The sequence below is a fragment of the Agrobacterium burrii genome (assembly GCF_017313405.1).
Classification (GTDB): domain Bacteria; phylum Pseudomonadota; class Alphaproteobacteria; order Rhizobiales; family Rhizobiaceae; genus Agrobacterium; species Agrobacterium burrii.
On record NZ_JAFLNA010000010.1, the window covers coordinates 113,728 to 171,398 of the forward strand.

The window sequence follows — 57,671 nt, forward strand, 5'->3', positions numbered from 1 at the left end:
TTGCAGCGTCTTTCGTCGACAGGCTCACGCTCAACGAGGCGCGAATTGCCGGCATTGCCGAAGGTATCCGCTCGGTTGCGGCGCTGGCCGATCCGGTTGGCGAAGTTATCGCCGCCTGGGATCGTCCGAATGGGCTGAAGATCGAGCGCGTGCGCACGCCGCTCGGCGTGATCGGTGTTATCTACGAAAGCCGCCCGAATGTGACGGCAGATGCCGGCGCGCTCTGCTTGAAGGCGGGGAATGCCGTTATCCTGCGCGGCGGTTCGGATTCACAACATTCATCGCGCGCTATTCATGCCTGCCTCGTGGAAGGTTTGAAGATTGCCGGTCTGCCCGAACATGCCATCCAGCTGGTGCCGGTGACGGACCGCGCCGCCGTCGGCGCGCTTTTGGGTGGATTGAACGGCACTGTCGATGTGATTGTACCGCGCGGCGGCAAAAGCCTGGTTGCCCGGGTGCAATCGGAAGCGCGCGTGCCGGTCTTTGCGCATCTGGAAGGCATCTGCCATATATATGTCGATGCCTCGGCCGATCTCGATATGGCAAAGCGTATCGTCGTCAATGCCAAGATGCGCCGCACCGGCATTTGTGGCGCGGCCGAAACCCTGCTGGTCGATGCCGCTGCTATTTCCACGCATCTCGCGCCGCTCGTCAATGACTTGATCGCAGCCGGTTGCGAGGTGCGCGGTTCGCAGGCGGTTTGTAATATGGTTGAGGGCCTGAAGGCCGCGACGGAAGAGGACTGGCGCACCGAATACCTCGATGCGATCATTTCGGTTGCCGTGGTGGACGGTATTTCAGGTGCGATCGATCATATCGGCACCTATTCCTCCAACCATACCGAGGCGGTGATCGCTGAAGACCCTCAAGTGGTCGAGCGTTTCTTCAACGAACTCGATTCGGCCATTCTGCTGCATAACGCCTCGACGCAATTTGCCGATGGCGGTGAATTCGGCATGGGTGCGGAAATCGGCATCGCCACCGGTAAGATGCATGCACGCGGCCCCGTCGGCGTCGAGCAGCTCACTTCGTTCAAATACCGTGTGCATGGCACCGGCCAGACACGGACCTGATATTTGCCGACTGAGAAGCGCCTTGACCGACGTTATCTCACCATGCCGCATGCGGAGCGCGGCATGGTCGTCGGCCTGTTCGGCGGCTCTTTCAATCCGCCGCATGCCGGCCATGCGCTGGTGGCCGAGATCGCGCTGCGCCGCTTGGGTCTCGACCAGCTCTGGTGGATGGTCACGCCCGGCAATCCGCTGAAAAGCCGCTCAGAACTGGCATCTCTGGAGGACCGCATCGCTGCCTGCGAAAAGCTTGTCAGCGATCCGCGCATCAAGGTAACGGCCTTCGAAAAATCACTTGGCATCAGCTATACGGCCAATACGCTTGCCAAGGTGAAGGCGAAAAATCCGCATGTTCGCTTCATCTGGATCATGGGGGCCGACAATCTGAAAAGCTTCCACCGCTGGCAGAAATGGCGAGAGATCGCCGAGACCTTTCCGATTGCGGTGATCGACCGGCCGGGTTCCACCCTGTCCTATCTTTCTTCCACCATGGCGCAGGCTTTCAGCCAGGCGCGGATAGACGAGGACGATGCGGGGGTTTTATGGAAAAAACGGGCTCCCGCCTGGGTCTTCATCCACGGTCCGCGTTCGACGCTCAGCTCCACGGCACTGCGCAATAATCACAAATGATGTATGCGGCGGTCGTTGAAGGCTCCATATCTTGAAAAGTTAATGCTTTGATGCCACCTTTATAAAGCGATGCAGAGAATCGCGTCGCCCAGTATCTGTTTTGTCATTCTTGGAAAGGGAAAACCTCTGACAACAGTACACAGCAAGGGAAAAGCATTTGTTGCTATCCCGAAGGGCCAGGACAGTGGCGACGATGCCGCCGATCACGCCCTCGAAACCGTCCTCGCGAGCCTCGAGGACTCCAAGGCTGAAGATATCGTATCTCTCAACATTGCCGGAAAATCGGCGCTTGCAGACTATATGGTTGTAGTCTCCGGGCGATCGAACAGGCATGTCTCGGCGATCTGCGAGCATCTTCTCAAGGATATGAAGGATGAGGGGTTCGGCAACGCCCGCGTCGAAGGTCTGGAGACCGGCGACTGGGTGCTGATCGATGCCGGCGATGTCATCGTTCATGTGTTCCGTCCGGAAATCCGCGCCTTCTACAATATTGAAAAAATGTGGGCGACGCCGGAAATGTCGGAAGAAACGCTGCATTGATGCGGTGCCTTTGATCGAGTGCATCGTGTTTGCCGGAGGCACTCTGCCTTCGGAACGATGTCTCTGGCCGGAAATCGAACCGGCCGCATAGGAATCCGCAAGCTATGCTGTTAAGAGCGTGACCCTGTTTGTCACGACAGTCACAGGTTTGCGATGCGGATTTCGATTTTTGCGGTGGGACGGCTTAAATCCGGCCCTGAAAAGGATCTTGCGACCCGTTATATCGAGCGTCTTGCCAAGACCGGCCCGGCAATCGGGCTGGAGTTTTCGCGGGTGATCGAAGTGGCGGAGAGCCGAGCGTCGAATGCCGAGACACGCAAGCGCGAAGAAGCGGCGATGCTGGAAAAGCATCTGGCCGACGGTGCGGTGCTGGTGCTTCTCGACGAGCGCGGCAAGGCGCTGGACAGTCCGGCTTTTGCCACGTTTTTTGGCGACCTGCGCGATAGCGGCAAGCGCGACCTCATCATTGCCATTGGCGGGGCAGACGGTCTCGACCCCGCGCTTTACGACAGGGCGGCGGCCGTTCTCAATCTTGGCAAGCTTACATGGCCGCATCAGATCGTTCGCATCCTGATCGCCGAACAGCTTTACCGCGCCGTCACCATTCTTTCCGGTCACCCGTATCATCGGGTTTGAGCGGGTTTTTGGTGTAAAAATCGTCTCAATTTCAACATGAAGCTCCGCGACACGAAAAGGCGCAGACGCCTTTGCCGGCGTCCTCTTTCAGGCCTCTTGGAAGATCGCAGCAAAATCCCTAATATCAGTGCTTCTGCTTCGGCATCAAAGAAAGTTCAAATGGACAAGAGGTCTCAACGAAAACAGCGCGCTGCCCTTGCGGGTGCGGTTATTGCTGCTTTCGTCATTGGGGCCGGTCCAGGCTATTCGCGAGACGATGCGGGCGCGGCTCCGGCCGAGAACGGCGATTCATCGCCGGACGAGCTGCAGACACTGGAAAACCGTCGTGACCAGAACCGCCAGGATCTGGAGGAATTGGTCGACAGTATCGGCCTTTCGGAGGACAAGACCCGCAATCTTGAGGAAAGCATTGCTTCCCTCAATCAGGACAGCGCCCGTATCCGGGAAGAGCTGATCGCATCTGCTGCCCGGCGCAAGGCATTGGAAACCAAGATCAGCGACGGTGAGGATCGCCTCGCCAAACTTTCCGTTCGAGAGGACGGCGTCAAAGCGTCGTTACGTGAAAGGCGCGGGGTGCTGGCGGAGGTTCTGGCCGCATTGCAGCGCATGGGTAGAAACCCGCCACCTGCCCTTCTCGTTTCGCCGGAGGATGCACTTGCCTCCGTGCGCAGCGCCATTCTTCTTGGCGCCGTCGTTCCGGGTATTCGCGGTGAAACCGACAAGCTGGTTTCCGCTCTCAAAGAATTGACTGATCTGAGGCAGGCAATCGCTCGCGAAAAGGACGATCTTACGGGTATGATGACGGCAAGTCTAGAAGAGGAAAAACGCCTCGACCTGCTGCTTGCCGAAAATGACCGTAGAAATACACAGACGGCGGCTGAGCTGGAGGCGGAACGCAAGCGATCCGAGGAGCTTGCGGGCAAGGCAACCAGTCTTGAAGGTCTGGTCAGCTCGCTCGAAGGCGAGATTACCTCAGTGCGGGAAGCAATGGAAAGGGCGCGGGCGGAAGAGCAGCGTGTGGCCCGTCTTTCGGAAGCAGAACGTGAAAAGGAGCGTGCCGCAGCGGCTGCTGGAATGCCCGATAAAAACCGCATTGCGCCCGCATATCCCTTCGCGAGTTTGAAGGGTAAGCTGGAGGTTCCGGTTGCGGGCGAGGTGCTGCGGCGCTTTGGCGATGCTGACGGTACTGGCCACTTTTCCAAGGGAATTGTCGTCGCGAGCGGACCGGAAGCCATCGTGACGGCGCCTGCAGACGGCTTTGTGGTGTTTGCCGGAGATTTTCGCAGTTACGGCCGGATGATCATCCTCAATACGGGTGATGGATATCACGTGGTGATGACGGGCATGGACAATGTGAGGACACGACAGGGAATGTTTGTGTTCTCCGGAGAGCCTATCGCCTCCATGGGTGCAAAAAGAGTAGCGAGTGCAGCAGCATTGGCGCTGGAAACCGACCGGCCAACGCTCTACATTGAGTTCAGGAAAGATGGTGTGCCGGTTGATTCCCAACCTTGGTGGACCGCAAAAAATACCGGAAGGGCGCACAATGATTCGTAAGGTTTCGCTTCTCCTTATCGGTGGGCTTATGGGCGCCACGGCGATGAGCGTGATTTATTCGGCGAGCATGCCGGCACAGGCGGCCGGGCCTTCGACCTATAAGGAGTTGTCGATATTCGGCGACGTGTTCGAGCGCGTGCGCGCGCAATATGTGACGCCGCCGGATGACGAAAAGCTGGTGGAAAATGCCATTAACGGCATGCTCAGCTCGCTCGATCCGCATTCCAGCTTCATGAATGCCAAGGATGCCACCGACATGCGCACCCAGACCAAGGGTGAGTTCGGCGGTCTCGGCATCGAAGTGACCATGGAAAACGAACTGGTCAAGGTCATCTCGCCGATGGATGATACGCCGGCTTCCCGCGCGGGTATTCTTGCTGGCGACTTCATTTCGGAAATTGACGGTACACCGGTTCGCGGCCTCAAGCTGGAGCAGGCTGTCGAAAAGATGCGCGGTGCGGTCAAGACGCCGATCAAGCTCACGGTTATTCGCCAGGGTGCCGACAAGCCGCTCGACATCACCGTTGTGCGCGATGTCATTGCCGTTCGCGCAGTCAAGTCCCGCGTCGAGGGCGACAATGTCGGTTATCTGCGCGTCATCTCCTTTACCGAGAAGACCTATGACGATCTCGAAAAGGCGATCAAGAAGATCAAGGCGGACGTACCGGCAGACAAGCTGAAGGGTTACGTTCTCGATCTGCGCCTCAACCCCGGCGGTCTGCTCGATCAGGCGATCAATGTCTCCGATGCCTTCCTTGAGCGCGGCGAAGTCGTTTCGACCCGCGGCCGCAATCCGGATGAGACCCGCCGCTTCAACGCGACAGCCGGCGATCTGACCGACGGCAAACCGGTGATCGTGCTCGTCAATGGCGGTTCGGCCTCGGCCTCGGAAATCGTTGCAGGTGCGCTGCAGGATCTGCGTCGTGCCACCGTTGTCGGCACGCGTTCCTTTGGCAAGGGTTCCGTCCAGACGATCATTCCGCTCGGCGAGGCCGGTGCGTTGCGTCTGACCACGGCGCTTTATTACACGCCGTCTGGCAAATCGATCCAGGGCACGGGCATCGCGCCTGACATCAAGGTGGAACAGCCGTTGCCGCCGGAATTGCAGGGTAAGGTGACCACCGAAGGCGAATCCGGTCTTTCCGGCCACATCAAGGGCCAGAGCGAAACCGACGAAGGATCGGGTTCCTCCGCCTATGTTCCGCCGGAAGCCAAGGACGATATCCAGCTCAATTATGCGCTGGATCTGCTGCGCGGCAGCAAGACCGATCCGTCTTTCCCGCCGAACCCGGACAAGGCTGTGGTCAACAAGCAGTAAGATAGATGCGCCGGCCATCCGGCGCATTTTTTCGATTGCTTAAAGCGGGTCGCGATTTCCAGATTCGCTGCTTTTGCTTTAAGTCCCTGTTTTTTTGCATGTCTTTAGCGCAAACCGCCGCGTAGTTTTGCGTGACATGCCTTGACCGTTTGGACGGACCGTTCATTGCCTTCGGACCTGCGAAAACCGCTTCTGGGTCGTCAGAAAAAAAGCGTCGGTATCAACCGGCGCTTTTCCGTCATTATGGTTTTGTCCGTGCTTGTGGTTTTCTCAATCGGCGGGCTCTCCGTCTATACGGCGCTTTCGCCAGGCAACCTGCAGAAGACGGCGTTGGGGCCAGATGTTGAGCTACAGCGGCCCCAAAGCACGCCTGAAACGGCGGCCGTCGATGGGGTCGGTTCTGCTGGGACGGCCGGCCTGAAACCGGAAAGCGGCCGCTCCGGCGCCAATATCAACCGGGAAACCATGCCGGACGGCAATGTCGTATCGGTCTATTCTCCGAGGCCCCGCGATGCCAACGGGCCGGTGCTGATGAGTGGCCAGACCTATGGTCAGGACCCGCGCATGGCCACTCGTCCCAATGAAGAGTTGCTGGAAGAGTCCGCTTTCGGAAGGCTGCCGGTCGTTGGCACCGATGGCCTGCGGCCAATGGAGCAATATGCGAGGCCCTGGTCGGGCGCGCGTGGTATCCGGGTGGCGATTGTCGTCGGTGGTCTCGGCCTCAGTCAGACGGGTTCGCAAAAGGCGATCCGGGATCTGCCGCCGGAGGTGACGCTTGGTTTTGCCGCAAGCGGCAATAGCCTGCAGCGCTGGATGCAGGAAGGGCGTCGCGAGGGCCATGAAATCCTTCTGCAGATACCGCTGGAGCCTTTCGGTTATCCCGGCACCAATCCCGGACCGGACACGCTGCTGGCTGGCGATCCTGCAAAGGTCAACATCGACCGGCTGCATCGCTCCATGGCGAAAATCACCAATTATACCGGCATCATGAACTATCTTGGCGGGCGTTTCCTCGCCGAACAGGCGGCGCTGGAGCCGGTGATGCGCGATATCGGCAAGCGCGGGTTGCTGTTTCTGGATGATGCTTCATCGGCACAGTCGTTGAGCGGCGGAATTGCCAAGGCGATCTCCGCGCCGCAGGGTTTTGCCGATGTTCTGCTTGATGGCGAAGTGACTGAAAGCGCCATCCTGCGCAAGCTGGATGAGCTGGAGCGAATTGCACGCCGCAACGGTCAGGCGATTGGTGTGGCTTCGGCTTTCGACGAAAGCATCGCCGCGATTTCCAAATGGTCGCGGGAATCCGGTGGGCGCGGTATCGAGATCGTTGGCGTTTCTGCGCTTGTTTCACAGCAGGCGGGGCAGTAAACCTTCTGCACGGCTATTTCATGCGCCTTTGCGGCGCTCAGCAATGCGGGTTCCCCATGACAATCAAAGCAGAAGATTTGCCTTATCGCCCCTGTGCGGGAATAATGGTTCTCAACGCCGAAGGCCTTGTCTGGGCCGGTCGACGCATCAGCGAAGGTAATTCCGAATATGACGGCTCACCGCAATTGTGGCAGATGCCGCAGGGCGGTATCGATGATGGCGAGCGGCCTTTGACGGCCGCCATTCGTGAGCTTTACGAAGAAACCGGAATGAAGACGGTGACTTTGCTTGCGGAAGCGAGTGACTGGATCAACTACGATCTGCCGCCCGAACTGATCGGCATCGGTCTAAGGGGAAAATATCGCGGGCAGGCGCAGCGCTGGTTCGCTTTCCGCTTCGAAGGCGATGAAAGTGAAATCCAGATCGACCCGCCGCCAACGGGCCACACGGCTGAATTTGATGCCTGGGGCTGGAAGCCGATGGAAAGCCTTCCGGATTTGATCGTGCCATTCAAGCGCGCGGTCTACGAGCAGGTGGTCGCAGAGTTCCGGCACCTCTCCGGCAAGTAAATAAAAAGGCGGCCATGGGCCGCCTTTTCTTTATCCAATGTCGAAAGCTTATTCCGCTTCGTTGGCGGAATCGGCGTTGAGCTGACCATATTTTTCCACGCCGATCTTGCCGAGCAGATCGAGCTGGGTTTCGAGGAAGTCGATATGGCCTTCTTCGTCGATCAGCAGGGCTTCAAACAGCTTCATGGAGACGTAGTCTCCGGCCTCGGAACAGATGTCACGCGACTTCTTGTAAGAGGTCCGGGCGTCGTATTCGCCCGCGAGATCAGCTTCCAGCACTTCCTTGACATTCTGGCCGATGCGCAGCGGAGCCAGCGTCTGAAGGTTGGGATGACCTTCGAGGAAGATGATACGATCAATGATCTTGTCGGCGTGCTGCATCTCTTCGATGGATTCAGCGCGCTCCTTCTTTGCGAGCTTTGTATAGCCCCAGTCGTTCAGCAGCCGGTAATGAAGCCAATATTGGTTCACCGCACCGAGTTCGAGAAAAAGGGCCTCGTTAAGCCGCTCGATGACTTTTTTGTCGCCTTTCAATGTCCGCTCTCCTGTTCTCTTCATGGAATCGCTTCAAGCGGGACATAAAATCAAAAACATCGGCCTCAGTCGAGTGGCGACGGGCGTGATATTCTTCGGTGGTTTTGATGATCAGGTCGACAACGGTCGGAAAACAGCCGCAACAGCGACCACGTTTTTCCATGGCGTGATACACTTTCGCAGGAACGATCAGCTGCCAACAGTCCTCGTCGAGGAGTTCGTTGATGACGTCCCGGATATCGTGATCGGTGATGTAATTGCAGCTGCAAACCAGCATGATGGACTGCCTGTATGACGCAACACGTTGTTTTCATTCTTAAACCAAAACAGGACACCAAATGTCAAGAAAAACCTCCTTTTGAATCGGAGCGGAATTTCTAGATTCATTCTAAACTATACAAAAACTATCGTATTTTCATTGGTTTAGCGCGCCATACTTTCCAGTGTTTCGTGCTCAAGTTTTTGTGCGCGGCAAAATTTCCAGAGTAATTATCACGAAAAGTTTACTGATTTAGCTGCCGCCAAACTCAGGAGCAGCCGATCTCAGGCGAAATATTGCCCGCCATTGGCCGTCATGGTGGAGCCTGTGATGAAACCGGCCTCGTCGGAAACGAGAAACAGGACACAACGGGCGATTTCTTCCGGTTCGCCCAGCCGCCCGACCGGAATTTGCGGGACGATCCGTTCGGCAAGCACTTTTTCCGGTATCGCTCTCACCATCTCCGTGCCGATATAGCCGGGGCAGATGGCGTTGACGGTGATGTTGCGGCTGGCGCCTTCCTGGGCGAGCGCCTTGGTGAAGCCGATATCGCCTGCCTTCGAGGCGGAATAGTTGGCCTGCCCCGCCTGTCCCTTCTGGCCATTGATCGAGGAAATATTGACGATGCGGCCGAAACCGCGATCCCGCATGCCCGGCCAGACGGGATGCGTCATGTTGAAGACGCCGGTGAGGTTGGTGTCGATCACCTCGCGCCATTGCTGCGGCGACATCTTGTGAAACATCGCATCGCGGGTGATGCCGGCATTGTTGACGAGGACCTCGACGGGACCGAAGGCCTCTTCCACCTTTGCAATACCGTCGACGCAGGCGTCGTAGTCGCGAACGTCCCACTGAAAAGCAGGGATGCCGGTTTCTTTCTGAAAGGCTTCAGCCCTGTCAGTCGTGAAAGCATAGTTGACGGCTACCCGGTAGCCGGCTGCCTGCAAGGCGCGGGCAATTGCGGCGCCTATGCCGCTCGTCCCGCCGGAAATCAACGCAACCCGGCTCATATCGGCCTCCATGTCCTGAACTGCTTTTGCCGTGCTCAACGGCCACAGAAATACGGCCAATGGGAGGCTGCTTCTACCCTATTGTTCGCCGAACAGGAATTGATTTTTGGAAAGCCACGCAGCCGTTTCAGAGCGCCTCAATGCACATGGCGACGCCCATGCCTCCGCCGATGCAGAGTGTTGCTAGGCCCTTGGACACGTTGCGGCGTCGCATCTCGAAAATCAGCGTATTCAGGACGCGTGCGCCGGAAGCGCCGATCGGGTGGCCGATGGCGATTGCACCACCGTTGACGTTGACGATATCAGGATCAAGGCCCAGTTCGCGCACGACCGCACAAGATTGGGCGGCAAAGGCTTCATTGGCCTCGACAAGACCAATATCGTTGATCGACCAGCCGGCCTTGGCCAGCGCCTTTCGGGAGGCGGGGATGGGGCCGGTGCCCATGATCTGCGGATCGACGCCCGCCGTCGCCCAGGAGGCGATACGCGCCAGCGGCTTGATGCCGCGCTTTGCCGCTTCCTGCTCCGACATCAAAAGTGTGGCGGCTGCGCCATCATTCAGGCCGGAGGCATTGCCTGCTGTCACCGTGCCTTCCTTGTCGAAGGCGGGGCGAAGCTTTGCCATGGTTTCCAGCGAAGCGCCGGCGCGGATATGTTCGTCTGCATCAATGACGGTATCGGCCTTGCGGCCTTTGACCGTGAAGGCGACGATTTCATCGGCGAAACGGCCGGCATTCTGTGCCGCTTCGGCCTTGTTTTGCGATGCGACAGCAAATTGATCCTGTTCATCGCGGGAAAGCTGCCATTGGCGGGCGATGTTTTCGGCGGTGATACCCATGTGATAGCCATAGAATGCGTCGGTCAGGCCGTCCTTCAGCATGGTGTCGATCATCTTGAAATCACCCATTTTCACGCCGCCGCGCAAATGTGCGCAATGGGGCGCCATGGACATGGATTCCTGACCGCCGGCGATGATAATGGCCGCATCGCCGGTAACGATCTGCTGCATGCCGAGGGCGACGGCGCGCAGGCCGGAGCCGCAGAGCTGGTTGAGACCGAAGGCGGTCGCCTCCTGCGGAATGCCGGCTTTCATGGCCGCCTGCCGGGCCGGGTTCTGCCCTTCGCCAGCCGTCAGCACCTGACCAAGAATGACTTCATCGACTTCGCTTGCCGCAACACCCGCGCGTTCCAGCACGGCATTGATGACGGTTGCCCCCAGCTCGTGGGCGGGTGTGTTGGCGAAGTGGCCATTGAAGGAACCGACAGCAGTGCGCGCGGCGCTGGCAATCACGATTGAAGGCAGGGTCATCTCTATTCTCCTCACATGCGGGCGGAGACTGGCAAAGCTTTCAATACAAGTCAAATGCCGAAAGTTGCTTTAAAAGATGTTGCTAAATCACTTGGGAATCTTGCGGAAAATTGCTGCGCAAAAAACAAACTGTTGCGATGCACAAAACATTTGTCAGAGGGCTCGTTTTGCGCATACACTTTGCGCCGGGAAGAGCACTAAGACCAAAAAAAAGAAAATACCATCATCGCGAGGAGGCGGGCATGGCGAAACACGACGGCGAAACAATCATTAAAAAATACGCCAACCGGCGGCTCTATAATACCGGCACCAGCACCTATGTGACGCTCGATGATCTGGCGCAGATGGTCAAGCGCGGCGAGGACTTCAAGGTTCAGGATGCCAAGTCGTCCGAAGACATCACCCATGCGGTTCTGACGCAGATCATCGTCGAACAGGAAGCCAAAACCGGCAATACGTTACTGCCGACGGCGTTTCTGCGGCAATTGATCTCCTACTACGGTGATCAGATGCAGATGGTCGTGCCGACATTTCTCGAACATTCGATGAAGACATTCTCGGATCAGCAGAGCCAGATGCAGGAGCATATGGCTAAGGCGTTCGGCGACGGTTCGCTTGCCCGGAATTTTCAGGCGCCGCTGCAGATGATGGAAGAACAGATCCGCCGTAATACGGAACTGTTCCGGCAGGCGATGCAGGGATTCACGCCTTTCGCAATGCCGCAGGCGCCAAAGGAAACCCGCAAGCCGAACGCGTCCGAAATCGATGAGCTGAAGGCACAGCTGCGCGCATTGCAGCAAAAACTGGATCAGCTCTGATCTGTCTTGTGCGGGCCGATGTCGGGTTTGATCAACCGCATCGGCTGCTGCTTCGAACTTTTAGCCTGCCGTTCTTTCCGGCACGCGCAGCAACAGTAGAAATCCAGCCCCCAGAAATACGATGAGCGTGGCCATGCCGATATGGGCGGAGCCGCTTATATAGGTTGCTATGGAAAACGACAGCGTCGCCATGAAACTCGTGGCACGCCCGGAAAGCGCGTAAATGCCGAAATAACGGCCCGCTTCTGCCACGGTGATATTGCGCGCGAGATAAGAGCGGGACGAGGCTTGGACGGGGCCGAAGGCGAGGCCGATCAGGACGCCATACAGCAGATAGGCCTTTTCCGCGCCTGTCGCGAAGATGCCGCCATTGTCCGCCGTCGATAATTGTATCCAGCCAAACAGGGTCGAGCCCTTTTCCGTGGAGACGATGCCGAGCGTGGCGAGCAGCAGCAGCACCAAACTGATGAGGATGGTGATGCGCGATCCGAGTTTCTGATCGAGCCGCCCGGCGGCAAAGCAGCCTGCGATGGCGACGACGTTGAGGAGAATGCCGAAGAGGCCGATTTCCATCGTCGCCCAGCCGAACATGCCAGCGGCGAACGCTCCGCCCAGAATGAGCACGCCGTTCACGCCATCCTGATAGAGCATGCGCGCGATCAGAAACCGCAACAGCGTCGGGCGGTAACGCAGTTCGCGGAGTGTCATCTTGAGTTCTGAAAGGCCCGAGCGGATCGCCGCTGCAAAGGGCAGGCCCTTTTCGGCGTCCGGGGTTAACAGAAACATCGGCAGAATGAAGATGAGATACCAGAGCGCAGCGAGCGGACCGGTTATTCTGGCGTCCTCGCCGGTTGCCGGGTCGAGACCGAAAAGTGGTTTGATGCCGGCGATGGTCAGCCCGGTCTGCGGGTTGGCGGCCAGAAGCGTCACCACCGCAATCAGCACCACCATGCCGCCCAGATAACCCAGTCCCCAGGCGAGATTGGAAATGCGCCCGACATTTTGCGGGTTGGTCAGTCGCGGCATCATGGAGTCGTTGAAGACGATAGAAAATTCTGCCGCGATGGAGGCGAGGATCATGCAGATGATCGGCAGGATAAGCGGTGAGCCTGGCGCTGCAAACCAGAGGAAAAAGAGGCTGACGATCTTGATGACGGCAAAAAAGGCGATCCACGGTTTGCGTGCGCCGGACTGATCGGCGATGGAGCCGAGGATGGGGGAGAAGAGGGCGATGATGATCGAGGAGACCGTCGCCATATTGCTCCATGTCGCCTGCGCTGAAATCGGATCATCGGTGAGACGGGCGACGAAATAAGGCCCGAAAACGAACGTGGTGACGACCGTGAAAAACGGCTGCGCCGCCCAGTCGAACATGACCCAGCCCCAGATGCCGCGTTTGGCAACCACTGTTTCCGCGTTTGGGTAGGGGACAGTCATTCATCGTCCTATCGGATAATCGGGGAGGATAGAGTGCGGGATGCCGGTCATCCGCTTCGTTTTTCGCCATCCGGGTCGGTAACCCGGATGGCGTTTTTAAGACTGCCGATCAGCGCGCCTGAACGATATCGCCAAGCAGCCCCGCCGCCACCGTCAGGCGAGCGAGGTTGGTATCGCCACTTTCGCTGAGTGCACCCAGCTCGGAAACGATGCGGTTCACCCGCACGCGGTCGGCGGCATACCAGGCCTGAACCGGATCTTTCTCCTTTGCATATTCCGTCAGCGCAGAGATGACGATCCGGCGTCGGGAGGAGGAGATCTGGTCCTGGCTGCGCAGAAGAGCCAGGCTCTCGTAATGATCGGCCGGTGCGATGCGCTGGCTGGAGTCCAGCAGGCGTGCCACACGGAAGGTCGAGGAAACGGTGGCATAGCTTTCGGCGGCGCGGGCAAGCGTCGTGTCCGCACTTTCGGCGATCCGCATGATCTCTGGCACATAGACCAGCAGGGAAAGTGTATCCAGCTCTTCCAGAAGGGTGGAAGGAACGCCGTCGATTTCCGTGACGCCAAGCTCGCGGCGATATTTCGCCGCTGCAGGCGACAGCGTCTTGATGGCGGTTTTCAGGCGCTCGATCTCGGTCGCCATGTCGCCTGTTGCAGCGCCCGCGCTTCGAGTCTGGAGGTAAAGCCTGCTTGCATCGGAGAAGATGCGGGCAATGGTGGCATAAAGCCCGTTCTGGACTTGTCCCCCGATCTTGCCATCAAGCGCGTCGACCTCACTCCACAGACGTTTGAGGCCGAAACCATCCTCGACGATGACGGCCGCCTTGACGACGTCAGCTGCCAGAAGACCGCTTGCATCGCCAAGTTTCTGCACGAAGCCCGGACCACCGCGGTTGACCACGGCGTTGGCGAGCGCGGTTGCAACGATTTCACGGTGCAGGCGATGCGCCTTGATATCGTCCGCATAGTTCTTCTGCATCTTGGCCGGGAAATAGTCGACGAGCAGATGCTGGAGATAAGGCTCATCCGGCAGCGGGCTTGCCACCAGTGCGTCGAACAACGTCAGCTTGGCATAAGACAGAAGCACACCGATTTCCGGTCGGGTCAGCGGCTTGCCAGAGGCATATCTTTCGCTGAACTCGGCATTATCAGGCAGGGTTTCCACCTTGCGGTTCAGCTGTCCGGTTGCCTCCAGCGCGCCCATCAGGCGGCCAAGTTCTTCGCGGTTTGCGAGCCCCAGCCGTTCCGTCAGCGAGATCGCCAGCGATTGCAGGTAGTTGTTGCGCAGCACCAGCTGCGCCACTTCCGGCGTCATGGAGGCAAGAAGCTGATTGCGCTTCGGCATCGTCAAGCGACCGGTATTGACGGCGGAGGCGAGCGCGATCTTGATGTTGACCTCGACGTCGGAGGAATTCACCCCGGCCGAGTTGTCGATGGCATCGGAATTGCAACGTCCGCCCGAAAGCGCATAGGCAATGCGGCCCTTCTGGGTGATGCCCAGATTGGCACCTTCACCGATGACCTTGGCGCGCAGTTCGGTGGCGTTGACGCGGATGGGGTCGTTTGCCCTGTCACCCACCTCGGCATTGGTTTCCACCGCCGCCTTGATATAGGTGCCGATGCCGCCAAACCAGAGGAGATCGGTCGGCGCCTTCAGAATGGCGGTCATGATCTCGAAGGGCGTGGCGGCGGACTTGTCGAGACCGATGGCGGCCACGGCTTCCGGCGTCAGTGTTACCGATTTTTCGGAACGCGAGATGATCATCGCGCCGCCGGAGAGGGCCGAGCGGTCATAGTCCTGCCAGCTGGAGCGCGGCAGTTCGAAAAGCCGTTTGCGCTCAGTGAAGGACTTGTCGGTATCGGGATCCGGATCGATGAAGATATCGCGGTGATCGAAGGCGGCGATGAGCCTGATCTTTTCCGACAGCAGCATGCCGTTGCCGAAAACGTCGCCGGACATGTCGCCCACGCCGGCCACGGTGAAGGGTGTGGTCTGGATGTCGGTGTCCATTTCACGGAAATGGCGCTTTACCGTTTCCCATGCGCCGCGTGCGGTGATGCCCATCTTCTTGTGGTCATAACCGGCCGAACCACCCGATGCGAAGGCATCGTCCAGCCAGAAGCCGGCGTCGCGGGCAAGGCCGTTCGCCGTGTCGGAGAACGTCGCTGTCCCCTTGTCGGCGGCAACGACGAAATAGGGGTCGTCACCATCGAGCCGCAGCGTATCGGCAGGCGGTATGATGGCGTCATCGACGATATTGTCGGTGATCGAGAGCAGGGTGCGGATATAGGTCTTGTAGGCCTCGCGTCCGGCATTAAAGACCTCATCGCGGGAGCCGCCGGCGGAAAGGTTCTTCGGGAAGAAACCGCCCTTTGCGCCAACGGGCACGATCACCGCGTTCTTGACCTGCTGCGCCTTGACGAGGCCGAGCACTTCGGTGCGGTAATCCTGGCCACGATCCGACCAGCGCAGACCGCCGCGTGCGACCTTGCCGAAGCGCAGATGCACGCCTTCGACCTCGGTTCCGTAGACGAAGATTTCGCGGAAGGGACGCGGATCAGGCAGGCCGTCCAGATGTTTCGGATCGAACTTGAACGCCAGGAGGTCTCTTGGCGTACCGTCGCCATTTTTCTGGAAGTAGTTGGTGCGCAGCGTCGCGTCGATGGCGTTGACGTAACGCCTCAGCGTGCGGTCTTCATCGAGATTGGGAACGCCGCTCAATGCCGCTTCGATCGCCTTGTGTATTTCGGCAAGTTTCTTCAGCCGCTTCTTTTCGTCGATAGACGGGTCGAAGCCAGCCTTGAACAGCGCGAAAATATTACGGGAAATGGCCGGATATTTGAAGAGCGTTTCGGAAATATGCTCCTGCGAATAAACAATGCCGGTCTGACGAAGGTAGCGTGCATAGGCGCGCAAAACAGAGACTTCGCGCACGGACAGGCCGCAGGCGAGGATCAGCCGGTTGAAGTTGTCATTATCAACCTTGGCCGAAAAGGCGGCAAGGAAGGCTTCCTCGAGTTTCGGTCCGTCATGCGGCAGGTCGAGTGTCGTGCCCGCCGCGACGGATAGCTCCATGTCGTGCAGCACGATGTCGCGCTTACCGTCATCTGAAACGACACCGATGTCGAAGGTACGCTCGCTGATGACGTTGAAGCCGAGATTTTCGAGCAGCGGCACACGGCGCGAAAGCGGCAGATGGCCGTCGCGGTGGAAAATTTTCAGCGACAGCGTGTCGGCCGGCTGGCCTTCCTGCTGGTAGAATTCAATGCGGACCGGCTCACCATTGGCGGCCGCCAGAATGTCCGGCATGTCGCGGATCGCCTCTTCAGGCGTGAAGGCTTCCTGATAGGCCTGATCGACCTCCAGCACCGGTGCGCCCGGTTCGGACAGGGTGACGAGGTGGTCTATCCAGCGTGCCGCAATATCGCTGACGGCGTCTTCCAGCCTGTCCTGCGCGATGCGCGGCGTCTTGCCTTCCGTGCGGCCGACGATGAAGTGGACGCGGGCGACTGCACCTTCGGGGAAGGCGGGGTAATAGGCGGAAATATGCCCGTCATAGACCCTGCTCAGATAATCGCCGATCTTCTCACGCACATAGGAATTATACTCTTCGCGCGGCACGAAGATGATCGCCGATACGAAGCGGTCGAAGCGGTCGATACGGGCAAGCACGCGCACGCGTGGCCGGTCGCTCAGTTCCATGATCTGCTCGATGAAGCGGATCAGAAGGTCCGTCTCGATCTGGAAGAGGTCGTCACGTGGATAGGCTTCCAGCGTGTTTTGCAGGATGCGGCCGGAGTGGCTGTTCGGATCGAAGCCGAAGTGCCGCTCGACATCCGCGATCTTGGCGCGCAGCAGCGGGATCTGCTTAACAGAACGCGTATAGGCGGTGGCGGTGAAAAGGCCGACGATGCGCAATTCGCCGATGACGTTGCCGTCCTCATCGAAGCGCTTGATGCCGATATAATCCATATAGGCGCGGCGATGCACAATGGATTTTACATTGGCCTTGGTGACGATGAGGAAATCCGGGCCATCCAGGAAGGCGAGAATTTCAGGCGTCGTCGTTACGGCGTTCTTGCCGAGGCGCAGCACGCGCACATCCGGATCGCTCAGGCTGCCCAGGCCGACGCCGTCACCGCGTTCGATCCTGGCGTTCTTCCCCTTGCCGGAATAGGTGTAATCCCGCATGCCGAGGAAGGTGAAATTGTCATTGCGAAGCCAGTTGAGGAATTCGACCGCTTCCGTACGCTCGGTCTTGCGCCGCGAGGAGCCGCGCTTCGATAATTCGTCCAGCGCCTCGTCAAGCTTCGCCAGCATGGGCCGCCAGTCACGATAGGCGGATTGCACCTGTGTGAGGACAAAGCGCAGCCGTTCTTCCAGCGCTGCGGCGGCCTGCTGTGTCAGCGGCGCGATATGCAGCTGGATGAGGCTGATATTCTCGGCGGGATCATCCTCGGGTTCCGCAAGGCGGTAGCCAGCCTGCGCGTCGTCATCATGCACGAGGATGGGGTGGACTGCCAGATAAAGGCCGCGATAGCTGCTGGTGACCTCACCCATGACCGAATCATAAAGGAAAGGCATGTTGCGGCCGATAATGGTCAGGACGGTTACCGGGATATCGCGCGGTGAAACGCCTTCCACCTGGGTGATGCTGATGTGGGGCGTCTCTCTGGTCCAGTGCGAAAGCGCCTGGAAACTGTGAGCCGCGCTCGCCGCCAGCATCTCGGCGGAATAATATTCTATATCGTCGGCACTTGCCCTTCCATAAAGAATACCTGGATCAAGAAATTGGACATTTTCGGCAATTGCCTGTTGGCGCGCTTTTTCGATCTGTTTTTCGCGTTTTGGATTATTTCTGTAGCCCATTTGACGTGGATTCCTCCAAAAATCACACTTTAATGTAAAAAAGCACCGTCAATTTACGGATTTTGCCTTTTCAGTCGAATCGGATATTGGCGTGGAATTACGAAGAGTTTAAGAGGCTTTCGTATTTCTTTGGTTGGTAAGTGAAATTTTTTTGCTTCTTTTGCCATGAGGGTCTGTCGCGAAGCATTTGACAGTATTTTAGCGACTAATTTTTAGGCGGTTATTGAGCCGCCATGTGATGTTGCGGCCACGGTCGAAGCAAATTATTGATTTGCGCCTATTTTTGTGGTACACCAACGACACTGATCCACAGCGTGGCATTTGTGTGCCCAAAAACACCACGAAAGCAACACCTCTTTTGCACGCGGTTTCCGTGACATATCGAGCGTTTACGTTATCGAACCCCGCAATGCGGGAAGGTGTTTTTTTGCGTACACGGCTGGACCAGTGCGGAGTCACTTGACGGTTCCCCCGTCTCATCAGGGCCTGACCGACCCAACCCCGGCATTGCCGGGTATGTAACAGGGAGTTTTTAGAACGAATGACGACCCAGCAGAAGAAATCTCCAGCACATCACGGTTTCAAGACCGGTGAAGCGATTGTGTATCCCGCTCATGGTGTCGGTACCATTTCTGCAATCGAGGAACAAGAAGTCGCCGGCATGAAGCTTGAGCTTTTTGTCATCGATTTCGAAAAAGACAAGATGCGTCTTAAGGTTCCCGTCGCTAAAGCTGTGAGCATCGGCATGCGCAAGCTTTCCGAAGGCGATTTTGTCGAGCGGGCGCTGAAAGTGGTGCAGGGCAAGGCACGTGTGAAGCGTACCATGTGGTCGCGCCGCGCCCAGGAATATGATGCGAAAATCAATTCCGGCGATCTTATCGCGATCGCGGAAGTGGTACGCGATCTTTACCGTGCCGAAAATCAGCCGGAGCAGTCCTATTCCGAGCGTCAGCTTTATGAAGCTGCTCTCGATCGCATGGCGCGCGAAATTGCCGCCGTCAACAAGATGTCCGAAACCGAGGCTGTTCGCCTGGTGGAAGTCAACCTTGCCAAAGGCCCCAAGCGTGGCAAGGCTGTTGAAGAGGACGATTCTCAGGACGAAGCCGCTTAATAACCGGCCTCTTCCTTCTAAAAAAACCCGCCACGAATGGCGGGTTTTTTGTTGCCCGATTGCACGATGCGCTTCAAAGAATGCGGATTTTCGTGCCTTTGCGCATGTGGGGCAGAATACGCCGCATGTCTTTAGGGTGGAGGGCGACGCAGCCGGCGGTCGGCTCATATCCCGGACGGATCAAATGCATGAAGATCGCCGAGCCCCGGTTGCGGCTTCTTGAGGTGATGTTCCAGTCGAGCACCAGGCAGACGTCGTAGAGACCGTCCTTGCGCATCATTTCTTCATGGCTTGGCGCAAAGGGCGTTTTGACCAGCCTGTTGTAATTGGCGCTACGGGGTTCGTCACACCATAGCATGGATCTGCGCGTCCGCTGCATCGGCAATGTTGTGGTGATGCCGGTATTGCGGTCGCCGCGATAAAATCCGTACAGCAGGTGGGTGAGGGAAATGGGTGATTTGCCGTCTCCCTCGCGTTTCATCGCGGTGCGGCCATTGCGCCCGATCGCGGCGGCAAAGGTGAGGTGCCCGAGCTGGACGATGGCACGGCTGGTTTTTGAGGGAGCCGGCCGAACCATGAGCGTTGATGCGCGTTTACGTTGTCTTGGCGAGGGGTTGCTCATGTTTTTCACGAGATTTTGCTTTGCAGGTTATTTAACGTGAAGTCATAGCACTTCGTTATATCATGGCAATGGGTTGACCTTTTACCGGCAAACCGCTGAATTGGCTGATAATTAGAGCGCCGTGCGTTATTATCGATGCACAGCGAGCGCTCTAACTCTTTTAAACTACGCCTCGTGCCTTCCTAAAATCGAGCCCGATTTTTTGAGCCGAGGCGCTAAAGTAAGAAAGGCTGAGAATCCGAATGACGGCTCGCACAATCCTTCTGGTGGACGATGACGACGATCTTCGGGAGACGCTGACCGAGCAATTGTCTCCCTATGAGGAATTCTCGCTGCTGAGCGGTGCAAATGCCGCGCAGGCGATGCAGACCGCCAAGACCGCCCAGGTTGACCTCCTCATCATGGATGTAGGCCTTCCGGACATGGACGGCCGCGAGGCCGTGAAACTGTTGCGCAAGGGCGGCTTCAAAGCGCCGATCATCATGCTGACCGGCCATGACACCGATTCCGACACGATCCTCGGGCTTGAAGCGGGTGCCAATGATTATGTGACGAAGCCGTTCCGCTTCGCCGTGCTTCTGGCGCGCATCCGGGCGCAGCTTCGCCAATATGAACAGAGTGAAGATGCGGTTTTCACCGTTGGTCCCTATCAGTTCAAGCCCAGCCAGAAGCTGCTGACGACCGAAGACGGCAAGAAAATCCGGTTGACGGAAAAGGAGGCGGCGATCATCCGTTATCTCTACCGCGCCGGCAGCGCCGTCGTTACCCGAGACGTCCTGCTGGAAGAGGTCTGGGGTTACAATTCCGGTGTGACGACGCACACGCTCGAAACGCATGTGTATCGTCTGCGTCAGAAAATCGAGCGGGATCCTTCCAATGCCGAAATTCTGGTCACCGAGAATGGCGGCTACAAGATCGTTCCCTGAACAGGGACCTGATGGCTTAGAGCCTGCCGGGCGCATCTGAAAAAATCGCGCGGCGCTCTAACGTCTTGTATTTTGAAGGCTGATATTGGAAAACCGCTCTAGTGATGCAGGCGGTTTTCCGGAGTAACGAACGACATGGCCTTGACGGACGATATCATGCTGCTGGGGCAAGTGCCGTTGTTCGCTGGCTTCAGCGACGACCAGTTGCGGCTCATCGCCTTCGGTGCGGAACGCCGCCGGGTATCGGCGGGCCAGACATTGTTCCGGGAGCATTCGCCGGCGGAATGCGCCTTTGCGGTGACATCAGGCCATTTCGAGCTTTTTTCGGCGGGGCGAGACGGCAAACCCGAACTGCAGGCGACACCGGGCAAGGGAGCGCTGCTTTCGGAGCTTGCCCTTTTCACCCTCTGCGAAAGGAAATTCACCGCCGTTGCGGCGGAGGATTCCGAAGTCATACGGATAACGCGCATCCTCTTTCACCGGCTGGTGGAGGAGTTTCCGGAGGTCGCCGATATCGTGTCGGCGCGCATCCGTGACAATATCGCCGCGCTCGCGGCGGGTGCGGCCCGTTTACAGAACCGCTTCGTCTGAGATCGTCCGGAAAATGCCGGTTCAGAACCGGAAATGGGCTGTAACCGGAACGTGGTCCGATGGCCGGTTCCAGCCGCGCGCCTCCTGCAATATGTCGATTTTTTCGAGCGAGGCGCCGAGATCCTGCGATGACCAGATATGATCGAGACGCCGGCCACGATTGGCCGCTTCCCAATCCTTGGCGCGGTAGCTCCACCACGTATAGATTTTTTCCGTCTCCGGCACGTTCAGGCGCATCAGATCAAGCCAGTTGCCCTGCTTGATGATATCAAGCATGCCGTCGGTTTCGACAGGCGTGTGGCTGACGATCTTTAGAAGTTGTTTGTGTGACCAGACGTCATTTTCAAACGGCGCGATGTTGAGATCGCCGACAAGGATGGACGAGGTGCCGGGCACGCCATCGGCACGCAGCGCCTTCATTTCCTCGATGAAATCGAGCTTGTGGCCGAATTTCGGATTGATCGACCGATCCGGCTCGTCGCCGCCGGCCGGAACGTAGAAATTATGCAGCCGCACGCGGCGCGACCCGACCTGAAAAATCGCCGAGATGTGACGCGCATCGCCGATACCGCAATAGTCCTGCCGGTGGTCTTCGGTCAGCGGGATTTTCGAAGCGATCGCCACACCGTGATAGCCCTTCTGGCCGTGGATGATGACGTGCTCGTAACCCAGTGCCTTCAGCGGCTTCATCGGAAACTCGCCATTCGGGCATTTCGTTTCCTGCAGGCAAAGAATGTCGGGTTTGTAACGCACCAGAAACTGCTCAACGATCGGCATTCTCAGCCTGACAGAGTTGATGTTCCAGGTGGTTATCGAAAACGACATGCATGTGCTCCGCGTTTGCTGCCCCGAACTCCGTTGTTTCGAGACATGTTTCCGGGGCGCAGGCTTATAACATCGCGATGAAAACGGGAATGTATTTTAGCGGCAAAATGAAAAAGGCGACCGCGAGGCCGCCTTCGAACCGTTTTTCCAAAATAGACGGTGCTCAGCCGCGCTTGCGCACTTCCTCATAGTTGATGTTGAAGACGCGCTCATCGAGGTTCACGCCCGTCTGGACGTTGAAGATCATGACGGTGGTGTCCTTGTTCTGGGCGTCGGTCGTTGTCCATTGCCTCAGATCGAAGGTTTTCGGGTCGAACATCAGGGTGATGGTCGAATCGCCGAAGATGCTCTTGTCACCCAAAACGATGGTGGTCAGGTCTGACTCTTCCTTCACGTTCCGGACCTTCTGGTTGCCGAGATCGATCTTGTCGGACAGAAGCAGGCTGAGAGGGGTCTTGGACAGCGGATAGAGATCCCAGGTCTTCAGCTTCATGTTGCCGATAACCACATTCTTGCCATCGGCAATGACCCGCATGGGTGAGGGGTCTTCATAATTGAAGCGAAGCTTGCCCGGCCGTTCGATGTAGAATTTACCGCCGGTCTGTTCGCCGCGCGGGCCAAACTGCACAAATTCGCCCATCATCGTCTTGACCGACGAGAAATGATTGGCAATTTTCTGTGCGGTTGCGCCATTGCCGGCTGCCTGGGCAAAGGCGTCAAGCGGCGACAGGCCCGCCATGACCGCAGCCATGGAAAATGCCGTCAGCACGCCACGCCGCGTCATCCCTTTTTCAGGTGCGCTTGCGGTGGCCGTTTCGCCGGTAGTGAGGTCGTTCATTCTGTTCTCCTTCATCGCAGCGATTGTCCGCATAAAAGGCGGCGGCTTCATGACGTTGGACGCGTGTAATAACGCTTCTCAGCCCCGCTTGGTTGCCCGACGCGTCGGGCCTTTGCTTTGTGCATGTCGTTACCCCGAAACCGCTAAGCACTTTCGGGCGACATGTCATTACCGCTCGATGATGTCTGCTTCCGTTGGTACGAGGATTTCGCGTTTTCCAGCATGGTTGGCGGGGCCGATAATGCCCTCCTGCTCCATGCGCTCGATCAGCGAAGCGGCGCGGTTATAACCGATGCCAAGACGGCGCTGCACATAGGAGGTAGAGGCTTTTCCGTCCCTCAGCACGACGGCCACGGCCTGATCATAGGGGTCTTCGGAATCGGAGAAGTTGCCGGTGCCCGCCGGGCCGCCGCCAGCGCCATCCTCGTCGTCTTCCTCGGTGATCGCCTCAAGATATTCCGGCGAGCCTTGTGTCTTCAGATAGGCGACGATTTCCTCCACCTCGTTGTCGGAGACGAAGGGGCCGTGTACGCGCTGGATGCGTCCGCCGCCCGCCATATAGAGCATGTCGCCCATGCCGAGCAGCTGTTCGGCGCCCTGCTCTCCAAGAATGGTGCGGCTGTCGATCTTCGACGTCACCTGGAAGGAGATGCGGGTCGGGAAGTTCGCCTTGATCGTGCCGGTGATGACATCGACGGACGGACGCTGGGTGGCCATGATGACGTGGATGCCGGCGGCACGCGCCATCTGCGCCAGACGCTGCACCGCGCCTTCGATGTCCTTGCCGGCGACCATCATCAGGTCAGCCATTTCGTCGATGATGACGACGATATAGGGCAGGGGCTTCAGATCGAACTCTTCCGTCTCGTACATCGCCTCGCCGGTCTGGCGGTCGAAGCCGGTCTGCACGGTGCGGGTGAGGATTTCGCCCTTGTCGAGCGCCTGCTGCACGCGGCTGTTGAAGCCGTCGATATTGCGCACGCCGATCTTCGACATCTTCTTGTAACGTTCTTCCATCTCGCGCACCGTCCATTTCAGGGCCACGACGGCCTTTTTCGGATCGGTGACAACGGGGGAGAGCAGATGCGGAATGCCGTCATAGATCGACAGTTCGAGCATTTTCGGATCGATCATGATCAGGCGGCACTGTTCCGGCGACATGCGGTAAAGCAGTGACAGGATCATGGTGTTGATGGCGACGGACTTGCCCGAACCGGTGGTGCCGGCGACCAGCAGATGCGGCATCTTGGCGAGATCGGCGATGACGGGCTCGCCGCCGATCGTCTTGCCGAGCGCCATGGCAAGCTTGGCCTTGCTGTTTTCGAAATCGCGGCTGCCAATCAGTTCGCGCAAGAACACGGTTTCGCGCGTCTGGTTCGGCAGTTCGATGCCGATGGCGTTACGGCCGGGAACAACCGCTACACGGGCGGCGATCGCGCTCATGGAGCGGGCAATGTCATCTGCAAGGCCAATGACACGCGAGGATTTGATGCCGGGTGCCGGCTCCAGTTCATACAACGTGACTACAGGGCCGGGGCGGACATGGATGATTTCGCCCTTGACGCCGAAATCCTCAAGGACCCCTTCCAGAAGGCGGGCATTCTGCTCAAGCACTTCTTCGCTCAGCATATTGTCGCGCACGACATTCTTCGGTTCCGCCAGAAGATGAACGGTGGGTAACTGGAAGCCGTCTGCGGCGATAAACGAGGCCTGCGCTTCCCTTGCCACGCGTTCGCTGGGTTTGGGGCGTGCGGAGGCGGCGGCTATTCTGGGCTGCCCGCGTCCCGGTGCCTGTCTGGGAGTGAACTTCTGATCGGCCTCGTCGGCATTGTCGTCGTCCGAGAGGATGCCGCTCGGCAGACGGCGTCCGTCCGCATCGAAAGCCGGCTCGTCATCCATGTCGCCGTCATGATCGAGAGCGATGGAAGGAGGCGACATCTGCCGACGCGATGCGGCGCGTTCCTCGAAGGATGGTTCGGCGCGCTGGTCGAGGCGGTTGATTGCGGTCTTCAGGCGGGAGGGTTCGTTCAGGGTGCCGAATTCATATTCGTTGAAATCGTAAGGGTGTTCGAATTCATCGTGCAGGGACTTCGACTTCAGGCCGAACAGGCGGCGCAAGCGCGCCTGGATGGTATACCAGTAATGTGTGAGCGCGCCGAAGGCGAGAATGTTGGCGAAGAAGCCCTCACCGTCGTCGTCGTCATCCTCTTCCACCTCACGCGCGGCGCGAGCCTTGTTCGCAACCGGCGCCGGTTCTTCCCGCTCGAGTTCATCGTCCAGGCCGCCGACAACGCCCGCGGCAAACAGCATCAGCCAGGCGGCGGGTGCTGCAAATATGGCACCCAGCACGGTGGCAACGGTGCCGGTCGGGTAAGCGCCAATGAAAAGGGCGGGAAAGCGGAGAATCATGTCACCGATGACACCGCCGATGCCGTTCGGCAGCGGCCAGGTGACGGGGGCGGGAAAACAGCCGAGCGAGGCGGCGCAGACGATGGTGCCTGCAACCCAGGCGACGAGGCGGGCGGGTATCCGGCTGAATTTGCGGCCGGCGATCAGGGTGATCGCCCAGGCGATGACCGGCAGAAGGGAAATGATTGCGGAAAGCCCGAGGAACTGCATGACGATATCGGCGAAGATGGCGCCGCTGTAACCCAAGAGATTGGTGGGCTGGTTCCCCGTGGCATAGGACAGGCTCGGATCCGCCACATTCCATGTGGCGAGAGCGGCAATGCCCAGCGCGATCGTCGCGAGCAGAGCGAAACCGGCCAGAGCCATGATCTGACGCACGAAAAACGCCGTCAGCACGAAGCGCGTGTGACGACCATCGAATGTCGGAGAATGCATTCTGCCCATGTCCCTGAACCCGTCATTTTTGTGGTTTCGGCAAGATCCGGCCGTTGACCTGATCCCGGATTGACAGGGAAAACTAACCGCTTGCTGGTTAATGTCGTGTTAACCATGCAGTTTTTTGCTGTTTTCAGCAGATTTGCGGCAAAGAAAAAGGCCCGTCGAAACGGGCCTTTCTTTTGGGAAAGGGGATGGAGAACCCCTTGTCCCGAGATTACGAGTGGTAAGCGGCTTCGCCGTGGGTTGCGAGGTCGAGACCTTCGCGTTCCGCTTCCACCGGAACCCGCAGACCGACGATCACGTCAACGATCTTGTAGAGGATCACCGAGACGACCGCACACCAGACGATGGTGATGGCGACGGCGACGAACTGCGTCCAGAGCTGCGAGGTAATCGAGAAATCAGCCTTGCCGGTGCCGCCGAGCAGCGGCGACGTGAAGATGCCGGTGCCAAGAGCGCCGATGATGCCACCGATACCATGAACGCCGAAGACGTCGGCCGTGTCGTCATAACCGAACTTGTTCTTCACCACGGAGACGAAGAAGTAGCAGATCGGCGAGACGATGAGGCCGAGAACGATCGCACCCATCGGGCCAACGGAACCGGCGGCAGGCGTGACGGCAACGAGGCCGGCAATCATGCCCGAGGCAGCGCCCAGCATGGAGGCCTTGCCGCGGGTGAAGCTTTCAACCAGCGACCAGGAAACGATGGCGGCGGCCGTTGCGAGGAAGGTGTTCATGGTTGCAAGAACCGCACCGCCCGATGCTTCGAGGTTTGAGCCGGCGTTGAAGCCGAACCAGCCGAACCACAGCATGGCTGCGCCAACCAGCGTCAGCGTCATGGAGTGGGGTGCCATCATGTCCTTGCCGAAGCCGGTACGCTTGCCGACCATGATCGCGCCGATCAGGCCTGCCACACCGGCATTGATGTGAACGACCGTGCCGCCGGCGAAGTCGAGAGCGCCCATGCCGAAGATCAGGCCGTTCGCATCCCAGACCATGTGTGCAATCGGGAAGTAGACGAAAGTGGCCCACAGGATGGTGAAGAGGATGACGGCAGAGAACTTCACGCGTTCGGCGAAAGCACCGACGATCAGGGCCGGCGTGATGGCCGCAAAGGTCATCTGGAAGGCGATGAAGGTGTATTCGTAGATCACCACGCCTTCGGAGAAGGTTGCCGACGTGCTGTCAAGCGAAACGCCCGACAGGAACAGCTTGCCGAAGCCGCCGAAATAGGGACCGGTGCCGCCGCCGAAGGCGAAGGAGTATCCGTAGATCACCCAGACGAGCATCATGACCGCGCCGACGACCGTGCACTGCATGAGAACGGAGAGCATGTTCTTGGTGCGGACGAGGCCGCCGTAAAACAGCGCCAGACCGGGAATGATCATGAACAGCACGAGGATTGTCGCGACATACATGAAAGCGGTGTCGGCTTTATCCGGAACGGGCGCTGCTGCTGCCACTGCCGGCGCGGCATCCTGGGCAAAGGCGATGGCCGGGGCCATCAGGGCTGCCGCACCGGCACCCAGCTTGCCGAGTGTTGAAAACTTGTTGAATTGCATAGCGAGAAAACTCCCCTGTCAGCCGTGCTTCAAAGCGCTTCTGTGTTGGTTTCGCCTGTACGAATGCGCACGGCCTGTTCGATAGAGTAGACAAAGATCTTGCCGTCACCGATCTGCCCGGTCTTTGCCGCGGATGCGATCGCCTCGACAGCCTTGTCGACAACGTCGGATGCGACCGCGATCTCGATCTTCAGCTTGGGAAGGAAGCTCACCGCATATTCCGTGCCGCGATAAATTTCGGTATGTCCCTTCTGGCGTCCGTAACCCTTCACTTCGGTCACGGTCAGGCCCTGGATGCCGACGCCGGTGAGCGCTTCGCGCACCTCATCCAGCTTGAACGGCTTGATAATGGCCATCACAATTTTCATCTGGTTTCCCATCCTTTGTTTGTCCTCGGCACGGAGCCGACTCTCCTTGCCGCTGGCAGATCAGTAACAGCGACTGCGGACATACATTCAAAGGGCGTGCCAGTTTCGGATGGCGTGTCTAACTTATTGAAATATAAAATTTATATGACGGACGTCTGAAAAACGGGCAGGAAGTCGCGTAATTTTCGTCTATTAAATGTGCGGTTTTTGAAAAAAGCGCATTATTTAATCAATTGCCCTTTTGCGGATCAGACCTTCCTGCGCCACGGAGGCGACCAGTTCACCCTGTCTGGTGAAAATATTGCCACGGGTCAGGCCGCGGGCGCCTGAGGCGCTTGGGCTGTCCTGCGTGTAGAGCAGCCAGTCGTCCAGTCGGCAGGGGCGGTGGAACCACATGGCATGATCGAGGCTTGCCACCTGAATGGAAGGATCGAAAATCGTCGTTCCGTGGGCATAGAGCGAGGTGTCGAGCAGGGTCATATCCGAGAGATAGGCGAGAATGGCCAATTGCAGGCGCGGGTTATCAGGCACATCGCCAACGGCGCGGACCCAGATGTCCTGCTGCGGTTCCAGCTTTTCCTTCGAGATATAATGGGTCAGTGAAACCGGACGTATCTCGATCGGTCGCTTGTTGCTCCAGTAGTTCCGGATCGAAGCCGGCGCCTTGGCCAGAAAGGCTGCCTGCATCTGTTCTTCGCTCATCAGTTTTTCGGGTGGCGTCACATCAGGCATTTTTATCTGATGGTTAAAACCGTCCTCGAAGATCTGAAACGACGCCGACATGGAGAAAATCGCCTTGCCATGCTGGATGGCGACCACGCGGCGGGTACAGAAGCTCGCGCCGTCGCGAATGCGCTCCACCTGGTAGACGATAGGCACCAGCGGATCGCCGGGGCGCATGAAATAGGAATGCAGCGAATGCACTTGGCGGTTATCATCCACCGTTCTTTGCGCCGCAATCAGGGCCTGCGCGATGACCTGGCCGCCGAAAACCCGCTGCCAGCCGATTTGCGGGCTTTCGCCCCGGAACAGGTTCTCTTCCAGCTTCTCGAGATCGAGTGTGGCGATGAGGTTGGCCATCGGGTCGGACGTTTGCGAGGGATGCGACATTTTTTCAACCTGCTCCGGCTGTAGGAAGATGTCATATGGTCTATAGTGCGCCGATGATGGGTGCACAAGATTTGAGGAGAAGCGCGATGCTGGACGTGGTGGTGGCAGGCGGCGGATATGTCGGCCTTTCGGTTGCTGTCGCAATCAAGCAGGCGGCCCCACACCTCAATGTGCAGGTGGTCGAGGCTGCTCCGGAGGATGTCTGGAAGAAGGATGTCCGCGCCTCCGCGATTATCGCGGCGGCCACACGCATGCTCGATGTTTTCGGCATATGGAACGAGATCGAACCTGAGGCCCAGCCGATCAACAGGATGATCGTCACCGATTCGAAGACCGCCGATCCTGTTCGTCCGGTGTTTCTGACCTTTGATGGAGCAGTGGAAGAGGGTAGGCCGTTTGCCCATATGGTTCCGAACGTCGCGATGGTCGGGGCGCTCAGGGGGCTTTGCGAGCGTCTTTGCATCGAAATTCGCCACGGCCTCAGTGTTTCCGGCTTTACCGCAGGTGCGCAATCGACGGCGATCAGCCTTTCCGACGGCTCATCGCTAGACGCGCGATTGTTGATTGCCTGCGACGGGGTCCGCTCAGCGCTGAGAGATATGGCCGGTATCAAGACTGTGCAATGGGACTATGATCAGGCTGGTATCGTCACCACCGTCGAACATGAGCGGCCGCATGAGGGCTGCGCGGAGGAACATTTCCTGCCGTCCGGTCCCTTCGCCATCCTGCCGCTGAAGGGAAATCGTTCCTCGCTCGTCTGGACAGAACGCAAGGCGGATGCCAACCGGCTGGTGGCCGCCGATGATCTGGTGTTCGAGGAGGAGCTGGAGCGCCGGTTTGGCCACAAGCTCGGCCCTGTCCGTCCCGTCGGTCCCCGACGCGCCTTTCCGCTTGGCCTGACACTGGCACGCTCCTTCGTTGCGCCGCGTGTGGCACTTGCCGGCGATGCCGCGCACGGAATTCATCCGATCTCGGGCCAAGGCCTCAACCTTGGCTTCAAGGACGTTGCGGCGCTGGCCGAAACGGTGGTCGAGGCCGACCGGCTTGGCCTCGATATCGGCTCTCTCAACGTTCTGGAGCGTTACCAGTCTTGGCGGCGTTTCGACACCTTGCGGATGGGCGTGACGACGGATGTGCTGAACCGGCTTTTCTCCAATGATGTCGGTCCAATCCGCATCATGCGCGATTTCGGTCTGGGTGTGGTCGATCGTTTGCCGGGTCTGAAATCCTATTTCATCGGTCAGGCTGCGGGCACGACGGATGCGAATGCGCCGCGCCTGCTCACTGGCGAGGCGCTCTGATCCGGCCTTTTCCGCATGTTCCGGACCGGCTTTCCTATGATTGCCGCTTGACAGCCGATTCCGGTATTTTCTGCCGGTAGGCTTCGCCATAAAGCTGAATCCGGCCAAGGACTTATCCGGATTCATAATCTGGTATGAGCTGTGTCTTCGCCAACCAGATGTTGCGGAGAACAAAAGCTGAATCACGCGAAGTCAGCGATTCGTATTCGATTCGTTCGCAAACTGTTCTTTGCTCCTTCTGATTCCGTTTTCACCGGATTCTTTTTATTCCCTTAACCAGCTGAATCTGAACGGAAAATTGCGGCAAGTAGGCGTCTTGCACCAGTTTACAATCAAGGCCTATTGCCTTTGCCGACGGGCATTGCCATGTGTGGTGCGTGCGGCCCGCCTTAGCGACGGCGGGCGGCGCGGCCAAGCAGATGAAGTCGATTCGCGGATAGTACGTTGAATTTTCGCCCCATGATCCTGAGCGGCCGCGGTGTCACGGCCGTTCTCGGCCCCACCAATACCGGCAAGACCCACTACGCGATCGAGCGGATGGTGGCCCATGGCAGCGGTGTCATCGGCCTGCCGCTGCGTCTTCTGGCGCGTGAGGTCTATACCCGCTTGGTTGAAAAGGTGGGTGCGCCGAATGTGGCGCTGATCACCGGCGAAGAAAAAATATCTCCGCCCAAAGCCAAATATTCCGTCTGCACGGTGGAAGCCATGCCGCGCGAGACGACGGCCGCTTTCGTCGCGATCGACGAGGTGCAGTTGGCCGGCGATCTGGAGCGCGGCCATATCTTCACCGACCGCGTGCTGCATTTACGCGGGCGGGAGGAAACGCTGCTTCTGGGTGCCGGCACGATGCGCCCGATCCTGCAAAAGCTGCTGCCGGGCATTACGGTGGTGGAGCGGCCGCGCCTGTCGCAGCTTTTCTATGCGGGCCAGAAGAAAATCACCCGCCTGCCGCAACGCACGGCGATCGTCGCGTTTTCGGCAGAAGAGGTCTATGCCATCGCGGAACTCGTTCGCCGCCAGCGCGGCGGCGCGGCCGTGGTGATGGGCGCGCTCTCGCCGCGCACGCGCAATGCCCAGGTCGGGCTTTACCAGTCGGGCGACGTCGAATATCTCGTGGCGACGGACGCCATCGGCATGGGCCTCAACCTCGATGTCGATCATGTCGCGTTTGCGCAGGACCGTAAGTTCGACGGTTACCAGTTCCGCAATCTCAATCCGGGCGAGATCGGCCAGATTGCCGGCCGCGCCGGCCGCCATCTTCGCGATGGCACCTTTGGTGTGACCGGCCGTGTCGATCCGTTCGATGATGAGTTGGTGGAACGCATCGAAACCCATCAGTTCGATGCGGTGAAGGTGCTGCAGTGGCGGACGAAAAATTTCGATTTTTCCTCCATTGCCAATCTGCGTCTCAGTCTGGATGCCGCGCCTGCGATCCAGGGTCTTTCCCGCGCCTTGCCGGCAATCGACCAGCAGGCGCTCGAATATTTGTCACGTTATCCTGAGATCAACGACGTGACGACGACCGATGCGCGGGTGGAAAAACTCTGGGAGGCTTGTGCACTTCCGGACTATCGCCGCATCGCACCCGCCCAGCATGCGGATCTGATCTCGACGCTCTATTTCGATCTGGTAAAACGTGGCACGGTGAACGAAGATTTCTTAAGCGAACAGGTGCGCCGCGCCGATCGTACCGATGGAGAAATCGATACCTTGTCTGCAAGGATTGCGCAGATCAGAACATGGACTTATGTATCGAACCGCCCAGGATGGCTTGCCGATCCGACACACTGGCAAGAAAAGACGCGGGAAATCGAAGATCGATTGTCCGATGCTCTACATGAAAGGTTGACGAAACGCTTTGTTGATCGCAGGACATCTGTGCTCATGAGGCGCCTGAGAGAGAATGCGATGCTTGAAGCTGAAATCAGTGTAAATGGTGATGTCTTCGTAGAAGGACATCACGTCGGCCAATTGGCCGGGTTCCGGTTCACGCCGGTGCCGGGAATGGAAGGGCCGGATCAGAAGGCCGTTCAAGGTGCGGCCCAGAAGGCGCTCGCTCTCGAATACGAGGCGCGTGCGGCGCGTCTGCATGCCAGTGGCAACGGCGATCTCGCTTTGAGCTCCGATGGTCTGGTTCGCTGGTTGGGCGAACCGGTGGCCCGCCTTTCGGCAGGTGATAACATTATGAAGCCGCGGGTGATCCTCGTCGCCGACGAGCAGTTGAGCGGCAATGCCCGTGATCATGCGCTGGCGCGTGTCGAACGTTTCGTCAATCACCAGATTGCGACCGTGCTGAAGCCGCTGGACGATATTTCGCGCGCCGAAGACCTTCAGGGTCTGGCGAAGGGGCTGGCGTTCCAGCTGGTAGAAAATCTTGGCGTTCTGTTCCGCCGCGACGTCACCGAAGACGTGAAGTCGCTGGATCAGGATGCGCGTGCCTCCATGCGCCGTTACGGTGTGCGTTTCGGCGCCTATCATGTTTTCCTGCCTGCGCTTCTCAAGCCCGCTCCGGCGGAGCTTGTCACGCTGCTCTGGGCGCTGAAGAATGACGGCCTCGGCAAGCCGGGTTATGGCGATCTCATTCCGGTTCTGGCCGCCGGCCGTACCTCGGTGGTGACGGACCCCGCATTCGAGCGGATGTTCTACAAGCTTGCCGGTTTCCGCTTCCTCGGAAAGCGCGCCGTGCGTATCGACATTCTCGAGCGCCTGGCCGATCTCATCCGTCCGCTGTTGCAGTGGAAGCCTGGCCAGCAGCCGCGTCCGGAAGGTGCCTATGACGGCCGCCGTTTCACGACGACGACTGCGATGCTTTCCATTCTCGGCGCGACGCTCGACGATATGGAAGAGATTCTCAAGGGTCTTGGTTACCGCGCCGACCAGGTGACGGCGGAGGAGGCGCAGGTCTTCCTCGCCAGCCAGACCGGTGCTGCCGCCCCGGCCGCCGCTGAGGCGGTGGTGGAAGAGGAAAGCGCCGAGACCGAGCAGGATGAGCCGGCCTCCGAAGAGCAGGCGTCAGAGACGGCGGCTGTCGCGGAGAGCGAAGCTGTTGATGAGACGTCGGTCGTGGAAGCCGTCAGCGAAACCGCTGCGGAGACGCCTGTCGCGGAAGCCGTTGCCGAAGAGGCTGGTGCAAGCGAGGCCGTGTCCGCAGAAAGCACGGAGGCTGCAGAGCCGAAGCCTGTTCTTTTGTGGCGTCCGGGTGGCCGCAACGAAAATCAGCGCAGCGAAAACCGTCGTCCCGGCAATCGCGGTCAAAACCGTGAACAGGCTCCCCGTGAGCAGGGCGAACGTCGCGGCGAAGGCCGTCGTGACAACCGTGACGGCGCAAATCGCGAAGCTGCCAATCGTGGTGGCGAGGGCGAGCGCAAGCGTGATGGCGGACGTCCTGACCGTGGCAATCGCAACGATCGTCAAGACCGTGGTGAGCGCAAGGACAGGCCGGACCGTAATGACCGTGGCGGAAAGCCGCAGGGTCAGCAGCGTTTCGAAGCCAAGCCGCCACGCAAGGAGAAGCCGATCGATCCGGATTCGCCTTTCGCAAAGCTCGCTGCTCTCAAGGAGCAGTTGAAGAAATAAGCCCATGGGGAGCAACGAACAGCCACTGGAGAGCACGCGTCAGCGTCTGGACAAGTGGCTGTTCTTTGCCCGCATGGCCAAATCCCGCTCGCTTGCTCAAAGCTATATTCAGTCGGGTAAGGTCAAGGTCAACGGTGTCACTATCCGCCAGCCCAGCCATCTGGTGAAGGCCGCTGACCGGCTCGATATCGGTTTCGAGCGGATGGACAAGGTGCTTGTCATCAAATCCGGAGGGGAGCGACGCGGACCCTACGAGGAAGCCAGACTTCTCTACGACGATCTGACGCCGCCACGGGAGCCTTCTGACAGGTTGAGCCCGCTGGAGCAGGCGATGCGCGAGCCGGGCAGCGGCCGTCCGACAAAAAAAGAGCGTCGGGCGCTCGACAGGTTTTTGTCCGATAGTGACGGAAGCAAAGATTAGAATAAACCTCCAGGTCGGCCCCGTTTTCAGAATTGTTTATCCTTGCTATCTGAAGTCAAAGGCATTACCTCCTTTGCGAAATTGCCCTGTCTGAATTCCGGGCGTCGGCTTGTGTTCCGAAGCTCAAAGACCCGGTCTGCATATTCTGGAGTTCATCATGACATATGTCGTGACCGACAACTGCATTCGCTGCAAATATACCGATTGCGTTGAAGTCTGCCCCGTTGACTGCTTCTACGAGGGTGAAAATTTTCTCGCGATCAACCCCGACGAATGTATCGATTGCGGTGTGTGCGAACCGGAATGTCCCGCCGAGGCGATCAAGCCCGATACGGAGCCGGGTCTCGACAAGTGGCTGAAGCTCAATACGGAATATGCGGCGATCTGGCCAAATATCACCATCAAGCGTGATCCCATGCCCGAGGCCAAGGAAATGGACGGCGTTGAGGGCAAGCTGGAGCTTTATTTTTCCGCAGAGCCCGGTCAGGGCGACTGAATTTCGACGATACGGCGTCTTTAGCGCCGTCATTTCTAGAGCCCTCGCAGCACAGGCGCGAGGGCTTTTTGCTGAATTTCAGCAGGTCATCCGCCGCGGCCGGATTGCAGGGTGGTCGATAGCAACGTCAAAAGAGCCACGCTGTCTTCCAGGCTTTGCCGCTGGCGACTTTGCAATATGGCTGCTTGCAGGCGGTTCATCTCGCGTGCGATCGCAGCCGGCTGCCATGTCCGCAGCGCCCTTTCGATGATCGGCTTTCGGCGAAAATGGATATGGCGTCCGAGTGTCTGCATGACCTGACCGGCCTGCTGCTTTTTCTCGTCCATCTCGGCCCGCATCTGGTCGAGCAGCTGGAATTGCTTGAGGCATCCCTGAAGCACGAGGAAGATCGGCGTCTTCGACGAGACGATCTTCTGGGTGGTGTGGAAAAAGGCGTTTCTGTCGCCTTTCAGGATGGCGTCAACTGCATCGTCAGCGGAAACCGTACTGGCATCGCCGATGATGGCCAGCACGTCTTCTTCTTCAATCACTTCCGCGCCACGGCAATAAAGCGCCAGCTTGCGGATTTCGTTGCGCGATGCGATGCGATCGCCACCCAGGGATTCGATCAGCCTTTGTCGTGCGGCGGGCGCGATGCGCAGATTGTCGTTGGAAAGCTCCTGATCGATCAATGCGTTCAGAGATCGCGCATCGTCCGCATAACAGGGGATCGCGGCGATGGAGCGCGCGGGTTCCGCGATCTTGCGCAGCCCCGTGCCCTTCTTGATGTCGCCAGCCTCTATAATCAGGAAGCTCGCCTCTGGCGGTGTCTCGGCCAGAATCTGGAGCGCGTCCACCAGTGCCTTTTCCGCCGCCGCACTTTTGATCCAGACGAGTTTTTCGCCGCCGAAAAGGCCGATGGCGTTCACCTCGTCGAGAAGGCGACCGGGATCGCCCTGCAGATCGGATGCGGTCAGCTTCAAAGATGCGAAAGCGTCATCCGGGTCGATGCCAGTCTTTTTGGCGATGAGGGTTGCCCGTTCCGACACAAGGCCGCGGTCCGGACCATAGAGCACGAAAACGCGAAAGCGCTCCGCCGGATTTTCGGCGAAGCGCTCAAATTCATGCGATTTTATCTCCGCCACGGCCTTGGCTCTCAGCGGCCGAGGGTGGCGGCGATATCGGTACGGATGATTTCAGCCAGTTCCCGGGCGGCGCGGTTTTCGGCGTCGCGGGTTGCCCTGATCTTGGCGAATTCCTGCTGCGGCAGGTCCACCTGCGCCGTCACGCTGCGGCGTGCGGAGCGCAGGATCTGGCCGTCGGAAATACGCGTCAGGACATATTGACCGCTCATCACCACGCGGCCGGGATAAGGGCCGTCATAGTTGTTGTTGGTGCGGGTCGTCAGGTCGTAATTCTCGACTTCCGTGGAGGTGGCGCTCGAGCTTACGGAAATCTTGACATTATACTGGGCCGTGGCCGGTTCACCCGCGCCGCCAGCCATCAGGAAGATCAGCTGGTTGCGGACTTCCTGCCCAACCCTGCCACCGACTTCGGAGACGCTGACAGCCGCCAGCCTCTCCTTGGTTCCGGAAGCCTCGCCATAAAGCGGGCGCACCTGGCAACCCGCCAGAAGACCGGCCATCATCACGACGGAAATTGCTGCCGCGACGCGGCTCCATCTCGAAAAAACGTCAGACAACAATGTTCACAATCCTCTGCGGAACCACGATGACTTTCTTGGGCTCGCCACCGGCAAGAATAGATTTGACGGCATCCAGAGCAAGGGCAGCCGCACGGACCGCATCTTGATCCGCATCGCGCGCGATTGTCAATTCGCCGCGCTTCTTGCCGTTGACCTGCACGGGCATGACCACGTCGTTTTCCTCAACCAGCGAGGCGACGAAGACCGGCCATGGCGTCTGTGCCACGAGACCCTCATTACCCAGCGCCGACCAGCATTCTTCCGCCAGATGCGGCGTCATGGGGGCGATGATGCGGATGAGGATTTCGACGGCATCGCGAGCAGCTGCCCTGACGTCGTCAGACTTTCCGCCTGCTGCGACGTCCGCAAGTGGCCCGGCGAGCGCGTTGACCAGCTCATAGATGCGGGCGATCGCCTTGTTGAAGGCGAGCTTGTCCAGATCTTCCTGAACGGCCTTCAGCGTCTTGTGGGCCGCCTTGGAGGCTACCAGCCCTTCGCCCTCGGCCGCCGGCTTCGGCTTGACGCTCTTCAGCTCACTCGCGACTTCGCCGACAATGCGCCAGACGCGCTGGACGAAGCGGTTTGAGCCCTCCACACCCGCTTCGGACCAGATGACGTCACGATCAGGGGGCGAATCAGACAGAACGAAGAAACGTGCGGTATCGGCCCCATAGGATGCGATGATATCGTCAGGGTCGACCACGTTCTTCTTCGACTTCGACATCTTCTCGATGGAGCCGATCTTCACTTCTGCGCCGGAAGACAACAGGAATGCCCGGCGTGCGCCGTCGGTCTCTTCGATGCGCAGGTCGGCGGGGGCTATCCATTCGCGGCTCATGCCTTCGCCGTGGCTATAGGTCTCGTGAACCACCATACCCTGCGTGAACAGGCCCTTGAAGGGCTCCTTGACGCCGACATGGCCGGTTTCGCGCATGGCGCGGGTGAAGAAACGCGAATAGAGCAGATGCAGGATCGCGTGCTCGATGCCGCCGATATATTGATCGACCGGCAGCCAGTGATTGGCGACCTTGGGGTCGGTCGGCTGGTCTTCCCACGGTGCTGTAAAGCGGGTGTAATACCAGCTGGAATCGACGAAGGTGTCCATCGTGTCGGTTTCGCGCCGCGCGTCATGGCCGCATTGCGGGCAGGAAACGTGCCGCCATGTGGGGTGGCGATCCAGCGGGTTGCCGGGCACGTCGAAAGTCACGTCGTCGGGCAGCTTGACCGGCAGGTCCTTTTTCGAAACCGGCACCACGCCGCAGACTTCGCAGTGAATGACCGGGATAGGGCAACCCCAGTAACGCTGGCGGGAAATGCCCCAGTCGCGCAGGCGGAAATTGACCTTGCGCTCGGCCTGCGGTGCATTCCCCAGAGTCTCAGCGGACAGCTTCTGCACGACGGCTTCGAAGGCGTCAGCCGTCTTCATGCCGTTCAGGAAGCCGGAATTGATCATCACGCCATCATCGGTGAAGGCGGTGTCCTCAACGGTGAAGCTTGCGGCGTCGGGACCTTCGGGTGCGACGACGGCCACGACCGGCAGGCCGTATTTACGGGCGAAATCCAGATCGCGCTGGTCACCCGAGGGGCAACCGAAGATTGCGCCTGTGCCGTAATCCATCAATACGAAGTTTGCGACATAGACGGGCAGTTCCCAGCTGGGATCCAGCGGGTGTACGACCTTGACGCCGGTATCGATGCCCTTCTTTTCGGCGGTTTCCAGCGCTGCCAAAGAGGTGCCATGGCGGCGGCATTCGTCGCAGAACTCGGCAATATCAGGATTGTTCGCCGACAGTTCCCTTGCCAGCGGATGGTCAGCGGCGATCGCCAGGAAGGACGCGCCGAACAGCGTGTCGGGGCGCGTTGTATAGACGGTGATATCGGAAAAACCTTGCGGCGCCGTGTCAGCGACGGTCTGCCAGCGCAGCGACAGGCCTTCGGAACGGCCGATCCAGTTCTTCTGCATCAGGCGCACTTTTTCCGGCCATTGATCCAGTTCGTCCAACTCGTCCAGCAGGTCTTGGCTGAAATCGGTGATGCGGAAGAACCATTGCGTCAGTTCACGCTGTTCGACCAGCGCGCCGGAGCGCCAGCCGCGGCCGTCGATCACCTGCTCATTGGCCAGAACCGTGTGGTCGACCGGATCCCAGTTGACCTTGGACTGCTTGCGGTAAACCAGACCCTTTTCCATGAAATCGACAAACAGCGCCTGCTGACGATGGTAATATTCCACGTCGCAGGTCGCAAATTCACGGGTCCAGTCCAAGGACAGGCCCATGGATTTCAGCTGGCCGCGCATGGTGGCGATGTTCTGGTAGGTCCAGTCCTTGGGGTGGACCTTGTTCTGCATTGCGGCATTTTCCGCAGGCATGCCGAAGGCGTCCCAGCCCATCGGGTGCAGAACGTTGAAGCCGCGCGCGCGCTTGTAACGGGCAACGACGTCGCCCATGGCGTAGTTGCGGACATGGCCCATGTGGATGCGTCCCGATGGATACGGAAACATCTCCAGAACGTAATATTTCTCGCGCGGGTCGCTGTTGTCGGTGACGAAAACGTTGTCTTCGTTCCATTTCTGCTGCCAGCGCGGCTCGGCGTCGCGAGGATTGTAACGTTCGATGGCCATTGTGTAGAATTCCGGGTATCGAGGGGAAAAATTTGCGCTGACCTTCACCATGAAACGACCGGGGCGTCAAGTTTGGCGGGGCGTTCGGGCGTTCAATCTTGGCCAGCGTGCTTCAAATGGTGCTAAACCCGCTTGGCATCAAGGCAATCGGCGTCTAGTTAGCGGTTCGAACGGTTTAAAAAAGGTCTTGTGATGGAAATCGAAGCACGTCTTGAGGATGTCAGGCAGCGCATTGCGGATGTTGCGGAAAAATCTGGCCGCAAGGCAACGGATGTTGCGCTCGTCGCGGTCTCGAAGACATTCGACGCAGAGGCAATTCAGCCCGTCATCGATGCCGGCCAGCGCGTGTTTGGTGAAAACCGTGTGCAGGAGGCGCAGGGCAAGTGGCCTGCCCTGAAAGAAGAGACATCGGATATCGAACTGCGTCTGATCGGACCGCTGCAATCCAACAAGGCTGCGGATGCGGTGGCTTTGTTTGATGTCGTCGAGAGCGTGGACCGGGAAAAGATCGCCCGCGCGCTTTCCGAAGAATGCGCCAAACAGGGCCGCAGCCTGCGGTTTTATGTACAGGTCAACACCGGCCTTGAACCGCAGAAGGCCGGCATCGATCCGCGTGAAACGGTCGCCTTCGTGGCTTTTTGTCGGGACGACTTGAAACTGTCGGTCGAGGGGTTGATGTGTATTCCGCCGGCGGAGGAAAATCCGGGGCCGCATTTTGCGCTTTTGGCCAAGCTTGCCAGGCAATGTGGCCTTGAGAAGCTTTCCATGGGCATGTCCGGCGATTTCGAAACCGCCGTAGAGTTCGGTGCCACCAGCGTCCGGGTCGGCTCGGCGATCTTCGGCACCCGGTAAAATCCTTAAAACAAAAAACCCGGCACTGCGGCCGGGTTTCAAATGTCGGAAAGACTTCGATCAGTATTGATCGTCCTCGTCTTCGTCCTTCGGTGCAGACTTCAGCGAGGAAAGCTTCTTGAAGACGGCGTCGGCGTCGATCTGCTGTTCTTCCTCGCGCTGGAAATTGTAATCCAGACCTTCCGTCGCCGTTGCTGGCTGCAGCGTGTTGCCGAGTTCTTCGGCGGTCGGCAGCGGGCGGCCGCGCGATGCGCGTTCGACTTCAAGGTCAAGATCGATCTGGCTGCAGAGGCCGAGCGTTACCGGGTCCATCGGCGTCAGGTTGGCCGAATTCCAATGGGTGCGGTCGCGAATCTGTTCGATGGTGGATTTGGTGGTGCCGACGAGGCGCGAAATCTGCGCATCCTTCAGTTCCGGATGGTTGCGAACCAGCCAGAGAATGGCGTTCGGACGGTCCTGACGCTTGGACACCGGCGTATAACGCGGGCCGCGACGCTTTGATTCCGGCACGCGCACCTTCGGCTCGGAAAGCTTGAGCTTGTGGTTGGGGTTGCCTTCGGCACGGGCGATCTCGTCGCGGGAAAGCTGTCCGGTCGCGATCGGATCCAGACCCTTGATGCCCTGCGCGGCTTCACCATCGGCAATCGCCTTGACTTCAAGCGGATGCAGTTTGCAGAACGTGGCGATCTGATCGAACGACAGCGCGGTGTTGTCAACCAGCCATACAGCCGTAGCTTTTGGCATGAGCAATTGTTGAGCCATAGATACAGTCCTTCTGTCCGTCCGCGCCGGGGTCGCGGGCGTGGTATCAACCACTGATTTCCGGGATATTGGCGCTCTATAACCGGATTGCATCATAATTGCAATTCTTTGCAAAACAAATGCCTTTGTCTAATTGCCGTCAGTCATTGACCTGCTATGAATTCACCACATGCCCGAGGTGGGAGTCTCTGGGCGCGCGCTAAAACAAGACATACTTGGTTTCAGGAGGAGTTCATGTCTGCCAAAATCTACCCGGTGCTCAAATCGGCGAAAGCCCGCACGCTCATCGATAATGAGCGTTACCAGAAATGGTATCAGGAGAGCGTCGAGGATCCGGAAAAGTTCTGGGACAAGCACGGCCGGCGGATCGACTGGTTCAAGCCCTATACCAAGGTCAAGAACACTTCCTTTAAGGGAAGAGTGCCGATCAAGTGGTTCGAGGACGGCCTGACCAACGTCTCCTACAACTGTATCGACCGGCATCTGAAGACGCATGGCGAGCGCACGGCGATCATCTGGGAAGGCGACAATCCCTATATCGACAAGAAGATCACCTATAACCAGCTTTATGACTATGTCTGCCGTCTGGCGAATGTGCTGAAGAAGCACGGCGTCAAGAAGGGCGACCGCGTCACCATCTACATGCCGATGATACCAGAAGCGGCCTATGCCATGCTCGCCTGCGCGCGTATCGGTGCGGTGCATTCCGTCGTCTTTGGCGGCTTCTCGCCGGAAGCGCTGGCGGGCCGTATCGTCGATTGCGAATCGACCTTTGTCATCACCTGCGATGAAGGCGTGCGCGGCGGCAAGCCGATCCCGCTCAAGGAAAATACCGATAAGGCGATCGATATCGCCGCCAAGCAATATGTCATCGTCAACAAGGTTCTGGTCGTGCGCCGCACCGGCGGCAAGACCGGCTGGGCGCCAGGCCGCGATATCTGGTACCATCAGGAAATCGCCACGGTGAAGCCGGATTGCCCGCCGGCGAAGATGCGGGCGGAAGATCCGCTGTTTATCCTCTACACATCAGGGTCCACCGGCAAGCCGAAGGGCGTTCTGCACACGACGGGTGGTTATCTCGTCTATACGTCGATGACGCATGAATATGTGTTCGACTACAAGGATGGCGAGGTCTTCTGGTGTACGGCCGATGTCGGCTGGGTCACAGGCCATTCCTACATCGTCTACGGGCCACTTGCGAATTGTGCGACGACGTTGATGTTCGAAGGCGTTCCCAACTTCCCGGATCAGGGTCGTTTCTGGGAAGTCATCGACAAGCACAAGGTCAATATCTTCTACACCGCGCCGACAGCGCTTCGATCGCTGATGGGGGCTGGCGACCAGTTCGTCACGCGTTCGTCGCGCTCCAGCATCCGGCTTCTGGGCACGGTCGGCGAGCCGATCAATCCGGAAGCATGGGAATGGTATTACCATGTGGTCGGCGAGGACAAGAGCCCCATTGTCGATACTTGGTGGCAGACGGAAACCGGTGGCATTCTGATATCGCCGTTGCCAGGCGCGACCGATCTAAAGCCGGGTTCGGCGACACGGCCATTCTTCGGCGTGCAGCCGCAGCTTGTCGATGCTGAAGGCAATGTGCTGGAAGGGCCGGCCGACGGCAATCTCTGCATCACCGACAGCTGGCCGGGCCAGTCGCGGTCGGTTTATGGCGATCACCAGCGCTTTGTCGATACGTATTTCTCGACCTACAAGGGCAAGTATTTCACTGGCGATGGCTGCCGGCGTGACGAGGACGGTTATTACTGGATCACCGGTCGTGTCGATGACGTGCTGAACGTCTCCGGCCACCGCCTCGGTACCGCCGAAGTCGAATCCGCGCTGGTGTCGCATCATCTCGTTTCGGAAGCGGCCGTGGTCGGTTATCCGCACCCTATCAAGGGACAGGGCATTTATTGTTATGTCACGCTGATGGCGGGGCAGAATGGCGATTATGCGCTGCGCGAGGAGTTGGTGAAGCACGTCCGCAACGAGATCGGGCCGGTTGCTACGCCGGACAAGATCCAGTTCGCGCCGGGCCTGCCCAAGACGCGCTCCGGCAAGATCATGCGGCGTATCCTGCGCAAGATCGCCGAGGATGATTTTGGCACGCTGGGGGATACGTCGACGCTTGCCGATCCGGCAGTGGTGGAAGACCTCATCGCCAACCGCCAGAACCGCACGGCGTCCTGATTTTCTGGAAAGGCTGCTTCGGCAGCCTTTTTCTTTCTGCAAACGAAAACACCCGGAAGCGAACTTCCGGGTGTTTTTTATTCAATACAGACAGGCTTACTGGCCGCGGATCTTCTTCAGGTCGGCCAGAACGGCATCAACAACGTCCGCACCGATTTCAGCCTTGTGCTTTTCGTAAACGACCATCGACTTCTCGCGGATACGGGTCTGTTCTTCCGGAGACAGCGAGTTGACCTCGAGACCGGCAGCCTTGATCTTTTCCAGCGACTTCTGGTTCAGTTCGCGGATGACCTTGCGCTCTTCGTCGCGGCCGACGACTGCACATTCGCGGAGCGCCGTCTGTTCTTCCGCCGTATAGCTGTCGAAGATCGGCTTGGAGAAGAGGAAGAGGAACGGCGTGTAGGCGTGGTTCGTCTCGGTGATGTACTTCTGCACCTCGTAGAACTTGGAGGTGTCGATCGTCACATAGGGGTTTTCCTGCGCGTCGATTGCGTTGGTTTCAAGCGCCGAGAAGACTTCGCCGAAAGCCATCGGCGTCGCATTGGCGCCGAGGTTCTGGAAGGTGTCGAGGAAGATGTTGTTCTGCATTACGCGGACCTTGAGGCCCGAGAAATCTTCCCACTTGTTCACGGCGTGCTTGGAGTTCGACAGGTTGCGGAAACCGTTTTCCCAGTAGGCCAGGTTGACGAGGCCCTGTTCTTCCAGCTTCTTGTTCATCATGTCGCCGAAGGCGCCGTCCATGACGGCATCGGCTTCCTTGTCGTTGGCGAAAAGGAACGGCAGGTCGAAGACGCCGAGCGACGGGATGAGGCCGACGAGCGGCGACGACGACGTCACGACGGCTTCCTGAACGCCGGAGCGCAGGGCCTGTGTTGCCTGAAGGTCACCGCCGAGCGCGCCGCCCCAGAATGCCGTCAGCTTCAGCTTGCCGCCCGACTTGTCGTCGAGGCAGGCCTGCATGGCCTTGATGCCGTTGCCAACCGGGTGGTCCTGGTTGATGCCGTTCGAGACGCGGATGTTGCGGCTGTTGAATTCAGCCATTGCCGGGGCTGCCGCGCCAACGGCGAAAGCGATGGCGGTGGTGGTCAGAAGAAGCTTTCTCATAATATCCTCCCTTGGATTGTGGTTGAGAAAAAGTATCGATTAGCGAAGGTACTGCAGAGGCACCAGGACGATGTCCGGGAAAATCACCAGCAGCGCCAGGACGATGGTTTCGGCAACGAGGAACGGCCAGACGCCGACCGTGACCTTGCCGAGCGGGATGCGCCCGACGCCGCTGACGACGTTCAGTACAACGCCAACCGGAGGGGTAATCAGGCCGATGGCGTTGTTGATGATGAAGAGTACACCGAAATAGATCGGATCGATGCCCGCCTGCTTGACGATAGGCATCAGAACGGGCGTCAGGATGAGGATGGTCGGCGTCAGGTCGAGCGCCGTGCCGACGATGAAAACCAGCACCATCATCGCGGCCATCAGCAGCATCGGGCGATCGATCAGCGGCTCGATATAGCCTGCCACTTCGTTCGGAATATTCGCAGCCGTGATGAGCCACGCGGAGACGAGTGCTGCGCAGACGAGGAACATGATGATCGAGGTGCTCTTGGCAGCACGCAGGAGGACATGAAACAGGTCCGCCGGCTTCAATTCGCGATAGATCACCATGCCGACAAAGAGCGCATAGGCGGCGGCAACGACGGCAGCTTCCGTCGGTGTCATGATGCCGGCCTTGATGCCGCCGAGAATGATGACAGGCATGCCGAGCGCCCAGCCGGCGCGAGCGGTCACGAGCAGACGTTCCTTGCCCGAAGTCTTCGGCAGGGGCTTTACGTTGTCCTTACGCACCACGATCAGCCAGGCGATGATGAGCGATGTGCCCATCAGAATACCCGGAACGATGCCGGCGAGGAAAAGCTGGGTGATCGAGACGTTGGCGGCGACACCGAAGACGATGAAGGCCATGGACGGCGGAATGACCGGCGCGATGATACCGCCTGCGGCAATGAGGCCGCCGGAGCGCGGGATGTTGTAACCGGCCTTCGCCATCATCGGAATGAGGATCGCGGCAAGGGCTGCGGTATCGGCTGCGGCCGAACCGGAGATGCTGGCCATGATGATGGCCGCGACGATGGCCACGATGCCGAGGCCGCCACGGATATGGCCGACGAGTGCGATCGCGAAGTCGATGATGCGGCGGGAGAGACCACCGGAATTCATCAGTTCGCCAGCCAGAATGAAGAAGGGGATGGCGAGCAGCGTGAAGGTATCGGCGCCCGAGATCATGTTCTGGGCGATGATCGCGGTGTTGAACATGCCCATGTACCACATGAGCACGACGCCGCAGAACATCAGGGAGAAGGCGACGGGAACGCCGATCGCCATGGCCCCCAGCAGAGAGCCGACAAAAACGAAAAGTGTCATGGTATCAGCGCTCCGAAAGCTGTTCGATCGTCAGGTTCTCGCCCGCGAACTGGGCGATTTCGTCTTCTGTGACGCGACCCGTCAGATAACGGTACAGGCGCTCCAGCGCGATGATGAACATCAGGCCGCCGGTGAACATGCCGATGCCATATACCCAGATCATCGAAAGCTTGGTGACAGGGGCATGCATGCTGGCATTGATGGCGGACTGCTTCCAGGTTCCCCAGAAGAAGATGGCGGAACAGGCAAGGATAATGATGTTCGATACGATCATGCAAAAAACGCGGGCGCGGCGCGACAGGAACATCACGAGCGTTTCAATACCCATGTGGCTGTTTTCGCGAAAGGTCAGCACGGCGCCGATGAAAGTCAGCCACACGAAGAAATAGCGCGACAGTTCTTCAGAGATGTTGATGCCGGAATTCATCGTGTAACGCATGACGACGTTGACGAAGACCATGATCGACATGCCGGCAAGCAGCAGGACGAGAATGATTTCGAGAATCCGGTAAAAGAGATTGATGGTCTTTTGCATTTTCCCCTCCCGAAGAAATATCTGAAGCATTTTCGGCTAAGGATCGCCGCGAATGCTCCACCTATGGGTTTTTCGCAAAAACTGCACGCACCTCTGCTGATCGCTCAGAGTAGCCCGCGTTTCGCCAGATTGCGCATCAGGGCCGCGGTGCCGAATGTCCATTCCGGGCATTCGTCTGTTGTCGCGACCCAATTGATCAACTTGCCGAGCTTGGGCGAGGAGATTTCGACACGGTCGCCCCTGGAGTGGGTGAAACCGAGACCCGGCCCATGACGATCCTTCACCGGCGCGAACATCGTGCCAAGGAAAAAGACGGCTCCGTCAGGATATTGATGATTGCGGTTCAGAAGCTGGGATGCAAGGTCTTCCGGGGTGCGGCTGATCGCCTCCATGGGGCTTACACCCGTCATGGTGAAACCGTCTTCGCCTTCGACCAGAAGCGAAATCTGCGACTTCTTCACGTCTTCAATGGTGAAGCGTCCGTCAAACAGGCGGATAAAGGGGCCGATCGCGCAGGATGCGTTGTTATCCTTCGCCTTGCTGAGCAGGAGGGCGGAGCGGCCTTCGAAATCGCGCAGGTTGACGTCGTTGCCGAGGGTTGCACCGACAATGCGGCCGTCGGAGGCAATGGCGAGCACCACTTCCGGCTCCGGGTTGTTCCATTGCGACTTCGGGTGAACGCCGATCAGCGCGCCGCAGCCGACCGAAGCCATGGCCTGCGCCTTGGAGAATATTTCCGCATCCGGACCGATGCCGACTTCCAGATATTGCGACCAGAGGCCCATTTCCTGGAGCAGCTTCTTCACTTCCGCTGCTTTTTCTGAACCGGCCTCAAGTCCTTTGAGGTTGTCGCCGAGAACCGGAGCCAGCCGTCCGCGAATTTCCTGCGCACGAAGAGGGTCGCCCTTGGCCTGCTCTTCGATCACCCGTTCAAGCATGCTGTCGGCGAAGGTAACGCCTGCGGCCTTGACGGCCTGAATATCGTTGGGGGCAAGAAGTTCGCCGGCCGAGCCGTCGAGAAAGGCGTCGAGCGTGCCGAGTGCGACGAATGTTCCGGTATCGGCAAGCCGCTCCACCAGATCCGTCTTTTCCAGAAGTTCGGACATGGTGGGCGAGATAGAGGTGAGGTCATAAAGCACGCCATCCTTGAGCAGGACGGGGCAGGGGCCGCCTTCGCTTTTCGACCAGACGCGGCCGACGAGCAAAGCGTTTTCAGAATCCGCAGGCAGAATTGCGGTAGCGTCGATGGACCTTGTGCCGGTCATATATATCCTCCCCTTTCAGCCTTCCGACAGGCCGCCTCCTGCGGTCTTATTGTCTGGATGTCTGACAACCTAATCTTATTCTTCTTAGTATGACTTTTGAAGCGAGTCTAGCGGTCTCACCGACAAAATTATCGTCTTTTATCGCTGGTTATCCGCAAAGCCCGGAAACCTGTCCTATAGCTTTACGGTTCACGCGTTTATTTTTCTTTTCAGAAAATATCCAGTTCGAGATTGACCCGGCTTGCGGCGCCGATCAGGTGCTTGCGCATGGCGTTTTTGGCGGCTGTTGCGTCGGCCTTCTCGACGGCCTCGTAGATTGCCACATGTTCGGCGATCGTCACCTCGAGAATTTCACCAAAAACCGCGCGGGAGAACGCGATATTGATGGCCGAGCTGATGCGTTCCGCGATGAAACCGAGGAACATCAGGAAATATTCGTTCTGGGTTGCCTCTGCCAGAATGCGGTGAAAGTCGAGATCGGCCGCCACACCTTCCGTCGACCAGTCGTCAGCGGTCTTCATCTTTTCCAGCGCCGCCGCCAGCCGCGCCAGCTGCTGCGTACTGCGGTGCAGTGCTGCGAGCCCCGCCGCCTCGATTTCGAGCGGCATGCGAAGCTGGAAGAGATCGCGAAAATTTTCAGGGTCGTTCAGCCGGGATCGCTCGATGCGGATGGACAGCCTCTGCCGGGGATCGGTGACGAATGCACCCACGCCCTGGCGGGTTTCGACGAAACCTTCATTGCGCAATTGCGCGATAGCTTCGCGAATGACCGAGCGGCTGACACCGAAGGTTTTTGCCAGAACATGTTCCGTCGGCAGCCTGTCGCCCGGCCCGAGTTTCGAATCATTGATCTCGCGCGCGATCTCCGCGGCGATCCGGCCGGGCAGATGGTCGTTGCGATGTATCTGATTGAACTCCAGCGTCATGGTTGCTCCCGTTCCATAGAAACGATTGGTTCGTTTTCCAGCGGCAGCGACTTCCTCCTTCGCCACCAGTGGGGTTCGGCAAGGGCGGTCTATCGCGCCGCCTTTGCCATTCCTCGATTAGCTATCCGGTTGCAGGCTTATCTGGCAACCGGGATTCATCCGCAGATCAGGGTCGAAGGCATTTTTCAGACCAGTGATCATCCGGCGCTGCACATCAGATAGCCGGCTTTCGAAATCGGAGCGCTTCAGGCGGCCGATGCCGTGTTCGGCGCTGATGCTGCCGACGTAACGGTCGAGGACCTCGTTAACGAGTGTCTTGGACTTGTAGATGAACGCCTCACGCTCCTGCGGTGTCGCACCGTTGGGCGGCAAGACGTTGAGATGGACGTTGCCGTCGCCGACATGGCCATAGGAAACGGCAAGGCATTCCGGCAGTTTTTCCGCAAGTTCGGCCTCGGCCTCGGCCACGAAAGCCGAGAGTTTCGAAAGCGGCACCGAAATGTCGGTACGCATATGGCTGCCGCGCAGGGCCTGGCCTTCATTCATGCCCTCACGGAAAAGCCACAGCGACTGCGCCTGCGCACGCGAGGAGGCAATGACGCCATCCAGCACCAGACCGTCTTCCATGACGCCCTCAAGGAAGCGGCCCATTAGATCGGCGGTATCCACCAGACCGGAGCCGGAAATTTCCATCAGCACATAGGCCGGATAATCGCCGGCGATCGGCATTTTGAGATCGGGTATGGCTTCGATCGCCAGCGTGAAGGCGACGGGCGGCATGAATTCGAAGGCGGACATCAGGTCGCAACATTCGCGGCGGGCGCGGCGGTAAAGCTTGATGGCGTCGTCAAGCGAATTGAGGCCAAGCAGCGCGGTTTCGACATGTTCTGGATTGGGGTAAAGCTTGACGGCCACGGCGGTGATGATGCCGAGCGTTCCTTCCGCACCGATGAAAAGCTGCTTCAGATCGATACCGCGATTGTCCTTGCGCAGGGTCGACAGGCCGTTCCAGATAGTGCCATCCGACAGGACCACTTCTAGACCCAGAACCAGTTCGCGGGTCATACCGTAACGCAGAACATTGATGCCGCCGGCATTGGTGGAGACGTTGCCGCCGATGCGGCAGCTGCCCTGCGCGCCGAGCGACAGCGGGAAGAACATGCCCTTGTCCTGAACGGCATCCTTGAATTCCGAGAGAATGCAGCCGGCTTCAACGACAGCGGAAAAATCGTCGCTGTCTATGGTGCGGATGGCGTTCATACGCTCAAGGCTCAGCACGACCTGATGTTTGGGAGTATCGGGAATGCCGCCGAGCACCAGTCCGGTATTGCCGCCCTGGGGGATGATGGCGAGGCCGAGTTCGGCGCAGGCGCGCACCGTGTCGGACACTTCCTGCGTAGAACGAGGGCGGATGACGGCCACGGCCGAACTGGTGACATCCCCGTGCCAGTCGCGGCAATAGCGCAGCATGTCTTCCTGCGATGTCAGTAGCAGGGCCTCGCCAAGCCTGTTCTTCAACGAGAACCGCAATTCCTCGATATCGTGTTCACTCACGATCGTCATTCCACCCTCTCCGTCCAATCCGCCCTAAAATATGAGGGCAAGGGTTTGTGGCCTTGCTTTTGCCGGCGCCCCTGCTTTTGTTAGTTTGTGAAAAAATACTATTTTCAATCGGATCATATAAGGTTATCAGACAACCTTACAAGCTAATTTATCGGTCCATCGGCCGATGATGTTTTTTCGGTCTCGGGAGAATGACCGGGACACAGAGGAGGAAGACATGCATATCGCAATCATCGGCGCCGCAGGCATGGTTGGCCGCAAGCTGACGCAGCGTCTCGTGAAAGATGGATCGCTCGGTGGCAAGCCGATCGAGAAATTCACGCTTATTGACGTGTTCCAGCCCGAGGCACCCGCCGGTTTTTCCGGTGCTGTCGATGCGCGCGCAGCTGATCTCTCCGCTCCGGGTGAAGCTGAAAAGCTGGTGGACGCCCGTCCGGATGCCATCTTCCATCTCGCCGCCATCGTGTCCGGCGAAGCTGAACTCGATTTTGACAAGGGCTACCGCATCAATCTCGACGGCACCCGTTATCTCTTCGACGCCATCCGCATTGCCAACGGCAAGGATGGCTACAAGCCGCGCGTGGTCTTCACCTCGTCGATCGCCGTGTTTGGTGCGCCGCTTCCCTATCCGATCCCGGATGAATTCCACACCACGCCGCTGACAAGCTACGGCACACAGAAGGCGATTTGCGAGCTGCTGCTGTCCGATTACAGCCGCCGCGGTTTCTTCGACGGTATCGGCATTCGTCTCCCGACCATCTGCATTCGTCCCGGCAAGCCGAATGCCGCCGCCTCCGGCTTCTTCTCCAATATCCTGCGAGAGCCGCTGGTCGGCCAGGAAGCGGTTCTGCCGGTGCCGGAAAGCATTCGCCACTGGCACGCCTCGCCGCGTTCCGCCGTCGGTTTCCTCATTCATGGTGCGACGATCGACGTCGAAAAGGTCGGTCCGCGCCGCAACCTGTCGATGCCGGGTCTCAGCGCCACGGTTGGCGAACAAATCGAAGCGCTGCGCAAGGTTGCTGGTGAGAAGGCCGTCGCCCTCATCCGCCGCGAGCCGAATGAGATGATCATGCGCATGTGCGAGGGCTGGGCACCCGGCTTTGAGGCCAAGCGCGCCCGCGAGCTGGGCTTCACGGCTGAAAGCTCCTTCGAAGAGATCATTCAGGTGCATATCGAAGACGAACTGGGAGGTTCACTGAAATGAGTGTCGGTGGGGAGGAGAAAAAGCGGTCGGTTGCCTTTATCGGCACGGGCCTGATGGGCGGGCCGATGGCCCGGCGTCTGCTGGGCGCGGGCTTTGCGGTTTCCGTTTGGAACCGTAGCGTGGATAAGGCTGAAGCTCTTGTCGCTGATGGCGCAGTTCTGGCGGCATCGCCGGCGGACGCCGCCAAAGGTGCCGATATCGTCATCACCATGCTGAGCGATGGCAAGGCCGTGGGCGAAGTGCTGTTCGAGGCGGGCGTGGCCGAAGCGCTTAAAAAAGGTGCTGTCGTGATCGACAGCAGCTCGATTGCGCCGCCGATTGCGCGCGACCACTCCTCCCGGCTTGAGGCGCTGGGCATTCATCACGTCGATGCGCCGGTTTCCGGCGGCGTGCCGGGCGCGACTGCCGGCACACTCGCCATCATGGCCGGCGGTGACGAGGCTCTGATTGCGGGTCTTGCGGATGTCTTTGCGCCGATGGGCCGGCTGACCTATGTCGGTCCCTCAGGCGCAGGCCAGCTCTGCAAACTCGCCAACCAGCAGATCGTCGCCATCACCATCGGCGCGGTTGCCGAGGCGATGATGCTTGTGGAAGCGGGCGGCGCATCCCGCGAAGGTTTCCGCAACGCCATACGCGGCGGTTTTGCCGAAAGCCGGATTCTGGAACTGCATGGCGAGCGCATGGTGAAGCGTAATTTCGTGCCGGGCGGCCCGTCGAAGTTCCAGCTCAAGGATCTGAACGGCGTGCTGGCGACGGCGCAGGATCTGTCGTTGACGCTGCCTTTGACTCAGCAGGTAACGCGCGAATTCGATGACTTCGTCGGCGACGGCGGCGCAGATATCGACCATAGCGGCATCCTGCTTTACCTCGAAAAACTCAACAATCGGGAACAGGGCTGAGGCGATCTGATGAGCGACGACAAGACACCCATGCGCCGCCTGCGGTCCCAGGACTGGTTCGACAATCCTGACCATCTCGACATGACAGCTCTCTATCTGGAGCGCTTCATGAATTACGGTGTGACGCCGGAAGAGCTGCGTTCCGGTAAACCTGTCATTGGTATCGCCCAGAGCGGCAGCGACCTTACGCCCTGCAACCGCGTCCATGTGGAACTGGTCAAGCGGGTGCGTGACGGTATCCGCGATGCGGGCGGTATTCCCATCGAGTTTCCGACCCATCCGATGTTCGAAAACTGCAAGCGCCCGACCGCGGCGCTTGACCGCAATCTTGCCTATCTCAGTCTCGTGGAAGTGCTTTACGGCTATCCGCTCGACGGTGTCGTTCTGACGACGGGCTGTGACAAGACCACGCCTTCGGCGCTGATGGCGGCAAGCACGGTCGATATTCCGGCTATTGTGCTTTCCGGGGGTCCGATGCTCGACGGTTATCATGACGGCGATCTGGTTGGTTCCGGCACGGTGATCTGGCGCATGCGCCGCAAATATGGTGCGGGCGAAATCACCCGCGAGGAATTCTTGCAGGCGGCGCTCGAATCTGCTCCTTCCGTCGGCCATTGCAATACCATGGGCACGGCGTCCACCATGAATGCCATGGCGGAAGCGCTCGGTATGTCGCTCACCGGCTGCGGCGCGATCCCGGCCGCTTATCGCGAGCGCGGCCAGATGGCCTATCGCACCGGCCGACGCGCCGTTGAACTGGTTGTCGAAAATATCAAGCCTTCCGACATCATGACGCGCGAGGCGTTTTTGAACGCGATCCGCGTCAATTCGGCAATCGGTGGCTCGACCAATGCTCAGCCGCATCTCGCGGCGATGGCGAAACATGCGGGCGTCGAGCTTTTCGAAGAGGATTGGCAGGTCCGCGGTTACGATATTCCGCTGCTGGCCAATGTCCAGCCGGCCGGAAAATGGCTGGGTGAGAAATATCACCGCGCCGGCGGCACGCCGGCGATCATGTGGGAGCTTCTGCAGGCCGGCAAGCTCGACGGAAACTGTCCGACCGTGACCGGCAAGACCATGGCGGAAAATCTGGACGGGCGGGAATCGACCGACCGCGACGTGATCCTTCCCTACGACAAGCCGTTGAAGGAACGGGCCGGTTTCCTCGTGCTCAAGGGCAATCTGTTCGATTTCGCCATCATGAAGACGAGTGTGATCTCGGCGGAGTTCCGGCAGCGTTATCTGAGCGAGCCGGGCCGCGAAGGCATTTTCGAGGGCAAATGTGTGGTGTTCGATGGTTCGGAAGACTATCACGCCCGGATCAATGATCCATCCCTCGGTATTGACGAGTGCACCATCCTCGTCATTCGCGGGGCGGGGCCGCTCGGCTGGCCGGGTTCAGCTGAGGTCGTCAACATGCAGCCGCCGGATGCCTTGTTGAAAAAAGGCATCACCAGCCTGCCGACAATCGGCGATGGCCGGCAATCGGGAACGGCGGACAGCCCGTCAATCCTCAATGCCTCGCCGGAAAGTGCAGCCGGTGGCGGGCTGGCCTGGCTTCGCACCGGCGACGTGATCCGCATCGACTTTAATGAGGGTGCATGCAACGCGCTGGTGCCGGAGGCAGAACTTGAAGCGCGCAAGGCCGATGGCATCCCGGCGGTGCCGGCGGATGCGACGCCCTGGCAGCGCATCTATCGTCAATCGGTGACGCAGCTTTCGGACGGCGCGGTTCTGGAAGGGGCTGCGGATTTCCGAAGGATTGCCGAGAAGATGCCCCGGCACAATCACTGATTGGGCACTGACCGGGCACTGATCCGACATGATGAAAATCCCCGGCCATGGCCGGGGATTTTTCTTTTCCGGCGGTTTCACAATTGATTGCGACCTCCTAATGTACCTGCAAATCCGCATCACAGGAGCAGGGCATGACAGATATTTCCATGATCGAGGCGGCGCGTCAGCGCATCGGCAACCAGGCGGTGCGGACACCGCTGCTGTCATCACCCTTTCTGGATGAGATTGCCGGGCGAAAGCTCTTCGTAAAGGCCGAGTGCCTGCAAAGGACGGGTTCCTTCAAGTTTCGCGGCGGCTGGTCAGCCGTCTCCGGCCTGCCTGCCGAAGTGCGTGCCAAGGGCGTGCTCGCCTTTTCTTCCGGTAACCACGCGCAGGGTGTGGCGCTTGCCGCCCGCCTGCACGGCGTTCCCGCCGTCATCATCATGCCCTCCGACGCGCCGAAGATCAAAATCGACAATACCCGCGCCTATGGTGCGGAGGTGGTGCTTTATGACCGGGCCAACGAGGATCGAGACGCCATTGGCGACCGGCTGTCGCGCGAGCGTGGGCTGACGCTGATCAGGCCCTATGACGAACCCTTGGTCATTGCCGGGCAGGGCACGGTGGGGCTGGAGATTGCTGAACAGGGTGCGGAACTGGGGATCGGTGCGGCAGAGGTTCTGGTGCCCTGCGGCGGCGGCGGCCTCACATCCGGCATCTCGCTCGCGCTTGCCGCGAAAGCACCGAACTACAGGGTCAGGACGTCAGAACCGGAGCGGTTCGACGATGTGGCGCGCTCCCTTGTTGCGGGTAAGATAGAGCGCAACGCCACGACCTCTGGTTCGATCTGCGACGCGATCGTTACTCCGCAACCCGGTAACATCACTTTCCCGATCATGGCCGGGCTTTGCGGAAAAGGTATTGCCGTGACTGATGAGGAAGCGCTGCGGGCTGCGGTCCTCGTCTTCAACCGGCTGAAGATCGTTGTTGAACCCGGTGGTGCGGTGGCTCTTGCCGCGGCGCTTTTCCACGGTGGTGAACTGGAGAGTGAAACGGTGATTGCAGTTGCATCCGGCGGCAATGTCGATCCCGGGATCATGGCGGATGCGCTGGCTCGCTTTGGTTGAGGCGGCGGGCTGAGATCAGTCCCTGAGCCGTGCCGCAATGTCTGCGGCAATGGCCAGTGAGGCGGTCAGGCCGGGGCTTTCTATGCCAAAAAGATTGACGAGGCCGGCAAGTCCGTGGGTTTCCGGTCCGTCGATGCGGAAATCCATGGCGGGTTCATCGGGTCCGGAAATCTTGGGCCGGATGCCGGAATAGGCAGGTATCAAGGCATCCTCGGGAAGGCCCGGCCAATAACGTCGTATCGCGTCGCCGAAACCCTCCATGCGGCGGGGATTGACGGCATAATCGATGGTTTCGACCCATTCCACGTCAGGGCCGAACCGAGCCTGACCGGCGAGATCGAGCGTTAGGTGCACGCCAAGGCCGTGGGTGTGTGGTGCGGGATAGATGAGCCGTGAAAACGGCGACTTGCCTGCCAGCGAAAAATAGCTGCCCTTGGCAAAACGCGCCTGGGGGATCGCTTGTGCCGACAGTCCCTCGATCTTTTTTGCCACCATCGGCGCGATGAGGCCGGCGGAATTGATGAGCAGGCGGCATGTCAGGCTCATCGGCTCTTTGCCGCCGACATGAACCCGGAAACCCCCGCTGATTGCCTGCGCCCCTTCGAAAGGGGCGTTCAAGGCAAGAGCGGCGCCATGGTCTTGCGCCTCACCGAGCAACGCCAGCATATAACCATGGCTGTCGATGATGCCGGTCGAGGGCGAAAGCAGGGCCGCCCTGCAGGCGAGAGCAGGTTCAAGCGAAAGCGCCTGTCGTTCATCGATCAGCTCCAGGTCTTCACAGCCATTGGCCTCGCCCTTGTCCTTGAGCCCGGCCAGCAGGGCCGTTTCAGCTTCATCTGTCGCCGCGATGAGTTTGCCGCAGCGGCGGTGTGCAACACCGTGGCTTTGACAGAAGGCATAGAGCTTCTTTTTTCCCTCGACGCAGAGGCGGGCCTTGAGGCTTCCGGCCGGATAATAAAGCCCGGCGTGAATGACCTCGCTGTTGCGGGAAGAGGTCGCGGAGCCGAATTCCTTTTCGCTCTCGAGGATGATGACAGAGAGGCCGCGCACCGACAGTTCACGGGCCGCCGCCAGCCCGATTACTCCTGCCCCGATGATGATGGCGTCGATATCCATCATGTCTCCCTGTCCGCAGATAGTTCATTTGAACGAACGCCGCCGCGCTGCGCTAATATTCCGCGATGGGTAGATTGATGCTTGTCGGGAGGCAAGTGGCGACCCCTATTTTTCCCAATTGGCGCTTCTTATGGAATTTTATCTCTACTGGAACAGTAGGGGATGACGCTATTCTCTGGGTGAGATTAACCATTGCCCGTTTGACGGGCCAGACAGGGAAGGGAGCGCACGATGTCTTATTCCAAGGCAGGAAAAGTAAAAGACTTTGTCTCGCAGCCCCAGTCGCCACGAAGCTGGAGAGATTCGGTTCATGCGGCTCTTGTCGGTGTCTGCATGGCGTTTGTCGCCGCCGTCATATTCGGTCTCGTTCCCTGATCCTCCCGTCTTTTCCATCAGGGTGCTTGAGAACTAAAGGCCGGTCGCTCCTCCGACCGGCCTTTTTCACGTCCACTCACGCCTTCAGGTAGTCCTCGGCGAGATCCACCCAGAAAGCCGTTCCAATTGGCAGGATGTCGTCGTTGAAGTCGAATTTCGGATGGTGCAGCGGCGGGTCGTTGTCGGTGCGCGCCGTGCCGAGGAAGAAATAACAGCCGGGCCGCTTTTCCAGCATATAAGCGAAGTCTTCCGCGCCCATCGACGGGCGCTGCATCTCGACCACCTTTTCAGCACCAGCAAAGCGGCGGGCGAGATCGGCAACATAGTCCGTCTCCGCCTTGTGGTTGACCGTTGCGTTATAACCGCGCTCGTAATCGAGCGTCACACTCATGCCGTAGCTTGCGGCCTGGCCTTCGGCTATCGCCCGAATGCGCTTTTCCAGTTCGTCGCGCACGCCGGCATCAAAGGAGCGGATGGTGAGCAGCATCTCCGACGTTTCGGGAATGACGTTGCTGGCAACACCGGCATGGAATGCACCCACGGTGACGACGGCCGACAATTGCGGATGAATGTTGCGGGACACCACGGTCTGTAGCGCCATGATGATGCTTGCACCGGCAACGATGGGATCGGCGGCATCCTGTGGTTCGGCGCCGTGGCCGCCATAACCGTTGACGGTGATCCTGCACTCATCGACGGCGGCAAGGATCGGTCCGTCGCGCAGCACGAATTGCCCGAAGGGCACCCCGGGATCGTTGTGCAGGGCAAAAACCGCATCGCAGGGGAAGCGGTCAAACAGGCCGTCCTCGATCATGATGCGGGCGCCGCCAAAATTCTCTTCCGCCGGCTGGAAGATAAGATGCAGCGTTCCATCGAAATTCCGGCGTTCGGCAATGATATTTGCCGCACCCAGGAGCATGGCGGTGTGGCCGTCATGGCCGCAGGCATGCATCACACCCTGATTGGCGCTGGCATATTCCGCACCAGTTTCCTCGTGGATCGGCAGGGCGTCGATATCGGCGCGAATGCCGAGCGTGCGCTCGCTGTCGCCATTACGCAGCGTTGCGACAATGCCGGTGCCGGCAAGCCCGCGCGTCACCTCATAGCCCATTTCCACCAGTTTTTCGGCGATGAAATCCGAGGTCCTGAATTCGGAAAGGCCGATTTCGGGATGGCGGTGCAGATGGTGGCGGATCGCCACCACATCCGGCATATGGTTGGCAAATGAGGTGACGTTGGCGGTCTGTCTGGTCATTTTCGAAGTCCCGGTTTGCGCCGCTTTTTTCCGACGTATTTTAGCAAGGACTTAGCAGCATATATCTCTGCGCGGAAGAGGCGTTCCGGCGCCCGAAATGCCCTGAAATTCAGCGCTTGCATCATGCTGCGACAGGTGGCATGGAACTATTGACGTCCTGGGGCATTAGCTCCTTTCGGATGTGGCGCGGGCCTTCTTGGCTTTGTGTTGCCTTTCAGGTTGTCAACGGGGGACTATCGGGCGTTGCGCGAACAATTTTCGCCCTTGCGGAGTGTGCGAAATCCGATCGGAACGGCTTTGCCGGGCCGCGGGAGGAAATTTTCCTGTCGCCGGAAATCCCCTGTTCGCACCGATCTTCCGCCTTGCAAATTTTTCGGAAAAATTGTGCCGCCCGATGTCGCGCCTACGGATATCCGTCATCGGATAATCCGATCCGCCCGGTGCCCGGTCCGGTTCACCGAAGGTTCAGGATAAGTCATAAATATAGCGTGGCCCGATTTCGTGTGTGTTCCCGCCGCGGACGAAATGACGGTCAAGTCGAACAAGTATCCCTTAAAGTTCAGAATACGAGCCCGATGTCATT

Annotated in this window: 48 protein-coding genes (2 of these 48 only partly in view); 23 read left to right on the plus strand and 25 right to left on the minus strand. The window is 58.9% G+C overall.

All coding sequences use genetic code 11. From position 1 onward, the window contains the following. The 8 genes from JZX89_RS18620 to JZX89_RS18655 form a co-directional block, all read left to right on the plus strand. On the plus strand, window positions 1-1,073 hold the 3' portion of the coding sequence (locus tag JZX89_RS18620) for a glutamate-5-semialdehyde dehydrogenase (RefSeq protein WP_207134986.1). Its footprint begins 214 nt before the window's first position; only the last 1,073 of its 1,287 coding nucleotides appear in the window; its start codon lies off the left edge, out of view; it ends in the stop codon at window positions 1,071-1,073. A 3-nt stretch (window positions 1,074-1,076) separates the two neighbouring features. Beyond that, window positions 1,077-1,700 (plus strand): nicotinate-nucleotide adenylyltransferase, encoded by a 624-nt coding sequence (locus tag JZX89_RS18625; protein ID WP_188356085.1) that lies wholly within the window; start codon window positions 1,077-1,079, stop codon window positions 1,698-1,700. Between the two features lie 69 nt (window positions 1,701-1,769). Next, window positions 1,770-2,240, plus strand: coding sequence for a ribosome silencing factor (gene rsfS, locus JZX89_RS18630; protein WP_207134987.1), 471 nt, complete (start codon window positions 1,770-1,772; stop codon window positions 2,238-2,240). 153 nt (window positions 2,241-2,393) lie between these two features. Further along, the gene (rlmH, locus tag JZX89_RS18635) at window positions 2,394-2,876 is read left to right on the plus strand and encodes a 23S rRNA (pseudouridine(1915)-N(3))-methyltransferase RlmH (RefSeq protein WP_149900403.1); all 483 of its coding nucleotides are present in this window, start codon (window positions 2,394-2,396) and stop codon (window positions 2,874-2,876) included. 159 nt (window positions 2,877-3,035) lie between these two features. Next, a complete protein-coding gene (locus JZX89_RS18640) occupies window positions 3,036-4,433 on the plus strand; it encodes a murein hydrolase activator EnvC family protein (RefSeq protein WP_149900404.1) in 1,398 nt (465 codons plus the stop codon). Next, a complete protein-coding gene (locus tag JZX89_RS18645) occupies window positions 4,423-5,751 on the plus strand; it encodes a S41 family peptidase (protein ID WP_153515449.1) in 1,329 nt (442 codons plus the stop codon). The genes JZX89_RS18640 and JZX89_RS18645 overlap by 11 nt, the downstream gene beginning before the upstream one ends. 165 nt (window positions 5,752-5,916) lie before the next feature. Further along, entirely contained in the window at window positions 5,917-7,116 is a 1,200-nt protein-coding gene (locus JZX89_RS18650; RefSeq protein WP_207135048.1) for a divergent polysaccharide deacetylase family protein, read from the plus strand. Between the two features lie 56 nt (window positions 7,117-7,172). Next, window positions 7,173-7,685, plus strand: a complete 513-nt coding sequence (locus JZX89_RS18655) for an RNA pyrophosphohydrolase (RefSeq protein WP_153515450.1) — start codon at window positions 7,173-7,175, stop codon at window positions 7,683-7,685. A 48-nt stretch (window positions 7,686-7,733) separates the two neighbouring features. Here JZX89_RS18655 and bfr read toward each other — a convergent pair whose 3' ends face one another. The 4 genes from bfr to JZX89_RS18675 all read right to left on the minus strand — a co-directional run bounded on the left by bfr (window position 7,734) and on the right by JZX89_RS18675 (window position 10,797). Next, window positions 7,734-8,219, minus strand: a complete 486-nt coding sequence (gene bfr, locus JZX89_RS18660; protein WP_046799648.1) for a bacterioferritin — start codon at window positions 8,217-8,219, stop codon at window positions 7,734-7,736. Next, a complete protein-coding gene (locus JZX89_RS18665; protein ID WP_080600126.1) occupies window positions 8,185-8,496 on the minus strand; it encodes a (2Fe-2S)-binding protein in 312 nt (103 codons plus the stop codon). The genes bfr and JZX89_RS18665 overlap by 35 nt, the downstream gene beginning before the upstream one ends. Before the next feature lie 266 nt (window positions 8,497-8,762). Continuing rightward, window positions 8,763-9,488, minus strand: coding sequence for an acetoacetyl-CoA reductase (gene phbB / locus JZX89_RS18670; RefSeq protein ID WP_207134988.1), 726 nt, complete (start codon window positions 9,486-9,488; stop codon window positions 8,763-8,765). A 127-nt stretch (window positions 9,489-9,615) separates the two neighbouring features. Then, the gene (locus tag JZX89_RS18675; RefSeq protein WP_207134989.1) at window positions 9,616-10,797 is read right to left on the minus strand and encodes an acetyl-CoA C-acetyltransferase; all 1,182 of its coding nucleotides are present in this window, start codon (window positions 10,795-10,797) and stop codon (window positions 9,616-9,618) included. Between the two features lie 242 nt (window positions 10,798-11,039). Between JZX89_RS18675 and phaR the strand changes: the two genes are divergently transcribed. Further along, window positions 11,040-11,615 (plus strand): polyhydroxyalkanoate synthesis repressor PhaR, encoded by a 576-nt coding sequence (phaR, locus tag JZX89_RS18680; RefSeq protein ID WP_003520279.1) that lies wholly within the window; start codon window positions 11,040-11,042, stop codon window positions 11,613-11,615. A 60-nt stretch (window positions 11,616-11,675) separates the two neighbouring features. Here the strand turns inward: phaR and JZX89_RS18685 are convergent, their stop codons facing one another. After that, entirely contained in the window at window positions 11,676-13,052 is a 1,377-nt protein-coding gene (locus tag JZX89_RS18685) for an MFS transporter (RefSeq protein ID WP_207134990.1), read from the minus strand. Window positions 13,053-13,161: 109 nt separating this feature from the next. Beyond that, the gene (locus JZX89_RS18690; protein WP_207134991.1) at window positions 13,162-17,922 is read right to left on the minus strand and encodes an NAD-glutamate dehydrogenase; all 4,761 of its coding nucleotides are present in this window, start codon (window positions 17,920-17,922) and stop codon (window positions 13,162-13,164) included. Window positions 17,923-18,463: 541 nt separating this feature from the next. Here JZX89_RS18690 and JZX89_RS18695 point away from each other — a divergent pair. Next, window positions 18,464-19,033 (plus strand): CarD family transcriptional regulator, encoded by a 570-nt coding sequence (locus JZX89_RS18695; RefSeq protein WP_004444078.1) that lies wholly within the window; start codon window positions 18,464-18,466, stop codon window positions 19,031-19,033. A gap of 73 nt (window positions 19,034-19,106) precedes the next feature. Here the strand turns inward: JZX89_RS18695 and JZX89_RS18700 are convergent, their stop codons facing one another. Then, complete coding sequence (locus JZX89_RS18700; RefSeq protein WP_207134992.1) at window positions 19,107-19,610, minus strand: L,D-transpeptidase family protein; 504 nt, start codon at window positions 19,608-19,610, stop codon at window positions 19,107-19,109. 287 nt (window positions 19,611-19,897) lie between these two features. On the opposite strand from JZX89_RS18700, the gene JZX89_RS18705 reads away from it, so the two are divergent. Both JZX89_RS18705 and JZX89_RS18710 read left to right on the plus strand, forming a co-directional pair. Then, entirely contained in the window at window positions 19,898-20,581 is a 684-nt protein-coding gene (locus JZX89_RS18705) for a response regulator transcription factor (protein ID WP_003492637.1), read from the plus strand. A 135-nt stretch (window positions 20,582-20,716) separates the two neighbouring features. Next, complete coding sequence (locus JZX89_RS18710) at window positions 20,717-21,172, plus strand: cyclic nucleotide-binding domain-containing protein (protein WP_207134993.1); 456 nt, start codon at window positions 20,717-20,719, stop codon at window positions 21,170-21,172. A 21-nt stretch (window positions 21,173-21,193) separates the two neighbouring features. Here JZX89_RS18710 and JZX89_RS18715 read toward each other — a convergent pair whose 3' ends face one another. The 6 genes from JZX89_RS18715 to tesB all read right to left on the minus strand — a co-directional run bounded on the left by JZX89_RS18715 (window position 21,194) and on the right by tesB (window position 28,724). After that, window positions 21,194-21,997: an exodeoxyribonuclease III gene (locus JZX89_RS18715; RefSeq protein ID WP_207134994.1), complete on the minus strand. Its 804-nt coding sequence runs from the start codon at window positions 21,995-21,997 to the stop codon at window positions 21,194-21,196. Window positions 21,998-22,160: 163 nt separating this feature from the next. Continuing rightward, window positions 22,161-22,886, minus strand: a complete 726-nt coding sequence (locus JZX89_RS18720; protein WP_174374317.1) for an outer membrane lipoprotein carrier protein LolA — start codon at window positions 22,884-22,886, stop codon at window positions 22,161-22,163. A 117-nt stretch (window positions 22,887-23,003) separates the two neighbouring features. Beyond that, complete coding sequence (locus JZX89_RS18725; RefSeq protein ID WP_207134995.1) at window positions 23,004-25,679, minus strand: DNA translocase FtsK; 2,676 nt, start codon at window positions 25,677-25,679, stop codon at window positions 23,004-23,006. 217 nt (window positions 25,680-25,896) lie between these two features. Then, window positions 25,897-27,246, minus strand: a complete 1,350-nt coding sequence (locus tag JZX89_RS18730; protein ID WP_149900417.1) for an ammonium transporter — start codon at window positions 27,244-27,246, stop codon at window positions 25,897-25,899. Between the two features lie 29 nt (window positions 27,247-27,275). After that, window positions 27,276-27,626 (minus strand): P-II family nitrogen regulator, encoded by a 351-nt coding sequence (locus JZX89_RS18735; protein ID WP_019565993.1) that lies wholly within the window; start codon window positions 27,624-27,626, stop codon window positions 27,276-27,278. Window positions 27,627-27,839: 213 nt separating this feature from the next. Further along, window positions 27,840-28,724, minus strand: coding sequence for an acyl-CoA thioesterase II (gene tesB, locus JZX89_RS18740; protein WP_207134996.1), 885 nt, complete (start codon window positions 28,722-28,724; stop codon window positions 27,840-27,842). A 56-nt stretch (window positions 28,725-28,780) separates the two neighbouring features. Here tesB and JZX89_RS18745 point away from each other — a divergent pair, with 56 nt between their 5' ends. The 4 genes from JZX89_RS18745 (at window position 28,781) to fdxA (ending at window position 34,518) form a co-directional block, all read left to right on the plus strand. Further along, complete coding sequence (locus JZX89_RS18745) at window positions 28,781-30,025, plus strand: ubiquinone biosynthesis hydroxylase (RefSeq protein WP_207135049.1); 1,245 nt, start codon at window positions 28,781-28,783, stop codon at window positions 30,023-30,025. A 459-nt stretch (window positions 30,026-30,484) separates the two neighbouring features. Further along, window positions 30,485-33,601: a helicase-related protein gene (locus JZX89_RS18750; protein WP_207135050.1), complete on the plus strand. Its 3,117-nt coding sequence runs from the start codon at window positions 30,485-30,487 to the stop codon at window positions 33,599-33,601. A 4-nt stretch (window positions 33,602-33,605) separates the two neighbouring features. Further along, window positions 33,606-34,022, plus strand: a complete 417-nt coding sequence (locus tag JZX89_RS18755) for an RNA-binding S4 domain-containing protein (RefSeq protein ID WP_149900420.1) — start codon at window positions 33,606-33,608, stop codon at window positions 34,020-34,022. Between the two features lie 157 nt (window positions 34,023-34,179). Further along, window positions 34,180-34,518: a ferredoxin FdxA gene (fdxA, locus tag JZX89_RS18760; RefSeq protein ID WP_149900421.1), complete on the plus strand. Its 339-nt coding sequence runs from the start codon at window positions 34,180-34,182 to the stop codon at window positions 34,516-34,518. Between the two features lie 86 nt (window positions 34,519-34,604). Here fdxA and holA read toward each other — a convergent pair whose 3' ends face one another. Genes holA through leuS form a run of 3 tightly spaced genes read right to left on the minus strand, consistent with a single transcriptional unit; the run spans window position 34,605 to window position 38,822 of the window. Further along, window positions 34,605-35,642: a DNA polymerase III subunit delta gene (gene holA, locus JZX89_RS18765; RefSeq protein ID WP_207134997.1), complete on the minus strand. Its 1,038-nt coding sequence runs from the start codon at window positions 35,640-35,642 to the stop codon at window positions 34,605-34,607. A gap of 11 nt (window positions 35,643-35,653) precedes the next feature. Next, a complete protein-coding gene (locus tag JZX89_RS18770) occupies window positions 35,654-36,199 on the minus strand; it encodes an LPS assembly lipoprotein LptE (RefSeq protein WP_052818700.1) in 546 nt (181 codons plus the stop codon). After that, window positions 36,192-38,822, minus strand: a complete 2,631-nt coding sequence (gene leuS / locus JZX89_RS18775; protein ID WP_207134998.1) for a leucine--tRNA ligase — start codon at window positions 38,820-38,822, stop codon at window positions 36,192-36,194. The genes JZX89_RS18770 and leuS overlap by 8 nt, the downstream gene beginning before the upstream one ends. A 192-nt stretch (window positions 38,823-39,014) precedes the next feature. On the opposite strand from leuS, the gene JZX89_RS18780 reads away from it, so the two are divergent. Further along, window positions 39,015-39,674 (plus strand): YggS family pyridoxal phosphate-dependent enzyme, encoded by a 660-nt coding sequence (locus JZX89_RS18780; RefSeq protein WP_207134999.1) that lies wholly within the window; start codon window positions 39,015-39,017, stop codon window positions 39,672-39,674. 60 nt (window positions 39,675-39,734) lie between these two features. Here the strand turns inward: JZX89_RS18780 and JZX89_RS18785 are convergent, their stop codons facing one another. Further along, window positions 39,735-40,436, minus strand: a complete 702-nt coding sequence (locus JZX89_RS18785) for a DUF1013 domain-containing protein (RefSeq protein ID WP_174374312.1) — start codon at window positions 40,434-40,436, stop codon at window positions 39,735-39,737. A 234-nt stretch (window positions 40,437-40,670) separates the two neighbouring features. Here JZX89_RS18785 and acs point away from each other — a divergent pair, with 234 nt between their 5' ends. After that, a complete protein-coding gene (acs, locus tag JZX89_RS18790) occupies window positions 40,671-42,626 on the plus strand; it encodes an acetate--CoA ligase (protein ID WP_153515463.1) in 1,956 nt (651 codons plus the stop codon). Window positions 42,627-42,722: 96 nt separating this feature from the next. On the opposite strand, the gene JZX89_RS18795 is transcribed toward acs, so the two are convergent. The 6 genes from JZX89_RS18795 to JZX89_RS18820 all read right to left on the minus strand — a co-directional run bounded on the left by JZX89_RS18795 (window position 42,723) and on the right by JZX89_RS18820 (window position 49,336). Further along, on the minus strand, window positions 42,723-43,730 hold the full coding sequence (locus JZX89_RS18795) for a TRAP transporter substrate-binding protein (protein WP_149900426.1): 1,008 nt from the start codon (window positions 43,728-43,730) through the stop codon (window positions 42,723-42,725). 39 nt (window positions 43,731-43,769) lie between these two features. Continuing rightward, entirely contained in the window at window positions 43,770-45,047 is a 1,278-nt protein-coding gene (locus tag JZX89_RS18800) for a TRAP transporter large permease (RefSeq protein ID WP_149900427.1), read from the minus strand. A gap of 4 nt (window positions 45,048-45,051) precedes the next feature. Next, complete coding sequence (locus JZX89_RS18805; protein WP_149900428.1) at window positions 45,052-45,582, minus strand: TRAP transporter small permease; 531 nt, start codon at window positions 45,580-45,582, stop codon at window positions 45,052-45,054. 104 nt (window positions 45,583-45,686) lie between these two features. Next, window positions 45,687-46,847, minus strand: coding sequence for a fumarylacetoacetate hydrolase family protein (locus JZX89_RS18810; protein ID WP_207135000.1), 1,161 nt, complete (start codon window positions 46,845-46,847; stop codon window positions 45,687-45,689). A gap of 209 nt (window positions 46,848-47,056) precedes the next feature. Then, window positions 47,057-47,773 (minus strand): FadR/GntR family transcriptional regulator, encoded by a 717-nt coding sequence (locus JZX89_RS18815; RefSeq protein WP_207135001.1) that lies wholly within the window; start codon window positions 47,771-47,773, stop codon window positions 47,057-47,059. Window positions 47,774-47,890: 117 nt separating this feature from the next. After that, window positions 47,891-49,336 carry an FAD-binding oxidoreductase gene (locus tag JZX89_RS18820; protein ID WP_207135002.1) on the minus strand — a complete coding sequence of 482 codons (1,446 nt, stop codon included), beginning with the start codon at window positions 49,334-49,336 and terminating at the stop codon, window positions 47,891-47,893. A gap of 217 nt (window positions 49,337-49,553) precedes the next feature. Here JZX89_RS18820 and denD point away from each other — a divergent pair, with 217 nt between their 5' ends. The 4 genes from denD (at window position 49,554) to JZX89_RS18840 (ending at window position 54,342) form a co-directional block, all read left to right on the plus strand. Next, complete coding sequence (gene denD, locus JZX89_RS18825; RefSeq protein WP_046799622.1) at window positions 49,554-50,540, plus strand: D-erythronate dehydrogenase; 987 nt, start codon at window positions 49,554-49,556, stop codon at window positions 50,538-50,540. Further along, window positions 50,537-51,439: an NAD(P)-dependent oxidoreductase gene (locus tag JZX89_RS18830; RefSeq protein ID WP_207135003.1), complete on the plus strand. Its 903-nt coding sequence runs from the start codon at window positions 50,537-50,539 to the stop codon at window positions 51,437-51,439. Before denD ends, JZX89_RS18830 begins: the two co-directional genes overlap by 4 nt. Window positions 51,440-51,448: 9 nt before the next feature. Next, window positions 51,449-53,233, plus strand: a complete 1,785-nt coding sequence (locus tag JZX89_RS18835; RefSeq protein ID WP_207135004.1) for an IlvD/Edd family dehydratase — start codon at window positions 51,449-51,451, stop codon at window positions 53,231-53,233. A gap of 134 nt (window positions 53,234-53,367) precedes the next feature. Next, window positions 53,368-54,342 carry a threonine ammonia-lyase gene (locus tag JZX89_RS18840; protein WP_207135005.1) on the plus strand — a complete coding sequence of 325 codons (975 nt, stop codon included), beginning with the start codon at window positions 53,368-53,370 and terminating at the stop codon, window positions 54,340-54,342. 15 nt (window positions 54,343-54,357) lie between these two features. Here the strand turns inward: JZX89_RS18840 and JZX89_RS18845 are convergent, their stop codons facing one another. Both JZX89_RS18845 and JZX89_RS18850 read right to left on the minus strand, forming a co-directional pair. Continuing rightward, window positions 54,358-55,461, minus strand: coding sequence for an NAD(P)/FAD-dependent oxidoreductase (locus JZX89_RS18845; RefSeq protein WP_207135006.1), 1,104 nt, complete (start codon window positions 55,459-55,461; stop codon window positions 54,358-54,360). A gap of 448 nt (window positions 55,462-55,909) precedes the next feature. Then, entirely contained in the window at window positions 55,910-57,088 is a 1,179-nt protein-coding gene (locus tag JZX89_RS18850; RefSeq protein WP_207135007.1) for a M20 aminoacylase family protein, read from the minus strand. Between the two features lie 575 nt (window positions 57,089-57,663). Here JZX89_RS18850 and JZX89_RS18855 point away from each other — a divergent pair. Continuing rightward, a protein-coding gene (locus tag JZX89_RS18855) for a glycoside hydrolase family 94 protein (protein ID WP_207135008.1) crosses the window boundary here: on the plus strand, window positions 57,664-57,671 show its 5' end (the start). 8,488 nt of this gene lie beyond the right edge of the window; only the first 8 of its 8,496 coding nucleotides appear in the window; its start codon is at window positions 57,664-57,666; the stop codon falls past the right edge of the window.

Bases quoted from the DNA above. Each gene is read 5' to 3' on its own strand.
- rsfS (WP_207134987.1), top strand. From the start codon at position 1,770: ATGCAGAGAATCGCGTCGCCCAGTATCTGTTTTGTCATTCTTGGAAAG.
- rlmH (WP_149900403.1), top strand. From the start codon at position 2,394: ATGCGGATTTCGATTTTTGCGGTGGGACGGCTTAAATCCGGCCCTGAA.
- JZX89_RS18640 (WP_149900404.1), top strand. From the start codon at position 3,036: ATGGACAAGAGGTCTCAACGAAAACAGCGCGCTGCCCTTGCGGGTGCG.
- JZX89_RS18645 (WP_153515449.1), top strand. From the start codon at position 4,423: ATGATTCGTAAGGTTTCGCTTCTCCTTATCGGTGGGCTTATGGGCGCC.
- JZX89_RS18655 (WP_153515450.1), top strand. From the start codon at position 7,173: ATGACAATCAAAGCAGAAGATTTGCCTTATCGCCCCTGTGCGGGAATA.
- JZX89_RS18665 (WP_080600126.1), bottom strand. From the start codon at position 8,496: ATGCTGGTTTGCAGCTGCAATTACATCACCGATCACGATATCCGGGAC.
- phbB (WP_207134988.1), bottom strand. From the start codon at position 9,488: ATGAGCCGGGTTGCGTTGATTTCCGGCGGGACGAGCGGCATAGGCGCC.
- JZX89_RS18675 (WP_207134989.1), bottom strand. From the start codon at position 10,797: ATGACCCTGCCTTCAATCGTGATTGCCAGCGCCGCGCGCACTGCTGTC.
- phaR (WP_003520279.1), top strand. From the start codon at position 11,040: ATGGCGAAACACGACGGCGAAACAATCATTAAAAAATACGCCAACCGG.
- JZX89_RS18685 (WP_207134990.1), bottom strand. From the start codon at position 13,052: ATGACTGTCCCCTACCCAAACGCGGAAACAGTGGTTGCCAAACGCGGC.
- JZX89_RS18690 (WP_207134991.1), bottom strand. From the start codon at position 17,922: ATGGGCTACAGAAATAATCCAAAACGCGAAAAACAGATCGAAAAAGCG.
- JZX89_RS18695 (WP_004444078.1), top strand. From the start codon at position 18,464: ATGACGACCCAGCAGAAGAAATCTCCAGCACATCACGGTTTCAAGACC.
- JZX89_RS18700 (WP_207134992.1), bottom strand. From the start codon at position 19,610: ATGGTTCGGCCGGCTCCCTCAAAAACCAGCCGTGCCATCGTCCAGCTC.
- JZX89_RS18705 (WP_003492637.1), top strand. From the start codon at position 19,898: ATGACGGCTCGCACAATCCTTCTGGTGGACGATGACGACGATCTTCGG.
- JZX89_RS18710 (WP_207134993.1), top strand. From the start codon at position 20,717: ATGGCCTTGACGGACGATATCATGCTGCTGGGGCAAGTGCCGTTGTTC.
- JZX89_RS18715 (WP_207134994.1), bottom strand. From the start codon at position 21,997: ATGTCGTTTTCGATAACCACCTGGAACATCAACTCTGTCAGGCTGAGA.
- JZX89_RS18720 (WP_174374317.1), bottom strand. From the start codon at position 22,886: ATGAAGCCGCCGCCTTTTATGCGGACAATCGCTGCGATGAAGGAGAAC.
- JZX89_RS18725 (WP_207134995.1), bottom strand. From the start codon at position 25,679: ATGCATTCTCCGACATTCGATGGTCGTCACACGCGCTTCGTGCTGACG.
- JZX89_RS18730 (WP_149900417.1), bottom strand. From the start codon at position 27,246: ATGCAATTCAACAAGTTTTCAACACTCGGCAAGCTGGGTGCCGGTGCG.
- JZX89_RS18735 (WP_019565993.1), bottom strand. From the start codon at position 27,626: ATGGGAAACCAGATGAAAATTGTGATGGCCATTATCAAGCCGTTCAAG.
- tesB (WP_207134996.1), bottom strand. From the start codon at position 28,724: ATGTCGCATCCCTCGCAAACGTCCGACCCGATGGCCAACCTCATCGCC.
- JZX89_RS18745 (WP_207135049.1), top strand. From the start codon at position 28,781: ATGGGTGCACAAGATTTGAGGAGAAGCGCGATGCTGGACGTGGTGGTG.
- JZX89_RS18750 (WP_207135050.1), top strand. From the start codon at position 30,485: ATGATCCTGAGCGGCCGCGGTGTCACGGCCGTTCTCGGCCCCACCAAT.
- JZX89_RS18755 (WP_149900420.1), top strand. From the start codon at position 33,606: ATGGGGAGCAACGAACAGCCACTGGAGAGCACGCGTCAGCGTCTGGAC.
- fdxA (WP_149900421.1), top strand. From the start codon at position 34,180: ATGACATATGTCGTGACCGACAACTGCATTCGCTGCAAATATACCGAT.
- leuS (WP_207134998.1), bottom strand. From the start codon at position 38,822: ATGGCCATCGAACGTTACAATCCTCGCGACGCCGAGCCGCGCTGGCAG.
- JZX89_RS18780 (WP_207134999.1), top strand. From the start codon at position 39,015: ATGGAAATCGAAGCACGTCTTGAGGATGTCAGGCAGCGCATTGCGGAT.
- JZX89_RS18785 (WP_174374312.1), bottom strand. From the start codon at position 40,436: ATGGCTCAACAATTGCTCATGCCAAAAGCTACGGCTGTATGGCTGGTT.
- acs (WP_153515463.1), top strand. From the start codon at position 40,671: ATGTCTGCCAAAATCTACCCGGTGCTCAAATCGGCGAAAGCCCGCACG.
- JZX89_RS18795 (WP_149900426.1), bottom strand. From the start codon at position 43,730: ATGAGAAAGCTTCTTCTGACCACCACCGCCATCGCTTTCGCCGTTGGC.
- JZX89_RS18800 (WP_149900427.1), bottom strand. From the start codon at position 45,047: ATGACACTTTTCGTTTTTGTCGGCTCTCTGCTGGGGGCCATGGCGATC.
- JZX89_RS18805 (WP_149900428.1), bottom strand. From the start codon at position 45,582: ATGCAAAAGACCATCAATCTCTTTTACCGGATTCTCGAAATCATTCTC.
- JZX89_RS18810 (WP_207135000.1), bottom strand. From the start codon at position 46,847: ATGACCGGCACAAGGTCCATCGACGCTACCGCAATTCTGCCTGCGGAT.
- JZX89_RS18815 (WP_207135001.1), bottom strand. From the start codon at position 47,773: ATGACGCTGGAGTTCAATCAGATACATCGCAACGACCATCTGCCCGGC.
- JZX89_RS18820 (WP_207135002.1), bottom strand. From the start codon at position 49,336: ATGACGATCGTGAGTGAACACGATATCGAGGAATTGCGGTTCTCGTTG.
- denD (WP_046799622.1), top strand. From the start codon at position 49,554: ATGCATATCGCAATCATCGGCGCCGCAGGCATGGTTGGCCGCAAGCTG.
- JZX89_RS18830 (WP_207135003.1), top strand. From the start codon at position 50,537: ATGAGTGTCGGTGGGGAGGAGAAAAAGCGGTCGGTTGCCTTTATCGGC.
- JZX89_RS18835 (WP_207135004.1), top strand. From the start codon at position 51,449: ATGAGCGACGACAAGACACCCATGCGCCGCCTGCGGTCCCAGGACTGG.
- JZX89_RS18840 (WP_207135005.1), top strand. From the start codon at position 53,368: ATGACAGATATTTCCATGATCGAGGCGGCGCGTCAGCGCATCGGCAAC.
- JZX89_RS18845 (WP_207135006.1), bottom strand. From the start codon at position 55,461: ATGATGGATATCGACGCCATCATCATCGGGGCAGGAGTAATCGGGCTG.
- JZX89_RS18850 (WP_207135007.1), bottom strand. From the start codon at position 57,088: ATGACCAGACAGACCGCCAACGTCACCTCATTTGCCAACCATATGCCG.